The organism is Lelliottia sp. RWM.1 (genome assembly GCF_016859735.1).
Lineage (GTDB): Bacteria > Pseudomonadota > Gammaproteobacteria > Enterobacterales > Enterobacteriaceae > Enterobacter.
Genome location: NZ_WLVC01000002.1, coordinates 113,955 through 170,756 on the forward strand (window position 1 = coordinate 113,955; position 56,802 = coordinate 170,756).

58 protein-coding genes, 1 other RNA gene and 1 pseudogene (2 of these 60 running past the window's edge) are annotated in these 56,802 nt (G+C 52.5%); 34 read left to right on the plus strand and 26 right to left on the minus strand.

Features of this window, described 5'->3' with window-relative positions; all coding sequences use genetic code 11:
- A protein-coding gene (sstT, locus tag GF617_RS02350; RefSeq protein ID WP_181620881.1) for a serine/threonine transporter SstT crosses the window boundary here: on the plus strand, window positions 1-668 show its 3' portion. The gene continues 574 nt to the left of window position 1, outside the view; the window shows 668 of its 1,242 coding nt (coding positions 575-1,242); its start codon lies off the left edge, out of view; its stop codon occupies window positions 666-668.
- 16 nt (window positions 669-684) lie between these two features.
- Here the strand turns inward: sstT and GF617_RS02355 are convergent, their stop codons facing one another.
- The 3 genes from GF617_RS02355 to uxaC form a co-directional block, all read right to left on the minus strand.
- Window positions 685-1,239, minus strand: coding sequence for a YgjV family protein (locus tag GF617_RS02355; protein ID WP_181620882.1), 555 nt, complete (start codon window positions 1,237-1,239; stop codon window positions 685-687).
- 77 nt (window positions 1,240-1,316) lie between these two features.
- Window positions 1,317-2,804, minus strand: coding sequence for a UxaA family hydrolase (locus GF617_RS02360; protein ID WP_203450989.1), 1,488 nt, complete (start codon window positions 2,802-2,804; stop codon window positions 1,317-1,319).
- Between the two features lie 17 nt (window positions 2,805-2,821).
- A complete protein-coding gene (gene uxaC, locus GF617_RS02365; RefSeq protein ID WP_181620884.1) occupies window positions 2,822-4,234 on the minus strand; it encodes a glucuronate isomerase in 1,413 nt (470 codons plus the stop codon).
- A gap of 477 nt (window positions 4,235-4,711) precedes the next feature.
- Between uxaC and GF617_RS02370 the strand changes: the two genes are divergently transcribed.
- The 11 genes from GF617_RS02370 to GF617_RS02420 all read left to right on the plus strand — a co-directional run bounded on the left by GF617_RS02370 (window position 4,712) and on the right by GF617_RS02420 (window position 11,986).
- Window positions 4,712-6,010, plus strand: coding sequence for an MFS transporter (locus tag GF617_RS02370; RefSeq protein WP_203450990.1), 1,299 nt, complete (start codon window positions 4,712-4,714; stop codon window positions 6,008-6,010).
- A 117-nt stretch (window positions 6,011-6,127) separates the two neighbouring features.
- Entirely contained in the window at window positions 6,128-6,904 is a 777-nt protein-coding gene (gene exuR / locus GF617_RS02375) for a transcriptional regulator ExuR (protein ID WP_181620886.1), read from the plus strand.
- Between the two features lie 344 nt (window positions 6,905-7,248).
- On the plus strand, window positions 7,249-7,911 hold the full coding sequence (yqjA, locus tag GF617_RS02380; RefSeq protein WP_181620887.1) for a DedA family general envelope maintenance protein YqjA: 663 nt from the start codon (window positions 7,249-7,251) through the stop codon (window positions 7,909-7,911).
- A 2-nt stretch (window positions 7,912-7,913) separates the two neighbouring features.
- Window positions 7,914-8,297, plus strand: a complete 384-nt coding sequence (mzrA, locus tag GF617_RS02385; RefSeq protein WP_181620888.1) for an EnvZ/OmpR regulon moderator MzrA — start codon at window positions 7,914-7,916, stop codon at window positions 8,295-8,297.
- 153 nt (window positions 8,298-8,450) lie between these two features.
- Window positions 8,451-8,819, plus strand: coding sequence for a DUF1090 domain-containing protein (locus GF617_RS02390; RefSeq protein ID WP_181620889.1), 369 nt, complete (start codon window positions 8,451-8,453; stop codon window positions 8,817-8,819).
- Window positions 8,820-8,847: 28 nt separating this feature from the next.
- The gene (locus GF617_RS02395) at window positions 8,848-9,153 is read left to right on the plus strand and encodes a YqjD family protein (RefSeq protein ID WP_181620890.1); all 306 of its coding nucleotides are present in this window, start codon (window positions 8,848-8,850) and stop codon (window positions 9,151-9,153) included.
- A 2-nt stretch (window positions 9,154-9,155) separates the two neighbouring features.
- Window positions 9,156-9,554 (plus strand): phage holin family protein, encoded by a 399-nt coding sequence (locus GF617_RS02400; protein ID WP_203450991.1) that lies wholly within the window; start codon window positions 9,156-9,158, stop codon window positions 9,552-9,554.
- Window positions 9,551-9,850, plus strand: coding sequence for a YqjK-like family protein (locus tag GF617_RS02405; protein ID WP_203450992.1), 300 nt, complete (start codon window positions 9,551-9,553; stop codon window positions 9,848-9,850). The genes GF617_RS02400 and GF617_RS02405 overlap by 4 nt, the downstream gene beginning before the upstream one ends.
- A 214-nt stretch (window positions 9,851-10,064) precedes the next feature.
- On the plus strand, window positions 10,065-10,457 hold the full coding sequence (locus GF617_RS02410; protein WP_064327508.1) for a DoxX family protein: 393 nt from the start codon (window positions 10,065-10,067) through the stop codon (window positions 10,455-10,457).
- A gap of 70 nt (window positions 10,458-10,527) precedes the next feature.
- On the plus strand, window positions 10,528-11,514 hold the full coding sequence (locus GF617_RS02415) for a glutathione S-transferase family protein (protein ID WP_203450993.1): 987 nt from the start codon (window positions 10,528-10,530) through the stop codon (window positions 11,512-11,514).
- 106 nt (window positions 11,515-11,620) lie between these two features.
- Window positions 11,621-11,986, plus strand: a complete 366-nt coding sequence (locus GF617_RS02420) for a DUF805 domain-containing protein (RefSeq protein WP_181620894.1) — start codon at window positions 11,621-11,623, stop codon at window positions 11,984-11,986.
- Between the two features lie 40 nt (window positions 11,987-12,026).
- On the opposite strand, the gene GF617_RS02425 is transcribed toward GF617_RS02420, so the two are convergent.
- Entirely contained in the window at window positions 12,027-12,929 is a 903-nt protein-coding gene (locus GF617_RS02425; protein WP_181620895.1) for a LysR family transcriptional regulator, read from the minus strand.
- Window positions 12,930-13,034: 105 nt separating this feature from the next.
- Here GF617_RS02425 and GF617_RS02430 point away from each other — a divergent pair, with 105 nt between their 5' ends.
- Window positions 13,035-13,736 carry a pirin family protein gene (locus GF617_RS02430; protein WP_181620896.1) on the plus strand — a complete coding sequence of 234 codons (702 nt, stop codon included), beginning with the start codon at window positions 13,035-13,037 and terminating at the stop codon, window positions 13,734-13,736.
- 53 nt (window positions 13,737-13,789) lie between these two features.
- Here the strand turns inward: GF617_RS02430 and GF617_RS02435 are convergent, their stop codons facing one another.
- The 13 genes and pseudogenes from GF617_RS02435 to GF617_RS02495 form a co-directional block, all read right to left on the minus strand.
- Entirely contained in the window at window positions 13,790-15,091 is a 1,302-nt protein-coding gene (locus tag GF617_RS02435) for a serine dehydratase subunit alpha family protein (protein WP_181620897.1), read from the minus strand.
- Window positions 15,092-15,112: 21 nt separating this feature from the next.
- Window positions 15,113-16,444, minus strand: a complete 1,332-nt coding sequence (locus GF617_RS02440; protein ID WP_203450994.1) for an amino acid permease — start codon at window positions 16,442-16,444, stop codon at window positions 15,113-15,115.
- Between the two features lie 263 nt (window positions 16,445-16,707).
- Window positions 16,708-17,118 carry a Spy/CpxP family protein refolding chaperone gene (locus tag GF617_RS02445; protein ID WP_203450995.1) on the minus strand — a complete coding sequence of 137 codons (411 nt, stop codon included), beginning with the start codon at window positions 17,116-17,118 and terminating at the stop codon, window positions 16,708-16,710.
- 153 nt (window positions 17,119-17,271) lie between these two features.
- A pseudogene (gene pflB, locus GF617_RS02450) lies at window positions 17,272-19,566 on the minus strand (formate C-acetyltransferase).
- A 15-nt stretch (window positions 19,567-19,581) separates the two neighbouring features.
- Complete coding sequence (gene tdcD, locus GF617_RS02455) at window positions 19,582-20,790, minus strand: propionate kinase (RefSeq protein ID WP_203450996.1); 1,209 nt, start codon at window positions 20,788-20,790, stop codon at window positions 19,582-19,584.
- A gap of 30 nt (window positions 20,791-20,820) precedes the next feature.
- Window positions 20,821-22,152, minus strand: a complete 1,332-nt coding sequence (gene tdcC / locus GF617_RS02460; protein ID WP_181620902.1) for a threonine/serine transporter TdcC — start codon at window positions 22,150-22,152, stop codon at window positions 20,821-20,823.
- Between the two features lie 10 nt (window positions 22,153-22,162).
- Complete coding sequence (tdcB, locus tag GF617_RS02465) at window positions 22,163-23,152, minus strand: bifunctional threonine ammonia-lyase/L-serine ammonia-lyase TdcB (protein ID WP_181620903.1); 990 nt, start codon at window positions 23,150-23,152, stop codon at window positions 22,163-22,165.
- Between the two features lie 116 nt (window positions 23,153-23,268).
- On the minus strand, window positions 23,269-24,189 hold the full coding sequence (gene tdcA / locus GF617_RS02470; RefSeq protein WP_203450997.1) for a transcriptional regulator TdcA: 921 nt from the start codon (window positions 24,187-24,189) through the stop codon (window positions 23,269-23,271).
- 685 nt (window positions 24,190-24,874) lie between these two features.
- An RNA gene (rnpB, locus tag GF617_RS02475) (RNase P RNA component class A) lies at window positions 24,875-25,251 on the minus strand.
- 32 nt (window positions 25,252-25,283) lie between these two features.
- Window positions 25,284-26,429 carry a glycerate 2-kinase gene (garK, locus tag GF617_RS02480; RefSeq protein ID WP_181620905.1) on the minus strand — a complete coding sequence of 382 codons (1,146 nt, stop codon included), beginning with the start codon at window positions 26,427-26,429 and terminating at the stop codon, window positions 25,284-25,286.
- A 60-nt stretch (window positions 26,430-26,489) separates the two neighbouring features.
- Window positions 26,490-27,380 carry a 2-hydroxy-3-oxopropionate reductase gene (gene garR, locus GF617_RS02485; protein ID WP_181620906.1) on the minus strand — a complete coding sequence of 297 codons (891 nt, stop codon included), beginning with the start codon at window positions 27,378-27,380 and terminating at the stop codon, window positions 26,490-26,492.
- A gap of 29 nt (window positions 27,381-27,409) precedes the next feature.
- On the minus strand, window positions 27,410-28,180 hold the full coding sequence (gene garL, locus GF617_RS02490; RefSeq protein WP_181620907.1) for a 2-dehydro-3-deoxyglucarate aldolase: 771 nt from the start codon (window positions 28,178-28,180) through the stop codon (window positions 27,410-27,412).
- A gap of 26 nt (window positions 28,181-28,206) precedes the next feature.
- On the minus strand, window positions 28,207-29,541 hold the full coding sequence (locus GF617_RS02495; protein WP_203450998.1) for an MFS transporter: 1,335 nt from the start codon (window positions 29,539-29,541) through the stop codon (window positions 28,207-28,209).
- Between the two features lie 414 nt (window positions 29,542-29,955).
- Here GF617_RS02495 and garD point away from each other — a divergent pair, with 414 nt between their 5' ends.
- Window positions 29,956-31,527: a galactarate dehydratase gene (gene garD / locus GF617_RS02500; protein ID WP_181620909.1), complete on the plus strand. Its 1,572-nt coding sequence runs from the start codon at window positions 29,956-29,958 to the stop codon at window positions 31,525-31,527.
- A gap of 73 nt (window positions 31,528-31,600) precedes the next feature.
- Here the strand turns inward: garD and GF617_RS02505 are convergent, their stop codons facing one another.
- Window positions 31,601-32,404 (minus strand): DeoR family transcriptional regulator, encoded by an 804-nt coding sequence (locus GF617_RS02505; RefSeq protein ID WP_203450999.1) that lies wholly within the window; start codon window positions 32,402-32,404, stop codon window positions 31,601-31,603.
- A 251-nt stretch (window positions 32,405-32,655) separates the two neighbouring features.
- On the opposite strand from GF617_RS02505, the gene kbaZ reads away from it, so the two are divergent.
- From kbaZ to GF617_RS02565, 12 genes are all read left to right on the plus strand, one after another.
- On the plus strand, window positions 32,656-33,951 hold the full coding sequence (kbaZ, locus tag GF617_RS02510) for a tagatose-bisphosphate aldolase subunit KbaZ (RefSeq protein ID WP_181620911.1): 1,296 nt from the start codon (window positions 32,656-32,658) through the stop codon (window positions 33,949-33,951).
- Window positions 33,952-33,970: 19 nt separating this feature from the next.
- On the plus strand, window positions 33,971-34,444 hold the full coding sequence (gene agaV, locus GF617_RS02515; RefSeq protein WP_181620912.1) for a PTS N-acetylgalactosamine transporter subunit IIB: 474 nt from the start codon (window positions 33,971-33,973) through the stop codon (window positions 34,442-34,444).
- A gap of 10 nt (window positions 34,445-34,454) precedes the next feature.
- Window positions 34,455-35,234, plus strand: coding sequence for a PTS N-acetylgalactosamine transporter subunit IIC (agaW, locus tag GF617_RS02520; protein ID WP_203451000.1), 780 nt, complete (start codon window positions 34,455-34,457; stop codon window positions 35,232-35,234).
- Window positions 35,224-36,102, plus strand: coding sequence for a PTS N-acetylgalactosamine transporter subunit IID (gene agaE, locus GF617_RS02525; protein ID WP_181620914.1), 879 nt, complete (start codon window positions 35,224-35,226; stop codon window positions 36,100-36,102). Before agaW ends, agaE begins: the two co-directional genes overlap by 11 nt.
- A gap of 17 nt (window positions 36,103-36,119) precedes the next feature.
- A complete protein-coding gene (gene agaF, locus GF617_RS02530) occupies window positions 36,120-36,554 on the plus strand; it encodes a PTS galactosamine/N-acetylgalactosamine transporter subunit IIA (protein ID WP_203451001.1) in 435 nt (144 codons plus the stop codon).
- Window positions 36,551-37,684, plus strand: a complete 1,134-nt coding sequence (gene nagA / locus GF617_RS02535; RefSeq protein ID WP_203451002.1) for an N-acetylglucosamine-6-phosphate deacetylase — start codon at window positions 36,551-36,553, stop codon at window positions 37,682-37,684. The genes agaF and nagA overlap by 4 nt, the downstream gene beginning before the upstream one ends.
- A gap of 255 nt (window positions 37,685-37,939) precedes the next feature.
- Complete coding sequence (locus GF617_RS02540) at window positions 37,940-39,094, plus strand: SIS domain-containing protein (RefSeq protein ID WP_203451003.1); 1,155 nt, start codon at window positions 37,940-37,942, stop codon at window positions 39,092-39,094.
- A gap of 12 nt (window positions 39,095-39,106) precedes the next feature.
- Window positions 39,107-39,985, plus strand: coding sequence for a tagatose-bisphosphate aldolase subunit KbaY (gene kbaY, locus GF617_RS02545; RefSeq protein ID WP_181620918.1), 879 nt, complete (start codon window positions 39,107-39,109; stop codon window positions 39,983-39,985).
- Between the two features lie 16 nt (window positions 39,986-40,001).
- Window positions 40,002-40,478, plus strand: a complete 477-nt coding sequence (agaB, locus tag GF617_RS02550; RefSeq protein WP_181620919.1) for a PTS galactosamine transporter subunit IIB — start codon at window positions 40,002-40,004, stop codon at window positions 40,476-40,478.
- A 52-nt stretch (window positions 40,479-40,530) separates the two neighbouring features.
- Window positions 40,531-41,334, plus strand: a complete 804-nt coding sequence (agaC, locus tag GF617_RS02555; protein ID WP_181620920.1) for a PTS galactosamine transporter subunit IIC — start codon at window positions 40,531-40,533, stop codon at window positions 41,332-41,334.
- Window positions 41,324-42,115: a PTS galactosamine transporter subunit IID gene (agaD, locus tag GF617_RS02560; protein WP_203451004.1), complete on the plus strand. Its 792-nt coding sequence runs from the start codon at window positions 41,324-41,326 to the stop codon at window positions 42,113-42,115. The genes agaC and agaD overlap by 11 nt, the downstream gene beginning before the upstream one ends.
- Window positions 42,116-42,826 (plus strand): galactosamine-6-phosphate isomerase, encoded by a 711-nt coding sequence (locus GF617_RS02565; RefSeq protein WP_181620922.1) that lies wholly within the window; start codon window positions 42,116-42,118, stop codon window positions 42,824-42,826.
- Between the two features lie 46 nt (window positions 42,827-42,872).
- Here the strand turns inward: GF617_RS02565 and rsmI are convergent, their stop codons facing one another.
- Window positions 42,873-43,736, minus strand: coding sequence for a 16S rRNA (cytidine(1402)-2'-O)-methyltransferase (gene rsmI, locus GF617_RS02570; protein ID WP_181620923.1), 864 nt, complete (start codon window positions 43,734-43,736; stop codon window positions 42,873-42,875).
- A 63-nt stretch (window positions 43,737-43,799) separates the two neighbouring features.
- Between rsmI and GF617_RS02575 the strand changes: the two genes are divergently transcribed.
- The 4 genes from GF617_RS02575 to dolP are packed head-to-tail and all read left to right on the plus strand — an operon-like array spanning window position 43,800 to window position 47,515.
- A complete protein-coding gene (locus GF617_RS02575; protein WP_203451005.1) occupies window positions 43,800-45,968 on the plus strand; it encodes a penicillin-binding protein activator in 2,169 nt (722 codons plus the stop codon).
- On the plus strand, window positions 45,926-46,318 hold the full coding sequence (locus GF617_RS02580; protein WP_181620925.1) for a YraN family protein: 393 nt from the start codon (window positions 45,926-45,928) through the stop codon (window positions 46,316-46,318). The genes GF617_RS02575 and GF617_RS02580 overlap by 43 nt, the downstream gene beginning before the upstream one ends.
- 21 nt (window positions 46,319-46,339) lie before the next feature.
- Entirely contained in the window at window positions 46,340-46,930 is a 591-nt protein-coding gene (gene diaA / locus GF617_RS02585) for a DnaA initiator-associating protein DiaA (RefSeq protein ID WP_003861754.1), read from the plus strand.
- A gap of 9 nt (window positions 46,931-46,939) precedes the next feature.
- Window positions 46,940-47,515: a division/outer membrane stress-associated lipid-binding lipoprotein gene (dolP, locus tag GF617_RS02590; RefSeq protein ID WP_181620926.1), complete on the plus strand. Its 576-nt coding sequence runs from the start codon at window positions 46,940-46,942 to the stop codon at window positions 47,513-47,515.
- A 36-nt stretch (window positions 47,516-47,551) separates the two neighbouring features.
- Here the strand turns inward: dolP and GF617_RS02595 are convergent, their stop codons facing one another.
- From GF617_RS02595 to GF617_RS02605, 3 genes are read right to left on the minus strand one after another with little or no spacing between them, the layout of a single operon-like run.
- The gene (locus tag GF617_RS02595; protein ID WP_203451006.1) at window positions 47,552-48,589 is read right to left on the minus strand and encodes a permease; all 1,038 of its coding nucleotides are present in this window, start codon (window positions 48,587-48,589) and stop codon (window positions 47,552-47,554) included.
- Between the two features lie 37 nt (window positions 48,590-48,626).
- The gene (locus GF617_RS02600; protein WP_181620928.1) at window positions 48,627-49,271 is read right to left on the minus strand and encodes an NAD(P)H-binding protein; all 645 of its coding nucleotides are present in this window, start codon (window positions 49,269-49,271) and stop codon (window positions 48,627-48,629) included.
- A gap of 3 nt (window positions 49,272-49,274) precedes the next feature.
- Window positions 49,275-49,703, minus strand: a complete 429-nt coding sequence (locus GF617_RS02605; RefSeq protein ID WP_181620929.1) for a YhbP family protein — start codon at window positions 49,701-49,703, stop codon at window positions 49,275-49,277.
- A 14-nt stretch (window positions 49,704-49,717) separates the two neighbouring features.
- On the opposite strand from GF617_RS02605, the gene GF617_RS02610 reads away from it, so the two are divergent.
- Complete coding sequence (locus GF617_RS02610) at window positions 49,718-50,059, plus strand: GIY-YIG nuclease family protein (protein WP_203451033.1); 342 nt, start codon at window positions 49,718-49,720, stop codon at window positions 50,057-50,059.
- Here GF617_RS02610 and GF617_RS02615 read toward each other — a convergent pair.
- Both GF617_RS02615 and GF617_RS02620 read right to left on the minus strand, forming a co-directional pair.
- Window positions 50,046-50,549, minus strand: a complete 504-nt coding sequence (locus GF617_RS02615; RefSeq protein ID WP_181620930.1) for a GNAT family N-acetyltransferase — start codon at window positions 50,547-50,549, stop codon at window positions 50,046-50,048. The genes GF617_RS02610 and GF617_RS02615 overlap by 14 nt on opposite strands.
- Window positions 50,543-51,067: an SCP2 domain-containing protein gene (locus GF617_RS02620; RefSeq protein WP_181620931.1), complete on the minus strand. Its 525-nt coding sequence runs from the start codon at window positions 51,065-51,067 to the stop codon at window positions 50,543-50,545. The genes GF617_RS02615 and GF617_RS02620 overlap by 7 nt, the downstream gene beginning before the upstream one ends.
- A 220-nt stretch (window positions 51,068-51,287) precedes the next feature.
- On the opposite strand from GF617_RS02620, the gene GF617_RS02625 reads away from it, so the two are divergent.
- The 3 genes from GF617_RS02625 to GF617_RS02635 all read left to right on the plus strand — a co-directional run bounded on the left by GF617_RS02625 (window position 51,288) and on the right by GF617_RS02635 (window position 54,365).
- Window positions 51,288-52,283 (plus strand): peptidase U32 family protein, encoded by a 996-nt coding sequence (locus GF617_RS02625; protein WP_203451007.1) that lies wholly within the window; start codon window positions 51,288-51,290, stop codon window positions 52,281-52,283.
- Window positions 52,284-52,290: 7 nt separating this feature from the next.
- The gene (locus GF617_RS02630; RefSeq protein ID WP_181620933.1) at window positions 52,291-53,169 is read left to right on the plus strand and encodes a U32 family peptidase; all 879 of its coding nucleotides are present in this window, start codon (window positions 52,291-52,293) and stop codon (window positions 53,167-53,169) included.
- A gap of 188 nt (window positions 53,170-53,357) precedes the next feature.
- On the plus strand, window positions 53,358-54,365 hold the full coding sequence (locus GF617_RS02635) for a luciferase-like monooxygenase (RefSeq protein ID WP_181620934.1): 1,008 nt from the start codon (window positions 53,358-53,360) through the stop codon (window positions 54,363-54,365).
- 85 nt (window positions 54,366-54,450) lie between these two features.
- On the opposite strand, the gene mtr is transcribed toward GF617_RS02635, so the two are convergent.
- Both mtr and GF617_RS02645 read right to left on the minus strand, forming a co-directional pair.
- Window positions 54,451-55,695 (minus strand): tryptophan permease, encoded by a 1,245-nt coding sequence (gene mtr / locus GF617_RS02640; RefSeq protein ID WP_203451008.1) that lies wholly within the window; start codon window positions 55,693-55,695, stop codon window positions 54,451-54,453.
- A gap of 144 nt (window positions 55,696-55,839) precedes the next feature.
- On the minus strand, window positions 55,840-56,802 hold the final stretch of the coding sequence (locus tag GF617_RS02645; RefSeq protein ID WP_181620936.1) for a DEAD/DEAH family ATP-dependent RNA helicase. The gene runs 972 nt beyond the window's last position; 963 of the gene's 1,935 nt are visible here — the last part of the coding sequence; its start codon lies beyond the right edge, outside the window — the gene reads right to left on this strand; the stop codon is at window positions 55,840-55,842.

The window sequence follows — 56,802 nt, forward strand, 5'->3', positions numbered from 1 at the left end:
CCATTGGTATTTTCGGCCTGGTGTCATCGACGCTTGCCACCACCGGTTTTGGCGCACTGTGGGGTTACGCACAGTTGCTGCTGGTACTGATTGGCTGTATGGCTGTGGTCGCACTGGTGATCAACCCGCTGCTGGTCTTTATGCAAACCCGCCGTAACCCATATCCGCTGGTGCTGATGTGCCTGCGTGAAAGCGGCGTGACGGCGTTCTTCACCCGCAGTTCGGCTGCGAATATTCCCGTGAATATGTCGCTGTGCGAAAAACTGAATCTGGATCGCGATACCTACTCCGTATCAATCCCACTGGGAGCAACCGTCAACATGGCTGGCGCGGCGATTACCATTACGGTGCTCACGCTGGCGGCAGTACATACGCTGGGTATCCCGGTAGACTTACCAACCGCGCTGCTGCTGAGCGTCGTCGCGGCGCTGTGTGCCTGTGGCGCATCTGGTGTGGCGGGCGGTTCACTGTTGCTGATCCCACTGGCGTGTAACATGTTTGGCATCCCGAACGAAATCGCCATGCAGGTGGTCGCGGTGGGCTTTATCATCGGCGTGCTGCAGGACTCCTGCGAAACCGCCATTAACTCCTCAACCGACGTGATGTTTACCGCCGCCGTGTGCCAGGCGGAAGATGCGCGTCTGGCGAAAAACGCCCTGCGCAATTAATGCCTCTGCCCTTCCGTCAACGGACGGAGGGGCTCTCCTCCTGGACCTGCTTCTCAACTTTAAACGGATCAATTCCGCGCTTCTGCATCCGCCAGAAACGGATAATGTTCAGCCCGTTCATGATAAGAAAACTGCCTTCAATCAACGTTCCGCCAATCGACCCCAGCCAGAAGTTGTGGATCACCCAACAGCAGGTTGAACACCAGATAATGCAACGCATGGTCAGCCCTTTGCTGCGGAACAAGGCCCAGGTGCTGACAATGGTTCCCGCAACAGGCAGTAACTCAATGGGATGATGGTATTTCGCAAGCCCGATACCGCCTGTCAGCGCAATGAACAGCACCATCACCCACAGACTGCGGGTGCGTAAAGTGATGAGCGTACGAACGGTGTTAAGCATGGCGCTCGCCCCGGCAGGAAATGCGCCCATCAAAAAGAAATGGATGCCAATGACGGCACTGTAAACCGAAAGCTGAATTTTAAATTTCCGCTCATCACGGTTGATAAAGGTGGTGATACCAATCAGAAAGGCGATGACGCCAACGCCCTGGGCTAGCCAATACGCGGTCATGAAGGTGTCCTGTGTGCAGGAAAAAGAAACGGCGCTTCATTATATGAAACGCCGTTTCTAATTTAAAGCATAATGGCTTACAAGGTGACGCCGCTTTTGAAAATCGCCAGCTCGCGGAAGTCATTCTTTTCGTTGCAGGTTTGCTTACCGTTAGCGAATTCCACAATGGTATCGACAAATTCATTCAGCAGTTGCGGCATCGCTTTGCCGTGGATCAACTGTCCGGCATCAAAATCGATCCAGTGTTTTTTCTTCGCCGCCAACTCGCTGTTGGTGGCAATTTTCACAGTGGGTACAAAACCGCCATACGGTGTACCACGACCGGTACTGAACAGCACCATGTGGCAACCCGCCCCCGCCAAAGCACTGGTGGCAACCGCATCGTTACCCGGCGCACTCAGCAGGTTCAGACCGTGCGTTTTCAGGCGCTCGCCGTAACGCAGTACGTCCACCACCTGGCTTGCACCCGCTTTCTGCGTACAGCCGAGAGATTTCTCTTCGAGCGTAGTGATCCCGCCCGCTTTGTTACCTGGAGATGGGTTTTCGTAGATCGGCTGATTGTGCGCGATGAAATACTGTTTGAAGTCGTTCACCATGGTCACGGTTTTTTCAAACGTCTCTTCGTCACGACAGTGGCTCATCAGAATACGTTCTGCACCGAACATTTCCGGAACCTCAGTCAGCACAGTCGTCCCGCCGTTGGCAATCACGTAATCCGAGAAACGCCCCAGCATCGGGTTGGCTGTGATACCGGAAAGACCATCAGATCCCCCGCACTCCAGACCAAATTTAAGCTCGCTGAGTTTACCCGGCTCGCGCTTGTCGTGGCGCATCACCTCATACAGCTGATGTAGTTGCTCAATGCCCGCTTCCACTTCATCGTCCTGGTGTTGGCATACCATAAAGTGGACACGCGCGGGATCGAAATCCCCTAAGGTTTCGCGGAAGGCATCCACCTGGTTGTTTTCACATCCCAGACCAATGACCAGCACCGCACCCGCATTCGGGTGACGTACCATGTTTTGCAGCATGGTACGGGTGTTAATGTGATCGTCGCCGAGCTGAGAACACCCGTAGGTATGGCTGAACAGGTGCACACCGTCAGTGCCTTCAGCTCCGTTTGTCTCTTTCAGAAAACGGCTCTGGATCTGACGGGCGATCCCATTAACGCAACCCACGGTTGGCAGGATCCACAGTTCATTACGGATCCCCACGTCCCCGTTGCCACGACGATAGATCTGTACGTCACGATCCGTTTCTTGCCCAACTTCCGCCTGAAAATCAGGTTGATAGCTATACTCGTCCAGATCACTGAGATTGGTGCGGGCATTGTGGGAATGAATATGTTCACCCGGCGCAATATCCGCCAGCGCATGACCAATAGGCAAACCGTACTTAACGACGTTTTCCCCTTTAGCGATAGGGTACACGGCAAACTTATGCCCGCGTGCAACCGCCTGGCGCAGCGTGACAGTCTGGTTATCTACTGCCACGACTTCGCCTTCGGCCAGATCCGCCAGCGCTACGGCAACGTTATCCAGCGAATGGATTTTGATGTATTGCATATCAACCTCAAACGGCTTTAGTTCAGTTCAATGGCGAAGTAGTCACGCGCATTGTTAAAGCAGATGTTTCTCACCATTTCGCCCAGCAACTGGATATCCGCTGGTGCTTCACCCGCAGCAACCCAGCGACCAATCATCTGGCACAGAATGCGGCGGAAGTACTCATGGCGTGTGTAAGACAGGAAACTACGGCTGTCGGTCAGCATACCCACAAAGCGGCTTAACAGACCCAGTTGCGCCAGCTGCGTCATCTGACGTTCCATGCCGTCTTTCTGGTCGTTGAACCACCAGCCGGAACCGAACTGCATCTTGCCTGGCATACCTTCGCCCTGGAAGTTACCAATCATTGTGCCCAGCACTTCGTTATCGCGCGGGTTCAGGCAATACAGGATGGTTTTTGGCAGCAGGTTTTGCTCGTTCTGTTTACTCAGCAGTTTCGACAGCTCTTCCGCCAGTGGGCGGTCGTTGATGGAGTCGAAGCCGACATCCGCGCCGAGAAGTTTGAACTGGCGCAGGTTGTTGTTACGCAGCGCGCCAATGTGGTACTGCTGTACCCAGCCGCGACGGGCATATTCAGCGCCCAGCCAGACCAGCACTGCAGTTTTGAACTGTGCGACTTCATGCTCGCTCAGGGTTTCACCCGACAGACGGCGTGCCAGGATGCTGTCCAGCTCGGCGTCATTAGCCTCAGCAAACAGAACAACGTCCAGCGCGTGGTCAGACACCTTACAACCGTGTGCCGCAAAGTGATCCAGGCGTTTAGTCAGCGCAGTTTGCAGGTCAGCAAAGCGACGAATGTCGGTATCAGACACTTCGGCCAGTTTCGCCATGTAGTCAGTAAAGGTGGCCAGTTCGATATTGAACGCCTTATCCGGACGCCAGCTTGGCAGCACTTTGATATCAAACGTGCTGTCTTTAGCCACAACCGCGTGGTGTTCAAGCGAATCAATTGGATCGTCAGTGGTCCCGACCATCTTCACGTTCATCTGCTTCATGATGCCACGAGCAGAGAACGTATCCTGTGCCAGCAGCGCGTTGCATTCATCCCAGATTTCACCCGCAGTGGATGGCGAAAGCAGCTTGCCGGTGATACCAAACGGACGACGCAGCTCAAGATGTGTCCAGTGGTATAACGGGTTGCCGATGGTGTGCGGAACAGTTGCAGCCCACGCATCAAACTTCTCGCGGTCAGTTGCATCGCCGGTACACAGGCGCTCAGGCACACCGTTGGTGCGCATTGCACGCCATTTATAGTGGTCACCCTTCAGCCAGATGTCATACAGGTTTTTGAAACGGTAATTTTCGGCAACCTGCTGCGGAGGCAAATGGCAGTGGTAGTCGAAAATTGGCTGGTCTTTTGCGTAGTCGTGATACAGACGGCGAGCAAATTCAGTATCTAACAGAAAATCTTCGGTCATAAACGGTGTCATTTATCGTCTTCCTCATAACGAGAGCGTCAGAAAGCTTATGTTCAGATGCTGCAAAGTTATCACACCAATTTCCAGAGGCCGAAGTTTTTTTCGTGAGTTAGATCAATAAACGCTGACAAATAAATTACCCTCAAAGTAGTAAACCCTCTCCCAGACCGCGCCAGCACTGGCTTTATCTACAGAACATAATGTCCCTACAAAGAATCACACTTTTGTGATGTCACTCACCTTTTAAAGTTGTATGACAAGTTATCTTTTGGCCGTCGCAAACTATAAGCCGACGGAATGCATTCCCGGTGTTAGATACATCGGATTTAACGGTACGGAAACCGACTTATGCACGATTACTTATGGCAAGGTTCGGGCCGTTCCGGGAAAGTCTCCCGGTTACGCCCCTCCCGTTACACAGCAACTCCCGGAAACGGTTGAGCTGTTGCCGTGCCACAGCACGGAAATAACATAACGATGAGGTTTTACATGCGTAAAATTAAAGGGTTACGTTGGTACATGATTGCACTGGTGACGCTAGGCACAGTGCTGGGCTACCTGACACGTAACACCGTGGCAGCAGCAGCGCCAACGTTAATGGAAGAGTTGCATATTTCCACACAGCAATATTCCTACATCATTGCAGCGTATTCCGCGGCTTATACCATCATGCAGCCTGTTGCTGGCTACGTGCTGGATATTCTGGGAACAAAAATTGGTTACGCCTTCTTCGCGGTAACCTGGGCGATTTTCTGCGGCGCAACAGCGCTGGCAGGTAGCTGGGGCGGACTGGCACTGGCGCGTGGTGCGGTCGGTGCAGCAGAAGCAGCAATGATCCCTGCGGGTCTGAAAGCCAGCTCCGAATGGTTCCCGGCGAAAGAACGTTCTATTGCAGTCGGCTACTTTAACGTGGGCTCTTCTATTGGTGCGATGATTGCTCCGCCACTGGTTGTATGGGCTATCGTGATGCACAGTTGGCAGATGGCGTTCATTATCTCCGGCGTGCTGAGCTTTGCATGGGCAATGGCGTGGCTGATTTTCTACAAACACCCGCGCGATCAGAAAAAACTGTCTGAAGAAGAACGCGAGTACATCATTGGGGGTCAGGAAGCACAGCACCAGACCAACAATGGCAAAAAAATGACGGTATGGCAGATTCTGGGAACCCGTCAATTCTGGGGTATCGCACTGCCACGCTTCCTGGCGGAACCGGCCTGGGGTACGTTTAACGCCTGGATTCCACTGTTCATGTTTAAAGTCTACGGCTTTAACCTGAAAGAAATCGCGATGTTCGCCTGGATGCCAATGCTCTTCGCTGACATGGGTTGCATCATCGGTGGTTACCTGCCACCTCTGTTCCAGCGCTGGTTTGGTGTGAACCTGATTGTCTCCCGTAAAATGGTTGTGACCATGGGCGCACTGCTGATGATTGGCCCAGGTATGATCGGCCTGTTCACCAGCCCATATGTTGCAATTGGCCTGCTGTGCATCGGTGGTTTTGCTCACCAGTCCCTGTCTGGCGCACTGATTACACTCTCTTCTGATGTGTTCGGTCGTAACGAAGTGGCAACCGCAAACGGCCTGACTGGTATGGCTGCCTGGACCGCAAGTACTCTGTTTGCTCTGGTGGTTGGTGCGTTAGCAGATACCATTGGCTTCAGCCCGCTGTTTGCTGTACTGGCTATCTTTGACCTGATGGGGGCAGTCGTTATCTGGACGGTGCTGAAAAGCAAATCAGCCGACGAACTTGAGAAAGAGTCCCTTGGGGGACCGGCAACGCAAAGTTAGCGTAAAAATGTGTCCTACCAAAGCCGCCTCTGGGCGGCTTTTTTGATGGTGAAATCTGGAGACTGGCGCGCAAAAGTGGTATAACAGATAATCCGTCGTACCCTGCCTGGAGCGCATATGGAAATCACCGAATCACGTCGTTTATACCAACAACTTGCTGCCGAGCTGAAAGATCGCATCGAGCAAGGTGTCTATCTTGTCGGTGATAAACTGCCTGCTGAACGCTTTATTGCTGATGAAAAAAGCGTGAGCCGCACGGTTGTGCGTGAAGCGATCATCATGCTGGAGGTTGAAGGCTATGTTGAAGTACGCAAAGGCTCCGGCATTCATGTGATTTCCAATCTGCCAAAACACTCTCCTGCACCAGATGAAAGTCTGGAATTTGCAAGCTACGGTCCTTTTGAGCTGCTCCAGGCTCGCCAGTTGATTGAAAGTAACATTGCAGAGTTCGCCGCCACGCAGGTCACCAAGCAAGACATCATGAAGCTGATGGAAATCCAGGAAAATGCGCGCAAGGAAAAATGTTTCCGCGATTCAGAATGGGATCTCCAGTTTCATGTTCAGGTTGCCCTGGCCACACAAAACACGGCACTTGCAGCAATCGTTGAAAAAATGTGGACTCAGCGCGTTCACAACCCTTACTGGAAGAAATTGCACGATCACATCGATTTACGCACCGTGGATAACTGGTGTGATGATCATGATCAGATCCTTAAAGCACTGATTCGCAAAGACCCGCATGCTGCAAAACTGGCGATGTGGCAGCATCTGGAAAACACCAAACTCATGCTGTTCAATGAAACCAGTGACGATTTCGAATTCAATGCTGACCGCTATCTTTTTGCTGATAATCCCGTTGTTCATCTCGATACGGTATCCAATCTGGCAAAATAGTTTTCCTTCCTGTCGGCAGGCGCTCTGGCGCGCCTTCTGACAGGTATGGGTAAGCAAAACATATATAGTGTCAGCCTTTGTAAATCCCCTCGCTCCCCTTCCATGCTTAAGCCAAAATCATCTCAACCCGCGCAAAATCTGTGACGCAGAACGTCGGGCTTTGTTACAATTAGATTCAATTTGTTTTCTTGTAAGTTAGTGCTTGCTTACCTTGCCATTAACAGGGAACAGTTTTGGCCACAACACATGTGTCCGCGAGCGACCATAATGAAATCACTACAATGTCGCCGTACTGTTTTTCCCGGATAACAGGCGTGACGTTAACCGATTTCCAGGAACACTGAATGGAACTTTTGACCCAACTACTGAATGCCTTATGGGCTCAGGACTTCGAAACGCTGGCCAATCCTTCCATGATTGGCATGCTCTATTTCGTCTTGTTTATGATCCTGTTTCTTGAAAACGGATTGCTCCCTGCAGCCTTCCTGCCAGGCGATAGCCTGCTGGTATTGGTTGGCGTGCTTTGTGCAAAAGGAGCGATGGCGTTTCCGCAAACCATTATTCTCTTAACTGTTGCCGCAAGCCTTGGCTGCTGGGTAAGTTATATTCAGGGTCGATGGCTTGGAAACACACGGATTGTGCAAAACTGGCTATCCCATCTTCCGGCACATTATCACCAACGTGCACATCATCTTTTCCATAAACACGGGCTTTCAGCGCTGCTGATTGGCCGCTTCATCGCTTTTGTACGCACATTACTGCCTACCATCGCTGGCCTGTCCGGACTCAACAGCGCACGCTTCCAGTTCTTTAACTGGATGAGCGGCCTGCTGTGGGTGCTGATTCTGACAACACTGGGCTACCTGCTGGGTAAAACCCCCGTCTTCCTCAAGTATGAAGACCAACTCATGTCTTGTCTGATGCTCTTGCCGGTTGTGTTACTGGTGTTTGGGCTTGCCGGATCGCTTTTCGTCTTGTGGAAGAAAAAGTACGGGAGCCGGGGCTAAGTATGGGAATGTCACGACTTTCTCTACGCCGTCTGTCATTTGCCATGGTTGCGCTGATGATTCTCAGCGCCATGGTTTTGGTCTGGACAGCCGTTCAGCACCAGGAGTCTACGCTGGCCATTCGCTCGGTGAATCAGGGCGCAAGCATGCCGGATGGTTTTTCTATCTGGCATCATCTGGATGCAAATGGGATCCGTTTTAAAAGTATTACGCCGCAGGATGATGTGTTGCTGATCAAGTTTGATTCCAGCGCACAAAGTGCCGCAGCAAAAGCCGTGCTCGACAGAACGCTGCCGCAGGGATACATCATTGCCCAACAAGACGACAATAGTCAGGCTGCCGCCTGGTTGTCGCGCTTGCGCGATACGTCGCATCGGTTTGGTTAATTTCCAGGATTCTGAATCTTTTCACTCACTTTGGTGATTACCCCGTTTACTTACTATGCTTAAGTACGCGGAGCACCTCTCATATGTTCTCCGCATGACTTTGGAAATTCGACACCTCTTCGGAAGTGTCGTACACAATGGAAGGTTCCAACAATGAAATACCGCATCGCTCTGGCTTTGACTCTTTTTTCGTTAAGCACCGCCTCTTTCGCATCCTCTCTGTGCATGGAGAAGGAGAAAGATATTCAGCGAGAAATCACTTATGCCGAAAAGCATAACAATCAGAACCGGATTAACGGTCTGAAAAAAGCGCTTAGCGAGGTGAAGGCCAACTGTTCAGACAGTGAATTACGGGCGAATCACCAGAAGAAAATTGCAGCTCAAAAGGCTGAGGTGACGGAACGTCGTCACGATCTTCAGGAAGCGAAAGAGAAAGGGGATGCGGATAAAATAACGAAACGCGAGAAGAAGCTGAAAGAGGCGCAAGAAGAACTGAATGCGCTGGAATCCCGCGATTATTGAGTTAACTGAAGTCCCACAGGAGAAAATCATGTCAAAAGATACTACGTCAGAAAACCTGCGCGCTGAGTTGAAATCCCTGGCGGATACCCTGGAAGAGGTGCTGAACTCCTCAAGCGATAAATCGAAAGAAGAGATCGGCAAACTGCGCAGCAAAGCCGAACAGGCACTGAAAGAGAGCCGTCATCGTCTGGGTGAAACCGGTGATGCGCTGGCGAAACAGACCCGTGAAGCCGCCGCGCGAGCAGACGAATACGTTCGTGATAATCCCTGGACCGGCGTAGGTATCGGTGCTGCCATTGGTGTGGTTCTTGGCGTGCTGCTCACGCGTCGTTGATTATGGACGATCCACGCCACGCAGAAGGGCCTGCAAAAAATATTCTCGGAATCGGACAGCGTATTTTAACCACGCTTGTCGGGATCGCTGAAACGCGGATCCGGCTGGCGGTGGTTGAACTGGAAGAGGAGAAAGCCAATCTCTTCCAGCTGCTGCTGATGCTGGGACTTACCCTGCTCTTTGCCGCTTTTGGCCTGATGAGCCTGTTGGTGTTAATCATCTGGGCTATCGATCCGCAGTATCGCCTTAACGCGATGATCGCCACCACGGCAGTACTGCTGCTGGGGGCACTCATTGGCGGTATCTGGACGATGCGCAAAGCACGCAGATCGACCCTGCTGCGCCACACCCGTCAGGAGCTGGCCACAGATCGTACATTGCTGGAGGACGATAAGTCGTGAGCAGCAAGACAGAGCGCCAGAAACAGAAAGCGTACCTGTTGAGCCAAATCCAGCAGCAACGGCTGGATTTAGCCGCCAGCCGTCGCGACTGGCTGGAGGTCACCCGCTCCTACGATCGGGGCTGGAATACGCTACTCAACATCCGTGCCTGGGCGCTGGTAGGCAGCAGCGTTGTCGCACTCTGTTCAGTGCGTCATCCCAGCAGGTTGATACGCTGGGCACGACGTGGCTTCGGCGTATGGAGCGCCTGGCGTCTGGTCAAATCAACCCTGCGCCAGCAGCAGTTACGTTCCTGAGTCCCCAGCCGTTGTCGGGTAACATGACGCTTATCCGGCAACGTTTCTCTTCCCTCCTTACTCAATATCTTTGAAGAAGATTGACAGTTTTCCTTGCTAACAATTGTCATTCGTCACGTTTATTATCCTCTCCATCGACAGCAAACACGCGGTATCTACCCGGATTTGCACACAAATAAAGATCAGCCGCCCATGTGGTTCTCTGGAGAGTAAAATGAAAAAATTAGAAGATGTTGGTGTACTGGTAGCGCGTATTCTGATGCCAATTCTGTTTATCACTGCAGGTTGGGGCAAAATCACCGGTTATGCGGGTACTCAGCAGTACATGGAAGCAATGGGCGTCCCAGGGTTCCTGTTACCACTGACCATCCTGCTTGAGTTCGGCGGCGGCCTGGCGGTTCTGTTTGGTTTCCTGACCCGTACCACCGCGCTGTTTACTGCCGGCTTCACGCTGCTGACCGCATTTATCTTCCACAGTAACTTTGCGGAAGGCATGAACTCCCTGATGTTCATGAAAAACCTGACTATCGCTGGCGGTTTCCTGCTGTTGGCTATCACAGGCCCTGGCGCATACAGCATCGACCGTGTACTGAATAAAAAGTGGTAAGCACGCTATACTAGATTGACCACAAAGCGAGGAGATATCTCCTCGCTTTTGCTATCTGAGGGAGACAAAAATGGGACAACTTGTTGATGGCGTCTGGCAGGACATCTGGTATGACACCAAATCCACCGGAGGACGATTCAAGCGTTCTGTGTCGGCCTTCCGTAACTGGCTCACCGCTGATGGTGCTCCCGGCCCTTCTGGCGAGGGTGGCTTTGCGGCCGAAAAAGAGAGATATCACCTCTATGTCTCACTGGCCTGTCCGTGGGCGCATCGCACGCTGATTGTACGTAAGCTCAAAGGCCTTGAATCGCTGATCCCGGTTTCAGTTGTTAACCCGCTGATGCTGGAAAATGGCTGGACCTTTGATAGCGATTTCCCGGCGGCAACCGGGGATGATCTCTACCATTACGAATTCCTCTACCAACTCTATCTGCGCGCTGACCCGCACTACACCGGACGCGTGACCGTGCCTGTGTTGTGGGATAAGAAAAACCAGACCATCGTCAGCAATGAATCTGCCGAAATTATCCGCATGTTCAATACCGCATTTGACGCACATGGCGCGCGGGCCGGAGATTACTACCCAACAGAATTGCGCGATAAGATTGATGAGCTGAACAGCTGGATTTATGACAATGTGAATAACGGCGTCTATAAAGCCGGGTTCGCCACCAGCCAGGAAGCCTATGATGATGCCGTTACGAAGGTGTTCGAATCGCTGGCGCGTCTGGAACAGATCCTGGGGCAACACCGTTATCTGGCAGGCGACCGCCTGACAGAAGCCGATATTCGCCTGTGGACCACGCTGGTTCGTTTCGATCCCGTGTATGTCACCCATTTTAAATGCGACAAACACCGTATTAGCGATTACCCCAACCTGTACGGCTTCCTGCGCGATCTTTACCAAATGCCAGGGATTGCCGAAACGGTCAATTTTGACCACATCCGCACTCACTATTTCCGCAGCCATAAAACCATTAATCCAACGGGCATTATCTCCATTGGCCCGTGGCAAGATCTGGATGAACCACACGGCCGCGACGTCCGTTTCGGATAAATATTCAGGGCATCTATGGATGCCCTTTTTTAATTCACAATCTGCGTCTATCCTTACCTCGATCGCTTAGAAAACAAGTGATTGACTGATTATCGAGGCAAGGAAAATGGACTGGTATCTAAAAGTACTGCGCAATTACGTTGGATTCGGTGGTCGTGCCCGCCGCAAAGAGTACTGGATGTTTGTTCTGGTGAACTTCATCCTCATCGTCGTGCTGGGCGTGGTTGATAAAATTCTCGGCTGGGAGCGTGCGGGCGGTGAAGGGATCCTCACCACGGTTTATGGCCTGTTGATACTGCTGCCATCATGGGCAGTGCTGTTTCGTCGACTCCACGATACCGACCGTTCGGCGTGGTGGTTACTGCTGGTGTTGATCCCGGTTATTGGCTGGATCATCATTTTGATCTTTAACTGCCAGAGCGGAACACCTGGTGAAAACCGCTTCGGTCCCGATCCTAAACTCAATACATAATGTATTGCCCGGCAGCGCGTCGCTTGCCGGGCCTGCTCAACTACTTATTGTGATTGGCAAATAGCTTAGGTATTTCACGCAGACACCAGGATTTAGCTTCTCCCATGCTGTCACGCCGCCACGCCATAATGATATCCACCTCGCTGGTATACTCCGGGCTGACCACGCGTAAACGCCCTTCAGCGATATCTTTCTCCACAAACGGATAAGGCATCGTCGCCATTCCCAGCCCCGCCAGCAGAGCCTGACGCTTATCTTCCAGTGATGTCACGGTAAGACGCGGCTGCTTATCCAGTAATTGTACGGTGAGTACCGGACGTTCACGGGCGGTATCCGCGACGGCCACACCGCGATACTTCACGCGGGTAACCTCGGACAGCGGTTCAGGTTCCTGATGAATGGGGTGATCTGGCGCTGCAACGTAGACGTTCATAACGCTGTAGAGTTTGCGGGAGTTGATCTCTGACGAGGAACGGAAATGCATATCCGGAGCGATGACAATGTCTGCCCTGCCCGTTTCCAGTCGCTCCCACGCCCCGGCCAGCACTTCCGTAATGATCGACAGTTGGGTATTGGCTTTATCGGCCAATCGCCCCACGAGCGGGAACAGGGCCGTCGTCGGGACTAATGCCTCAGTGACCAGCGTCAGGTGTGTTTCCCAGCCACGCGCCAGTGCCTCGGCATCGGTCGTCAGCTTGTCAGCCGCTTCCAGCAAAACGCGCCCACGCTCCAGCAGCATACGTCCCACGTTGGTGAATTTTGTTCGATGACCTGAACGGTCGAACAGCACCACGTCCAGCTCTTCTTCCAGCTTCTGCATCGTGTAGCTCAGCGCAGACGGAACACGCCCCAATTCATCTGCCGCAGCGGCAAAGCTGCCACGCCTGTCAATTGCGTCCATCACACGCAGTGCTTCAAGCGTCAATGCTCTCTCTTTAGCCATCTCGTTCTCATTCAGGAAATTTGAACATACCGGGCAGAATATCTGGCTAACAATGAAGCGTCCATACCTTTACCATTGTTTTAGTGTAAAGAGAGGTCAAGTTTTATGATTACGACAAGAACAGCTAAACAGTGCGGACAAGCCGATTTCGGTTGGCTGCAGGCCCGCTACACCTTTTCCTTTGGACACTACTTTGACCCAAAACTCCTCGGTTACGCCTCACTGCGTGTATTGAACCAGGAAGTGCTCGCCCCTGGCAGCGCCTTCCAGCCGCGTACGTACCCGAAGGTAGATATCCTGAATCTGATACTGGAAGGTGAAGCAGAATATCGCGATAGCGAGGGCAATCATGTCCAGGCGAAGGCGGGTGAAGCGTTGCTGATTTCAACGCAGCCCGGCATTAGCTACAGCGAGCATAACCTCAGCAAAGAGAAGACGCTGACGCGCATGCAACTGTGGCTGGATGCCTGTCCGGAGCGGGAAAACCCGCTGGTACAGAAAATAAATCTGAGCGGCAATAAACAGCAGTTAATTGCAACGCCGGATGGCAGCAACGGTAGCCTGCAACTCCGCCAGCAGGTGTGGCTGCACCATATCGAGCTTAAAAAGGGAGAGCAGGCGAGCTTCCAGCTTCACGGCCCGCGCGCCTATTTGCAGTCGATTCACGGAACGGTTCACGCGCTGACGCATACGGAAGAGAAAGAAGCGCTCACCTGCGGTGACGGTGCGTTTATCCGCGATGAAGCGAATATTACGCTGGTTGCCGATACGCCGCTGCGCGCGCTGTTGATTGATTTGCCTGTGTAACGAAAGGCTCCTCACCCCGCCCCCTTCAGGAGAGTGGGGTGAGGAGAACATCGTTAAACCTTGCTCGCCATAATCTCAATGATCTGTTTGTCCGTAGCCTGCATCGATCGACACGCCAGCGAACAAAGGTTGGCGATGGACTGTTCTACATCGCCCGCCACAATCCCTTCATTTCCTGTAACAGCAGAATCATCCAACGCCATCATCACCGCTTTCCAGGCACTACCAACGCTGGTTGAGACTTTCATGGCACAACTGTTAGACGCGCCATCACAGATCATACCGCTGACATCACCGATCATGCTGCTGATGGCCATCGCTATCGTCTTATAGCGTCCGTCCATTAGCCAGGCCATTCCAGCCGCCGCCCCCATTGCTGCTGTGGTTGCTGCACACAATGCCGACAAACGCGGAAGCTGGTAATGGATATAGATAGCCGTCAGATGTGAGAGCATCAGCGCCCGCGCCAGCTTTTCATCATCTGCCTGAACATGCTCAGCAACTACCACTACAGGCATTGTCGCCGTAATCCCCTGATTGCCGGACCCAGAATTACTCATGGCTGGCAAGGTCGCCCCTCCCATACGGGCGTCCGAGGCCGCACTGGTGCGAATAACAATGTCTGAGCCTAAATCCTGCGCTATCCATCCGCGCACGCGCTGCTTGTTAAGCGTCGCTCCGATGTGTAACCCCCAGCGACCCGTTAACCCTTCACGGGATAGCGCATCGTTCAGATGCCCCGCCTCCAGGATAAAACGAATCGCATCGAACGGAACCTGCTCCACAAATTCCAGGATCTGCAAAAGCGTGGTGCAAGAGAGTATCGCCAGCGGATCGTTACAGGTATTTTGCTGCCGCTCATCAAGGGTAAAACGGATTTCGCCTTGACTGACGATCTGCACAACTCTCGTGTGCCCCCCCGCAATGGTGACGCTGGCTGATGCATCACCAGCATAAACACAGGCCCGCGAATAGAGGATCTCATCACAGGGCTCCTGCAATTTCACCTGAACCTGACCCGCATCCAACAAGGCTTTGGCACGACCCCGAGCATCTGCTGAGACACCTTTTAACACCTCCAGCCCCCCCTGCGCGTTGCCGCCAATTGCCCCCAGCGCTGCCGCAATAGGCAGCCCGACCATCCCGGTCCCTGGCACAGTGACACCCAAGCCGTTCTTCATCAGGTTGGGCGACACCCACGCGTCAATCCGGGTTATCTCGCCACTCAACTGCCCAGCCGCAATTGCACAAGCCAGCGCCAGAGAGACAGGCTCTGTACATCCCAGGGCAGGTTTAACCTCTTCCTGCACCGCTTGAATAAAATGGTTCCATAAAGGATTAGTTTGCTCAGACATCGTTATGACCTTAATTGCGCCTCAGGAGAAGGCGAGGAAAGGAGAAACACAAAGCAGCAGCCCGGTGATGATAATAATCACCAGTGACACGCCTTTATATTTGTGAAGTGCCGGGACTTTGTAGACCAGCCATGCCGGAATTAAGCAACCCACCATCCCGAAAATTGGGCTGCAAATAGAGGTAAAGCTCAGTACCGGGGCATTTAATACAATGGCGCTCCAGGCAAGCAAAATAGCGAAGACCATGATGCCACGCTGCACCGCGCGTTCACTGATCTTCTCGGCCGGGAGTTTGCGTCGCAGGATATTCATGACGATGCCCTGCGTCGCCTCGCGAAAGCCCAAATACACACCAAAGAATGCTGTCATCACGGCAAAAATATTCAGGATCACGCTGACGATTTTGACCCAGCCCGCACCATCACCACTGATAAACTGCGCCGCAATGGCCAGAGCAGATATATTTTGTTCATAGGCTTTAACGGCTTCATCGTGCCCCATTGCCAGAGTGAAGGAGACCGCATAGAAAAAGACTGTCACAAACAGAATGCCAAACGCAATATTCATTGCCCGTAACGCTTTATGGCGCGCCACTTCAACGGACTTTTCTCTTGAACGATAAGAAATAACCATCGGGCTTAACGTCTGAATAAAGAGAATTGAGGTTAAGGTAAATGGCAGCGTAATAATGGCATTTTTAATCAGCAATCCCATCGGCGGCAGCATACCTGCATGACTCAACTGCCAGAGACCGATCATCGATAACCCCAACGCTGCCACGACAAGCAACTTGGTCAGAACCATCAGGCTTGAGACTTTAAACAGCAACTTTTCACCGCGTGATGAAATTGCCACCAGAATACAAATCAGAAATAAGCCATAGAAAGGATTCTCAGATAACAAACTGTCTGTGACGCCAAAGGTATGCAAATACGAAGCGCTATCGTTGGTGATGGCCGTGGAATAGACAAACATCCAGATAACCAGCATCACAAAATAGAGCACGCCGAGTAAGATGCCCCAGTTTTTACCCAGATACCCGCTGATCACACTTGGGTAGTCTTTGCACTCCGGTGATTCCGCAAGCGTATTAATAAACAGGCGCTGGAAAAGGTACATCGCCGGGTAACCAATAATTGAGGAGAGCAGAAATACCCACAACCCCATCAGACCAACCTGCACAGGAAGAAAAACGATCCCCGCACCAATGGCCATACCAATACTCATAATGACCCAGCCGGTATCGGTACTGTCGAATTTAATTGCCTCTTGCCATTCGCTTTCACTCATTCCAGCCCGTCTTGCCGCGGGGGAATCATTCACAATCACGCTGCTATTTGTTGCCGTATCCATTAGGCACTCGCTTATTTTGTAGGGTAAACAGTTATTTTTATGGGTATCCGCTCACCAGCGATAATGAGTCAGGTTGTTGCAGGTATTTGTTATTTGAATGGAAAGATCATACCGGGGGAGTGAGAGAAAAAAGTCACATAATTAATGTGGAATTATCGAAAGAGAAGAAAAAAATACTCCAAAATCAATTCATGTAGAAAATATTTTCCAACAGTGACGGCGTTCAAAGAAATAAAAAGCCCGCGACACGCGCGGGCTGAAGTTCAGTTAGCCAACGCATTCGCCATGTCAGTTTTGACCTGCTTACGCTGTTCCGGTGTGAGCACCTGGCTGACATCAAAATAGTATTTCACGCGGTAATAGCGGGTTTGTTCTTCAATTTTGCTAAAGGCGGCAAGCTGACTTTTTACTGTGTTTTCATCCCACTTCCCAGCCTGGAACATGTTAATTAATGCCCCATCTTTAACGCCGGTCATGGGGATCTTACTGACGTTTGGTTCCAGTTGCTGATGCAGATCGTCGATCTTCTTAACTTGCTCATGACTCAGCTTCAGGTGTTGCACTAGCGGGTCCTGAGCCGGAGAAGGAGCGGCTTCAACGTCTGCTGCCTGAGCGGTAACACTAAAGCCAACCAGTGAGGCAGCGAACAGAGCAATACGGGTCATTTTCATCATCTTATTGTCCTTAAATACTGTTTCAGGAGAAAACAGGTACATTGTTTTTCAAGACCGGATGACGGGGTGTGAATAATTATATAAACAAATTTGTATGTTCAGCGGGTAAAAAAAAGCCCCCTTGTCGTAAGGGGGCGTGGGGAAAGTGTCGACTTACAGGGCCTGCGTGAAGGTTCGGGAAATCACATCCTGCTGCTGCTCACGGGTGAGCGCATTAAAACGTACCGCGTAGCCCGAAACGCGGATGGTCAGGTTAGGATAATTTTCTGGATGTTCAATCGCATCCATCAACATTTCCCGGTTCATCACGTTAACGTTCAGATGCTGCCCACCCTCAATATTCGCTTCATGGTGGAAATAGCCATCCAGCAAACCGACAAGGTTGGTTTTGCGCACCATCTCGTCTTTACCCAGCGCCTGCGGCACAATTGAGAAGGTGTAGGAAATACCATCCTTCGCGTAGGTAAACGGCAGCTTGGCAACCGACGTTAACGATGCCACAGCCCCTTTGCGATCGCGCCCGTGCATCGGGTTGGCCCCTGGCGCAAATGGCGTTCCGCCGCGACGTCCATCAGGCGTGTTACCGGTTTTCTGGCCATACACCACATTTGAAGTAATCGTCAGAATCGACTGAGTCGGCACAGCGTTACGATAGGTTGGCAACGCCTGAATTTTCTTCATAAAGCGCTCAACCAGGTCGCAGGCAATACTGTCCACACGGTCATCGTTGTTGCCGTATTGTGGATAATCACCCTCAATCACAAAATCGACCGCCAGACCATTATGGTCACGCACTGGTTTCACCGTGGCATATTTGATAGCAGACAAGGAATCCGCCGCAACCGACAGCCCGGCGATCCCACAGGCCATAGTACGATAGACATCCCTGTCGTGCAGCGCCATCAGTGAGGCTTCATAGCTATATTTGTCATGCATATAGTGGATGAGGTTCAGCGCACTGATGTACTGTACCGCCAGCCAGTCCATGAAGTGATCCAGGCTCGCCATCACGGTGTCGTAATCCAGCACATCGTCCAGCAACGGTTCCGTTTTTGGGCCCACCTGAATTTTCAGCTTCTCATCGACGCCACCATTGATTGCATACAGCAGCGTTTTTGCAAGATTGGCGCGGGCGCCAAAGAACTGCATCTGCTTGCCAATGATCATCGGGCTGACGCAGCAGGCGATAGCATAGTCGTCACTGTCAAAATCAACGCGCATCAGATCGTCGTTTTCATATTGCAGGGACGAGGTAATGATCGATACCTGAGCGGCATATTTTTTGAACGCGATCGGTAAATCTTCCGACCAGAGGATCGTCAAATTAGGCTCCGGTGCAGGCCCCATGGTATCCAGCGTATGCAGATAACGGAAACTGTTCTTCGTCACCAGCGTGCGTCCATCCAGCCCCATCCCGCCGATCACTTCCGTCGCCCAGATAGGATCGCCAGAGAAAAGCGTGTCAAACTCCGGAGTACGCAGGAAACGCACCATCCGGATCTTCATGATGAAGTGGTCGATCAACTACTGAGCCTGGATCTCATTTAGGCGTCCTGCCTGCATGTCACGTTCAATATAGACATCAAGGAACGTCGCCGTCCGCCCCAGCGACATTGCCCCGCCGTTCTGCGATTTAACCGCCGCCAGATAGGCAAAATAGACCCACTGTACCGCCTCCTGGGCATTCATCGCCGGACGGGAAATATCGCAACCGTACTTCGCGGCCATCTGCTGGATTTGCAGCAAGGCACGTTTATGCTCTGCCAGCTCTTCACGCAAACGGATCGTGCCCTCCAGATCGTCCCCCCGCTCCATCTTCGGTTGCAGGTCGGCAAACTGCAATTCGCGCTCGCGCACCAGATAGCTGATGCCGTACAACGCCACCCGGCGATAATCGCCAATGATGCGCCCGCGCCCATAGCCGTCTGGCAGACCTGTCAGTACACCAGATTTACGGCAGCGCATCATTTCAGGGGAGTAGACGTCGAACACCCCCTGATTGTGTGTTTTCCGCAGGTCGGTAAACAGGTATTCAAACTGCGGATCCATTTCGCGGCCATAGGCTTCGAAAGAGCTGCGGATCATATTGATCCCGCCATACGGATGCAACGCACGCTTGAGCGGTTTATCGGTTTGCAGACCAACAATGGTCTCAAGATCCTGATCGATATAGCCTGGGCCATGAGCCGTAATGGTTGTCGCAATATTGGTGTCAAAATCCACCGGAGCATGAGTGGCATTCTCCTGGCGGATGCCAACCATCACCTTTTGCCACAGCGCCGTCGTTGCAGGCGTCGCCTGCGCGAGGAAAGCTTCATCGCCTTCATAAGGGGTGTAGTTATGCTGAATAAAATCGCGCACGTTAACGGCGTCTTTCCATTCTTCACCGCGAAACCCGGCCCATGCGTCGCTGTAGGGTGCAACGCTCGTATCGATTGTCACTTTCATGTCATTCTCGCTTTATCAGGCATAAGCCGCAGCCAGAGAAACCTTCCCAAGACGGAGGGCATCCAGCGCGATCATTTTTTCTTCGTTGGTTGGGATCACCGCGCAGGCTACGCGGGATGCATCAGTGGTAATCACCCGTTCTCCGGCGCTACCCGGTAAGGCATTTTTCGCCTCATCCAGCGTGATCCCAAAGACCTTCAGATGCTCTGCGACCAGACCGCGGATCAGTTTTGAGTTTTCACCAATCCCACCGGTAAAGACCACACCATCCAGGCGGTGCAGTGAAGCCGCATGTCCCGCAATATGGCGCGCGATACGGTGGACAAAGGTGCTTATCGCCAGTTGGGCGCGCTGATGCCCCTCGTGCCAGGCCTTTTCCAGCGTGCGCAGATCCGATGACAACCCGGAAATCCCAAGCAAGCCGGACTCTTTATTCACCACACGCTCTAGATCGTCGAACGACTGACCCGTCTGCTGAGCAATCCAGGACATCGCGCCAAAGTCGACATCACCGCAGCGCGTTCCCATCACCAGCCCTTCCAGCGGCGTCATCCCCATCGAAGTGTCCACGCTTTTACCGTTTCGCACCGCACAGACAGATGCCCCATTACCAAGGTGGGCGATGACCAGCCCGCTGTCGTCAGGGGATAACACCAGTAGCGCCTGCGCCTGCAGGGCAACATAGCGGTGCGATGTGCCGTGGAAGCCGTAACGACGCACACCAAGCTCTTCGAAATAGCGGTACGGTAAGCCGTACAGATAAGCCTCTGGCGACAGCGTCTGGTGGAAGCTGGTGTCAAACACCGCCACCTGCTGCACGCCAGGGAACAGTTGCTGCGCCGCCTCCACGCCGCTTAAGTTGGCGTAGTTGTGCAACGGAGCAAGAGGGGAAACCTGGCGAATCTGTTCGATAACGCGTTCCGTAATCAGGGTCGACTCGCTGAAGAGTTCGCCACCGTGAGCAATACGATGGCCGATTAAGGCTACGCTGCTCATCAGATTACGCTTCTCCAGCTCCAGGGCGATGGCTGCCAACGCCCCTTCATAGTCGTGGTGAGCCAGTCTCGCTGGCTCTCCCCCATTCACGGATATAAAGGCATTTTCAGTGTTGATACCGTCCGCAATGCCCGCCACCAGGGCATCACAGTTGGTGGCATCGAGTACCGAAAACTTAACAGAGGAAGATCCGCAGTTAATAACCAGTACAACCGGAAACTCAATCATGGTTTTACTCCGCTCATCCTGAGCAATGATTTAAAACAGTTTGTAGACGATATTCAGAATGGTCAGCAGACCAATCGCAGTCACGAAGATGTTCTCGGGTCTGCCTTTGAATTTCGCCAGCGCAGGCGTCTTGCGGATGGCATACATCGGCAGCAGACACAGCAGAGAAGCGATAATCGGCGCCCCCATGGCTTCGATAAGGTCAAGAATGTTCGGGTTGGCGTACGCCACAACCCAGGTTGATCCCATGATGAAAATCATGCTGATGGTGTTCAGCTTGCCGATGGAAACCTTGTTCTTGTCACCTTTGTAGCCAAACTTCAGCACCAGACCGTTCAACCCTTCCAGCGTGCCCAGATAGTGACCAAAGAAGGATTTGAAAATGGCAACCAGTGCAATGATGGATGCACCGTATTCCAGTACCGTGGCAAATGTCGATTTCGTTCCTGAGAGCGATGCAAAATGGTTTGCCAGATAGGAGAGCACTGGAATGTTTTGTGCTTTGGCTTCCGCCATGTTTTGCGGAGAAAGCGTGAACAGGCAGCTAAAGGCAAAGAACATCACAACCGCGACCATCAGCATGCTGGCACGACCGATGATTTTGGAACATTTCTGCTCGGTGTACTCTTTACCGAATTCTGGTTCGTACTCTTCACGTTTCGACACCACAAACGAGGAGACGATAGGCGAGAAGTTAAAGGAGAAGACCATGATGGAAATCCCCAGCCAGACGGTCACCAGAATGCCATCATGTCCGGTAAAGGAGAGATCGCTTAGACTGACCTGGTCGATAACTGCCGAGTTCCAGTAAGGGATCAGCGACAGCGAAATCAGCACCAGGCTGGCGATGAATGGAAACACCAGGAAGCTCATGACTTTCACCATCAGGTCTTTACCAAACCAGATAACAAAAGCCATCAGCAGCAGCAGGAACAGCGCCACAAAACCACGGTTCAGAGCAGGTAACTGAAGCTGATTTTCCCAGAAAGTCATAAAGGTGTTGGTAATGGTGACACCGTAAATCCACAACAACGGACAAATCGCAAAAAAGTAGAGGAAGGTAATGACCACGCCGCCAGTCTTGCCGAAATGTTCTTCAACCGTCTCAGTGATGTTGCCGGACACATTGCTCCCGGACAGGCACAAACGCGCCAGCGCGCGGTGGCAGTAAAAAGCGATCGGGAATGCCAGAACCAGCATCAACAGGATAGGGATCAGACCACCAAAACCTGCGCGAATCGGGAAGAACAATACGCCTGCACCGATGGCTGTACCAAACAGCCCTAACGTCCAGGTGGTATCTGATTTGCGCCAGGAGGATGTTTTTGTCTGGCCAACGATAATGCTTTCAGTGTTGCTCATAGGTCATCCTTTATGCGTCAACGAAGCCGGTAATTTGAGAAACGCGGGAGAGGTCGATATTGCCGCCGGAAATAATGCTCACCGTTTTACGCCCCTGAATATAATGGTCCAGCTTGCCGCTTAATAACGCAGCGCATGCCAGTGCTCCAGCCCCTTCGGTCACCACTTTATTTCGCTGAATGAGTGCAATCATGCTGTTACGAATTTCATCTTCACTAACCAGAACAATGTCATCGACTAATTCGCGCACAATCTGGAACGTTAAATTACCTGGGCGAGAAACATCACAACCATCAGCTAATGTCCCCGTAACACGGTGATTCATTATTTCGCCAGCATAATAAGATGCCGCCATGCCATGAACATTTTCGGACTGCACTCCGATAATATTAATGGTTGGGTTAATGGATTTAATTGCCGTGGCAATACCGGCTATTAACCCGCCACCACCGATGGGCACAATCACATTATCAACGTCATACAGATCTTCCAGAATTTCCAGACCGATCGTACCTTGCCCAGCGATTACTTTTGCATCGTCGTAAGGCGGGATAAAAATGCGGCCTTCCATCTCAACGATTTCACTCACTTTAGCGATCGTATCGTTAAAGTTCTCACCATGCAGTACCACTTCCGCAGAATAGTCACGCGTTGCCGCCACTTTCGATTTTGGCGCGCCCATTGGCATCACCACTTTGCCATCAATACCCAGCATGGCGCAGGAGAGCGAGACACCCTGAGCATGGTTACCCGCAGAGCACGCGACAACACCTTTGCGTTTTTCGGCCTCGGTCAGCGAACTTAATTTATTAAATGCACCACGAATTTTAAAAGAACCCGTGCGCTGCATATTCTCAAACTTAAGGTATATTTCACCTTTACAACGCTCGCTCAGATAGTTGGATCGCGGCATACCCGTTTTATAAATTTTACCTTCCAGTCGTTTACGTGCAGCCTGTATTTCTTCAATCGTCACCGGGAGATCGTAAGTAATATGCATAATATCCTCGTTATAATAATTCATTGTCTTCAGGCAAAGTCAGGGTGTCAGAGCATTAATAAAACAAGCTCTGGGTGTTTTTTAAAAATAGTTACTGCAATAAGGTTGTTAATTAATCATCGTCGTCTTTCACTGTCCTGTGAAGAATATTGCTTAGCCAGCTCAACTAATACTGAAGCCGATTTTTTAATTCTGTAATTTTTTGACCACACGGCAGCGTAGCGCGCGACAGGTAATTCATCTTCCACAGGTAATACAATAAACTGGTCAGAACCGAACGGCGCAATCATGTCACGAGGAATAACCGTGAGATAATCGGCATTCAGAACAAGGTTATAGATGGTAACAACGGAATCAGTCTGGACGATATTTTCGATATTGATGTGATTATTCTGAAGGGTGGTTAACAGCTCTTTGTAATAGCCCATATCGGTTTGCGGCATCACCCACTGCTCATGCGTGAGCGATGCCAGGGTTGTCGAACCGGTGCACGTTCGTGACTTGCTGGCCACCAGCACAAACTCGGATTCGAACAGAGGCTCTACGTGCAGATCCTGGAGCAGCATTTCATCGCTCAGCGTGCCGATAGCAAAATCCAGCCGCCCATCACGGATGGCGGGCAGGAACGACGAGAGTTGGGCCTCAAACATAGAAACACGCGCTTTTGGGAACACTTCCTTGAATTTCTTGATCATACTGGAGAGGAACGTGAAGCCAATCAGCGACGGGTAGCCAAATGAGACATCCATGACGGTACTGAAACTGAGGCTGTTAATTTCGCTCACCATATTTTTCATTTCGCGGGTGATCGACTCTGAATACGAGAGCAGAACCTGGCCTGCAGCGGTGAGTTTTACGCCGGTGTTTTTGCGAACCATGACTTCAACGCCGAAGTAGGACTCAATATCGCTAATAATTTTGCTGACGGCTGGTTGCGTCAGACCCAGTTGTCTTGCAGCAGAACCTATGGAGCCACTTTTAATGACTTCCTGAAATACCACGAGGTGCTGTGTTTTCGGTAGAATAATAGTGTTCATAATATTCTGCGCTTATTTCCCTATGACGGAGAGGATTCTACTCAATATTGTCTTAGGGGGTATGTGCTGTTACTCACAATTTATCTTTTCGCACGATCACTGGCCTCATCAAAATCATATTAATTTCATTTAATTTCAATGCGTTAAATGAAACAAAACATACTGTTTGGCTGATATTGATCAACAAAAAACGCAGTAATAAATTTATTTTATGGCGATAACCATGGTGATTCTCTGTTATTTAAAAATATCAATAAAGACTATCTTTCAGGCAATTAAAGGCTAATAAATAGTCATTATCCACATTAAACATTTTTGTAATTTATCAAATAAGTCGATAATAATTTCTCAGGCAGGATAGAAAGGGCGGCATATATCACACATTCACATGACAAATGTTTTTAGTTTCAATATCTGTTTATCAAATATGAAAATTATCAGCACCATTAACACAACAACATTAACATACTAACAACACTGGAAAATGGTCATTTTTTAGCGTGTAATTTTGCGATTGCGATCACCCATGGAGGATGATTTAACCAGGAGAAAGTAAAACAGTGAAATGTGCTTACTGTCGCAAAATTGAGAATTGATTTCATTTGCCGCGACAGCGACACCAGACCAACTGACAAAATCGGTAAGCACAAAAGCAAAAACCCCGCCGAAGCGGGGTTTTTTAAGAAGGTGAAGCTGACCGATAAGCCGGGTTCTGTCGTGGACAGTCATTCATCTAGGCCAGCAATCGCTCACTGGCTCAAGCAGCCTACCCGGGTTCAGTACGGGCCGTACCTTATGAACCCCTATTTGGCCTTGCTCCGGGTGGAGTTTACCGTGCCACGGACTGTTGCCAGCCGCGCGGTGCGCTCTTACCGCACCCTTTCACCCTTACCTGATCCCACTTGCGTGGGCCATCGGCGGTTTGCTCTCTGTTGCACTGGTCGTGGGTTTCCCCCCCAGGCGTTACCTGGCACCCTGCCCTATGGAGCCCGGACTTTCCTCCCCTCCGCCCGTCTCCCCCGAAGAGGACGACGACGAAGCGGCGACTGTCTGGTCAGCTTCGGCGCGCAGTATAGTGGGTTTACGCGCCGCTGTCACCCTTGCGTACGCATCCCCATCTGTAAAGTGGCGGCGATATTGCGCGACGCGCGATAAATATTGTCAAACGCTCCCCGGAACGCCTCTTCCAGTGAGCCAATGCTGGTCAACACGCTGAATACGGCATCAATACCATACTGATGCACCACCCCCACATCATTGGTCAGGCTTCCGGCAATACCGATCACCGGTTTATGGTATTTCTTCGCAACATTTGCCACCCCGACAGGCACTTTGCCGTGGATACTCTGGCTATCGAGACGCCCTTCTCCCGTCAGCACCCAGGTGCAGTCATGGATATGTTCTTCCAGGTTGAGCGCCTGCGTCACAATCTCTATGCCACTCCGTAATTCCGCGCCGAGGAATGCCATTAATGCCGCCCCCATTCCTCCTGCCGCTCCTGCACCCGGCACATTCTTCACATCAATGCGCAGTGCGGATTTAATCACGTCGGCATAGTGGCTGAGGTTAGCATCCAGTTCGAGGATCATTCCCTCATCAGCTCCTTTCTGCGGGCCAAAGATACGGGACGCACCTTTATCTCCCACCAGCGGATTGGTGACATCGCATGCCACGCGGATAGTGCAGGCCTTCAGCCGGGGATCAAGCCCTGACACATCAATGCTGTTGAGTGTCATCAAACTACCACCACCGTAACCGATCGCTTTACCATTGGCATCGCACAGCTTTGCCCCCAGAGCCTGCATCATCCCCGCGCCACCATCGTTGGTCGAACTGCCGCCAATACCGATAATGATATTACGGGCTCCTTTATCCAGCGCACTGAGGATCAGTTCCCCGGTCCCGCGTGAGGTGGTGACCAGAGGATTTCGCTGTGCAGGCGGGACAAGCGCCAGACCGCTGGCCGCAGCCATTTCGATAAACGCAGTCAGTCCATCACCTGACATTCCCCAGCAGGCGTTAACCTTCTCGCCCAGAGGCCCGGTGACAACGGCATGCTGCTCTGTCCCGTGGGTCGCGGCAATCATCGCTTCGACTGTACCTTCTCCGCCATCGGCAACAGGAACAGAAACATAAAGTGCATCGGGGAAGATTTCCCGAAATCCTTTTTCTATCGCCTGAGCTACCTCGGTGGCAGAAAGGCTTTCTTTATAAGAGTCTGGAGCGATTACGATTTTCATAGTTGTAGCCTGTTACTGCACTCGGCAAAAACACCGGGCGCGTTCCCGCGCCCGTCTTTATTAGCGAGAGATTTCTACCTTCGCCAGTTTTTCGTAGTAGCACGCAATGGCACTGTGGTCCGCCGTTCCCAGCCCCTCCGCGCGCAGCGCCTGCATCATCTCCATCACGGCTGCGGTCAGCGGCAACTGCGCGCCCACGCCGTGAGAGGTATCCAGCGCATTCGCCAGATCCTTGATATGCAGATCAATACGGAAGCCTGGTTTAAAGTTACGATCCATCACCATCGGCGCTTTCGCATCCAGTACCGTGCTACCTGCCAGACCACCACGAATCGCCTGATAAACCAGGTCCGGGTTTACACCGGCTTTGGTGGCCAGCGTCAGCGCTTCGGACATCGCCGCAATGTTCAGGGCGACAATCACCTGGTTCGCCAGTTTGGTGACATTACCCGCACCAATATCGCCGGTGTGTACCACGGAGCCCGCCATCGCTTTCAGCAGATCGTAGTATTTGTCGAAAATCGCTTTGTCGCCGCCGACCATGACAGAGAGCGTACCGTCGATCGCTTTTGGCTCACCGCCGCTGACCGGCGCGTCCAGCATATCGACACCTTTTACTTTCAGCGCATCGCTGATTTCACGGCTTGCCAGTGGGGCGATAGAACTCATATCAATCACCACCAGACCCGGCTTCGCCCCCTCAATAATGCCGTTTTCACCCAGCGCCACGTCTTTCACATGCGGGGAGTTTGGCAGCATGGTGATGATCACATCACACTGTTCAGCAATGGCTTTTGCGGTGGTCGCCGTTTCTGCGCCAGCAGCAATGACTTCCGCGACAGCCTCTGGGTTACGGTCAGAAACCACCAGTGAGTAACCGGCTTTAATGAGATTTTTACTCATTGGTTTACCCATGATACCCAGGCCAATAAAACCAACTTTCAGTGTCATAATTGCGTCTCTCTCTTTCTCAGTGGTGATTATTTCTTAAAGGAATCCGCTAACTTCTGCGTGGCAGAGCGGAATACGCCGAGGTCGCTACCCACGGCAACAAAGGTTGCGCCCCATTCCAGATAGCGACGCGCATCCGCTTCAACCGGTGCAAGAATGCCGCTCGGTTTACCGTGTGCTTTTGCACGGGCAAAAATATGCTGGATAGCGCGTTGCACTTCCGGGTGGCCGGCGTTGCCGAGGTGGCCCAGTGCAGCAGCCAGATCGCTTGGCCCGACAAAGATGCCGTCTACGCCTTCGGTTGCCGCAATGGCATCCACGTTGTCCACCCCCTGCTGGCTCTCAATCTGTACCAGGATGGTGATGTTTTTATTGGACTGGGCAAAGTAGTCCGGCACAGTGCCAAACATGTTGGCACGATGGGAAACTGACACACCGCGAATGCCTTCTGGTGGATAGCGGGTCGATGCTACCGCCTGAACGGCTTCCTCAACGTTTTCGACAAACGGGATCAGGAAGTTGTAAAACCCGATGTCCAGCAGGCGCTTGATAATCACCGGCTCATTGGTTGGCACGCGGACCACTGGCGCGCTGTGGCTACCTTTGAGCGCCATCAGTTGAGGAATAAAAGTGCTGATATCGTTTGGTGCATGCTCACCATCAAGAACCAGCCAGTCGAATCCAGCCAGACCCAGCACCTCTGTGCTGATTGGGCTTGCCAGTGCGGACCAGCAACCAATCTGGATCTCGTTTGCTGCCAGAGCCGCTTTAAATTTGTTCGGGAAAATATCGTTACTCATCGCTTATACCTTCAATGAATCATGATTTATTTCTGCAATTCCATGCGTTTGATGTCGCCCACTACGAAGAGGTAGCAGAACATCGCCATCAGTGCGGAACAGCCAACGAAGACCAGTGCTGCGTTAAATGAATGCAGCTCACTCACCAGATAGCCAATCACCAGCGGCGTAACAATCGACGCCACGTTGCCAAAGACGTTAAACACCCCACCGCACAGACCCACAATCTCTTTAGGCGCAGTATCGGAAATCACAGGCCAACCGAGTGCACCAAAGCCTTTACCGAAGAAGGCGAGCGCCATCAGCGTGACCACCAATGCGGTGTTATTGGTGTAGTTACACAAAATAATGGATGACACCAACAACATACCGAGCACAATGGGTAACTTACGCGCCACCGTAATGGACTTACCGCTTTTGATCAGATGATCCGAGAACACACCGCCCAGAACACCACCAACAAAGCCACACAGCGCCGGAATAGAAGCCACCAGGCCGACTTTCAGGATCGACATCCCTTTTTCCTGCACCAGATAAATTGGGAACCATGTCAGGAAGAACCAGGTGATCGTATTAATAAAGTATTGACCAAAAAAGACGCCCAGCATCATGCGGTTAGTCAACAACTGCTTGATGTAGTGGAGTTTAGGACCGCTTGCCGCTTTATCACCAGGCTTCTTGTGATCCATGTCGACCACCGCCCCACCGTCGGAGATGAACTTCAGCTCTTCTGGAGACATACGCGGGTGATCGGTTGGATTATGAATGAACTTGACCCACATTCCGGTCAGTACGAAGCCAATAACGCCCATTACGGTAAAGACATGTTCCCAGCCCCAGGCGAAGGTCAGCCAGCCCAGTAAGGGAGAGAACAGCGCCAGTGAGAAATACTGTGCAGAGTTAAAAATGGCCGAGGCTGTACCACGCTCTTTGGTCGGGAACCAGGCCGCCACAATACGGGCGTTGGCCGGGAATGAAGGCGCTTCCGAGAAGCCCAACATAAAGCGCATACAGAACATTGAGATGCCTGCCCACGCCAGCGGGAACAAATCAACGAACCCTTGCAGGAAGGTGAACAGCGACCAGAAGAACAGGCTATAGGTGTAAACCTTCTTTGAACCAAATTTATCGAGCAGCCAGCCGCCAGGGATCTGCATCAGCAGATAAGCCCAGCCAAACGCAGAGAAGATGTAACCCATCGACACGGCACTGAGCTGCAGCTCTTTTGCCACTTCGGTCCCGGCAATAGAAAGTGTTGCCCGGTCTGCGTAGTTAACCGCGGTAACAATAAAAATAATCAGTAGTATTAAATGACGGGTATGAATACCTTTCTTTGTTTCTACAGCAGTTTCCAGTGACATTTTTATTTCCTCAGGTACATCGATCCAGGTATTTTTATTATTATTTCGGGAAGTTCTTACTGATTATTATCGATAGCAGGCAATATCAGTTAATTAACCAGATGCAATGAAATCGAGGTTAAGTATAAACATCGACTGGTTTCTGCACATTGTTGAATAGCTCAATTATCAAATAAAATATGAACAATACTTTGAGCATATGCCCAATACCCTGGGCGCTAATCCACAGATTTACGCATTCCCCTCCAGGCTGCGCCCTCTCTCGCATTGATGAGTGATCTCGATCACATTTTTATCCTTCAAGTCCTGACATTCTTTATTTAAGAAAGCAGCGCCTTTATTTCCGACAATAAGAAAATAAATACTTTCCTGGCTGCATTTAATATCTGACACTTTGCTGGAGAATACTGAACAATGGCTGACATTGAAATTCGACAAGCGTCGCCGACGGCGTTCTATATAAAAGTACACGACACAGATAATGTGGCGATTATTGTTAATGACAACGGTTTAAAAGCGGGAACACGTTTTCCGGACGGACTGGAACTTATTGAACATATCCCTCAGGGGCATAAAGTTGCCCTGGTGGATATTCCGGTACACGGCGAAATCGTTCGCTATGGCGAAGTGATTGGCTACGCTGTTCGCGCTATTCCACAAGGAAGCTGGATTGACGAGTCGCTGGTCGAACTGCCGGAAGCGCCGCCGCTGAACACCTTACCGCTGGCAACCCGAATCCCTGACCCCCTGCCCCCTCTGGAAGGGTATACCTTTGAGGGTTACCGCAACGCGGACGGTAGCGTCGGGACAAAAAACCTGCTCGGTATTACCACCAGCGTGCATTGTGTGGCAGGCGTCGTCGATTATGTCGTGAAAATCATCGAGCGCGATCTGTTGCCAAAATACCCAAATGTTGATGGCGTGGTGGGTCTGAACCATCTTTACGGATGTGGTGTGGCAATCAACGCCCCGGCGGCGGTTGTGCCCATTCGTACCATTCATAACATCGCCCTGAACCCGAATTTTGGTGGCGAAGTGATGGTCATTGGCCTGGGCTGCGAAAAACTGCAACCCGAACGTTTGCTTCAGGGAACCGAAGATGTGCAAGCCATTGCCGTGGACGATGCCAGCATCGTGCGTCTGCAGGATGAACACCACGTTGGTTTTAAATCAATGGTCGACGATATCCTCCAGGTTGCCGTCCGTCACCTCGAAAAGCTGAACCAGCGTCAGCGTGAAACCTGTCCGGCTTCTGAACTGGTAGTAGGAACGCAGTGCGGTGGCAGCGATGCGTTCTCCGGTGTAACGGCAAACCCGGCGGTGGGCTATGCCTCTGACCTGTTTGTACGCTGTGGCGCAACGGTCATGTTCTCTGAAGTCACCGAGGTGCGTGATGCTATCCACCTGCTTACACCCCGCGCAATCAACGAAGACGTGGGTAAACGCCTGCTGGAAGAGATGGCCTGGTACGACAACTATCTTGATATGGGCAAAACAGATCGTAGCGCCAACCCGTCTCCGGGCAACAAAAAAGGTGGCCTGGCTAACGTGGTTGAAAAAGCGCTCGGATCGATTGCTAAATCCGGTCAGAGTGCGATTTCAGAAGTTCTTTCACCGGGCCAGCGCCCAACGAAACGTGGCTTGATTTACGCCGCCACACCGGCCAGCGATTTTGTCTGTGGAACCCAGCAGGTTGCGTCCGGGATCACCGTGCAAGTCTTCACCACCGGTCGCGGTACACCTTACGGCCTGATGGCGGTTCCGGTTATTAAGATGGCGACACGCACAGAGTTGGCGAACCGCTGGTATGACTTAATGGACATCAACGCCGGGACAATCGCTACCGGGGAAGAGAGCATTGAGGATGTCGGCTGGAAACTGTTCCACTTCATCCTTGATGTGGCGAGCGGTCGCAAGAAAACGTTCTCTGACCAATGGGGATTACATAACCAACTGGCGGTGTTTAACCCGGCTCCTGTGACCTGATTCATATTCCCAACTGCACCTAACGGTCCCCTCTCCTCATAGGGAGAGGGTTAGGGTGAGGGGGAAAGCCCTCTTAAACCAATACCACATCAATCCCGCTTTTCCGCAGCCCTTCCAGACTCTCCGCCGGAATACCTTCATCGACAATAATCATATCAATGCGTTGCGTATCAATAATCTTATGCAGGCTTGACCGGTTGAATTTGGTCGAGTCGGTGACCACGATAATCCGCTCAGCCACTTCGCACATTTTGCGGTTGAGCCGCGCTTCGTCCTCGTTGTGCGTGCTCACCCCTCTGTCCAGATCAATGGCATCGACCCCGAGAAACAGCAGATCAAAATGATAATTTTGGAGTGACTGCTCCGCCTGGTCGCCGTAGAACGACTGGGACTGACGGCGCAGATGCCCACCGGTCATCAGCAGCTCAACCCCTTCCGCATCCAGCAGTGCATTTGCCACGTTCATACCGTTAGTCATGGCAATCACATCCGTGTGCTGGCGCAGCATACGGGCGATTTCACAGGTTGTGGTTCCCGAATCCAGAATGATGCGATGGCCCGGCTTCACCAGCGCCGCTGCCGCCTGGGCAATACTGCGCTTCACCGCAGTATTGAGAGAACTTTTATCTTCCACTGAGGGCTCAGCACCAGGCACGTTGCCCTCACAAATCAGCGCACCACCGTAAGCCCGAACAGCAATGCCCTGCTTCTCAAGAAACGCCAGATCGTTACGGATCGTTACCGTGGAGACGCCATATAAGAGAGAAAGATCGTTAACCTGCACACTTCGCTGCTGACGCAACCGCTGGATGATCTGCTCACGTCTTTCGCTTGTGCCGCTGATACGCTTGTCTGCGGATGAATCGGTGCTGCTCATAAGCACTCCTTTATAAAAAATCTTTCGTTTCATTTCGTTTTATCTATTAACGCCTTTCTTTTTATGGAATGCAAGTCCCCCTGAGTGCTCTTCCTGCGACGCCTTCGGTGCTGAAACCTTTCATTATGTTTCTTTTGTGAAACAGATCGGAAAACTATTATCTTTCGTTTTATTTTTATATCACCATGATGCAGGATCAAATGAAACAAAACGAAAGATGAATACCATCACCATCCAAAATGGAGAGGAAAGTGAAACATCTGACAACTATGGTGGAACAGCATAAACAGGGGAAAACAAACGGGATTTATGCCGTCTGCTCCGCGCATCCGCTGGTACTGGAAGCCGCCATTCGCTACGCCCACGCAAACGCTACGCCGCTGTTGATTGAAGCCACGTCCAACCAGGTGGATCAATTCGGCGGCTACACCGGCATGACGCCCGCTGACTTTCGCGGTTTTGTCTGTCAGCTTGCAGACTCGCTCGGTTTCCCGCTTTCATCACTGATTCTGGGTGGCGATCATCTCGGCCCAAACCGCTGGCAACACTTGCCTGCCCCCCAGGCGATGGCGAATGCGGACGATCTCATCAAAAGCTATGTGGCCGCCGGATTTAAAAAGATCCACCTCGATTGCAGTATGTCCTGCGAAGGTGATCCCCTGCCACTCACCGATGAAATCGTTGCTGAACGCGCCGCGCGACTGGCAAAAATCGCCGAAGAGACCTGTCAGGATCTGTGGGGTGAGTCTGATCTGGTGTACATCATCGGCACAGAGGTTCCGGTTCCCGGTGGCGCTCACGAGGCACTCACTGAACTGCAAGCCACCACGCCCGATGCGGCACAAGCCACTCTAGAGGCTCACCGTCATGCTTTCGAAGCTCTCGGCCTGAGTGCCATCTGGCCGCGAATTATCGGGCTGGTCGTGCAGCCTGGCGTCGAATTCGATCATACAAACGTCATTGATTATCAGCCGGAGAAAGCCGTCGCGCTGAGCGCTATGGTTGAACACTATGACACGCTGGTGTTTGAAGCACACTCCACCGATTACCAGACACCTCAGGCTCTGCGCCAGTTGGTGAAAGACCATTTCGCCATTCTGAAGGTGGGTCCGGCCCTGACATTTGCCCTGCGTGAAGCCCTGTTTTCATTGGCTGCCATCGAGGAAGAACTGCTGCCTGCCAAAGCCTGCTCCGGCCTGCGTCACGTGCTGGAAAACGTGATGCTCGACCGCCCTGAATACTGGCAAAGCCACTACCACGGTGACGGTAACGCACGACGCCTGGCGCGTGGATACAGCTATTCCGACCGGGTGCGTTACTACTGGCCCGATAGCCAGATTGATGAAGCCTTCGAACGACTGGTCCGTAACCTGGCCGATCAGCCCATTCCCCTGCCGCTCATCAGCCAGTATTTACCGCTGCAGTACAGCAAAGTTCGCGAGGGCGCTCTCAACGCGACGCCGAAGGCCCTCATCATTAACCACATTCAGGACATACTGGAGCAGTACCACACTGCCTGCCAGGGTGTTGCGTCCTATAACGCATAACAAAAAAGAGGAAAACGCTATGCCAAATATTGTCTTAAACCGCATCGACGAACGTTTGATTCACGGCCAGGTCGGCGTTCAGTGGGTGGGGTTTGCCGGAGCCAATCTGGTGCTGGTGGCCAATGATGAGGTGGCTGAAGATTCGGTCCAGCAAAACCTGATGGAAATGGTGCTGGCTGAAGGGATTGCAGTGCGCTTCTGGACCCTGCAAAAGGTGATCGACAACATTCACCGCGCCGCCGATCGGCAAAAAATCCTGCTGGTCTGCAAGTCACCCGCTGATTTCCAGAAACTGGTCGAGGGTGGCGTCCCCGTTACCCGCATAAACGTAGGAAACATGCACTACGCCAATGGCAAGCAACAAATTGCCAAAACGGTTTCTGTCGACGCTCACGATATTGCTGCATTCAACAGCCTGAAAGCCTCAGGGGTCGAATGCTTTGTACAGGGCGTTCCGACAGAACCCGCTTTGGATCTCTTTAAACTACTCTGAGGGATTCACAATGGAAATCAGTCTGTTACAGGCATTTGCATTGGGCATTCTTGCCTTTATTGCCGGCCTGGATATGTTCAACGGGTTAACGCACATGCACCGTCCCGTGGTGCTTGGGCCTCTGGTGGGCCTGATCCTTGGCGATTTGCATACCGGTATTTTGACCGGGGGAACGCTGGAACTGGTCTGGATGGGTCTGGCTCCGCTGGCAGGTGCACAGCCACCTAACGTGATTATCGGCACGATTGTGGGAACCACCTTTGCCATTACCACTGGGGTAAAACCCGAGGTTGCCGTTGGCGTTGCCGTTCCTTTCGCCGTTGCCGTACAAATGGGGATTACGTTCCTCTTCTCTGTGATGTCGGGAGTGATGGCACGCTGTGACCGAATGGCCGCAAATGCGGATACCGCAGGCATTGAGCGCGTGAATTACCTGGCTCTACTGGCATTGGGTATTTTCTACTTTCTCTGTGCTTTCCTGCCGATCTACTTCGGGGCGGAGCACGCGAAAACCGCCATTGATGTCCTGCCGGCGCGTCTGATTGATGGTCTCGGCGTGGCGGGCGGCATTATGCCAGCCATTGGTTTTGCCGTGCTGCTAAAAATCATGATGAAAAACGTCTATATCCCCTATTTCATCCTCGGTTTTGTCGCAGCGGCCTGGCTCAAGCTTCCTGTGCTGGCTATTGCAGCGGCTGCGCTGGCGATGGCACTGATCGACTTTTTGCGTAAGACACCTGAACCCACCGCTCCGGTAGCTCAGAAAGAGGAATTCGAAGATGGCATCTAATCAAACAACACTGCCGACTGTCTCCGATACTGACGAGACGCTGCTCTCCGGCGTAAATGAAAACATCTATGAAGATCAGAGTATCGGTGCGGAGCTGACCAAAAAAGACATTAACCGGGTCGCATGGCGCTCAATGCTTCTGCAGGCTTCCTTCAACTATGAACGTATGCAGGCATCCGGCTGGCTGTATGGTTTGCTGCCTGCACTGAAAAAGATCCACACCAATAAGCGTGACCTTGCGCGCGCCATGAAAGGGCACATGGGATTCTTCAACACGCACCCCTTCCTGGTGACCTTTGTCATTGGCATCATTCTCGCGATGGAGCGTTCCAAGCAGGATGTTAACAGCATTCAGAGCACCAAGATTGCCGTTGGCGCACCGCTTGGCGGCATTGGCGATGCCATGTTCTGGCTGACGCTGCTCCCTATCTGTGGTGGCATCGGCGCAAGCCTCGCGCTTCAGGGCTCAATCCTGGGAGCCGTGGTCTTTATCGTGCTGTTCAACGTGGTACATCTCGGCCTGCGTTTTGGCCTGGCGCACTATGCTTATCGTATGGGGGTTGCCGCCATTCCGTTGATAAAAGCCAATACCAAAAAGGTTGGGCATGCTGCTTCTATTGTCGGGATGACCGTGATAGGCGCGTTAGTTGCCACTTACGTCCGTCTCAACACCACGCTGGAAATCACCGCGGGTGATGCCGTCGTAAAACTGCAAACGGATGTTATCGACAAACTGATGCCTGCATTTTTACCCCTGGTCTATACCCTGACCATGTTCTGGCTGGTTCGCCGCGGATGGAGCCCACTGCGCCTCATCGCCATCACCGTTGTACTGGGTGTCGTCGGTAAGTTCTGTCACTTCCTGTAACTGCAAAGGAGTCTGAGATGTTAGGCATTATTTTGACCGGTCATGGTGGCTTTGCCAGCGGGATGGAAAAAGCGATGAAGCAGATCCTCGGTGAGCAATCACAGTTTATCGCCGTCGATTTTCCGGAAACGTCCACCACTGCGCTTCTCACCTCACAGCTTGAACAGGCGGTCAGCGATCTGGATAGCGAGGACGATATTGTTTTTCTTACTGACTTGCTGGGCGGAACTCCCTTCCGCGTCGCTTCAACGCTGGCCATGCAAAAACCCGGCAGCGAAGTCATAACCGGCACAAACCTGCAATTGTTGCTGGAAATGGTTCTGGATCGCGAGGGGCTTAATGGCGAAGCGTTTCGTCTGCAAGCCCTGGAGTGTGGGCATCGCGACCTGACAAGCCTGGTTGATGAACTGGGGCGCTGTCGCGAAGAGAGTACGGTTGAGGAAGGAATATGACTCAGGTGCTGCGTGCCCGACGCCTGCTGACCGAACAGGGCTGGCTTGACGACCACCAGCTACAGATTGAAGACGGCGTTATCACTGCCATAGCGCCTGTTCCACCTGGCGTTACAGCGAGAGATGCCGAATTGCTGTGCCCGGCGTATATCGATACGCACGTTCACGGTGGTGCAGGTGTGGATGTCATGGATGACACCCCGGATGCGCTCGACATGCTGGCAATGCATAAAGCGCGCGAAGGGGTTGCCTGCTTTCTGCCTACTACCGTCACCGCTCCGCTGGAGGCTATTCGCGCGACGCTGGCACGCATCGCCCGACGAAAGCAATCCGGTGGCCCCGGCGCACTGGTACTCGGGAGTTATCTGGAAGGGCCGTACTTTACGCCGCAGAACAAAGGCGCACATCCACCGGAACTGTTCCGTGAACTGGATATTGCCGAGCTGGATGCGTTGATCACCACGTCGCAAAATACACTGCGCGTGGTGGCTCTCGCCCCTGAAAAGCCCGGTGCGCTGGAGGCGATTCGTCATCTCAGACAACGTGGCGTTCGGGTGATGCTGGGGCATAGCGCCGCAACGTATACGCAAACTCGCGCAGCCTTCGACGCAGGCGCCGACGGGTTAGTGCATTGCTACAACGGCATGACCGGCCTGCATCACCGGGAGCCTGGCATGGTCGGGGCTGGCCTGACCGACCCCCGAGCCTGGCTTGAGTTGATCGCCGACGGTCATCACGTTCACCCCGCCGCCATGCAGGTGTGCTGCTGTTGTGCAAAAGGGCGCATCGTGTTGATGACTGATGCAATGCAGGCCGCAGGTATGCCGGACGGGCGCTATTCCCTGTGCGGCGAAAGTGTGGACATGCGCAATGGAATTGTCCGCACGACGAGCGGTGGCCTGGCCGGAAGCACGCTGTCTCTGGATGCCGCTGTGCGCAACATGGTGGAACAGGCTGGCGTTTCATCGCAGGAGGCTATCCATATGGCCTCCCTTCATCCGGCTCGTCTGCTTGGGATCGATCGCCAGTCGGGATCGCTCAGTCCGGGCAAGCAAGCCAACGTTATTGCACTGAATGGTGGTTTACACCTTCAGCAAATCTGGATTCAGGGTCAGGCTCTCCCCCTTTAGCCCTTTTATTGTGTGTCCCATTGGCCTTCGGTATTCAATCGTAAGGCCTTTCTTTTCCTTTCCTTTTCCTCTCTCTTTTTGGTGCTTTTCTTTGTCGATCACACTTTTCATTTTATTTCTTTTTCGATATTGAACTTTCGATTTCTTTTCTATAGATTTTATTTAACTGATTACGTGAACAAGTGAAACGAAACGAAAGATAGCGACAAGTTTGCCAGCGTCTGATGTGGAATTCACACGACTAAGGACCAAGTTATGCCTGAAACGTACACCGCCGTTGCCGAAACAACCGGCACATGGACTGAAGAAGAGATCCGCCAGCAACCTGCCAGTTGGATCCGTTCACTCACCAACATCGATCGTCTACGTGCATCAATCGACCGTTTTCTGACCCCTCTGCTGCATAAAAACGATCTCCGAGTCGTCCTCACAGGCGCAGGCACATCAGCATTCATTGGCGACATCATTGCGCCGTGGCTTGCCAGCCACACCGGGAAAAACATCACCGCCGTCCCTACGACCGATCTGGTCACGAATCCGATGGATTACCTCAGCGCCTCGCATCCACTGCTGCTGGTCTCTTTCGCCCGCTCTGGCAATAGCCCTGAAAGCGTTGCCGCGGTGGAGCTGGCCAATCAGTTTGTGCCGGAATGTTACCACCTCTCAATCACCTGTAATGAGGCCGGTAGCCTGTACCAGAATGCGGTCAAAAGTGATAACGCCTTCGCGTTACTCATGCCAGCCGAAACCCACGATCGCGGGTTTGCCATGACCAGCAGTATCACCACCATGATGGCAAGCTGTCTGGCCGTTTTCGCGCCGGAGACCATCAACAGCAATACGTTCCAGGACGTGGCCAATCGCTGCCAGGCGATCCTGAACTCGCTCGGTGATTTCAGCCATGGCGTGTTTGGCTATGAACCCTGGAAACGGATCGTCTACCTGGGAAGCGGCGGTTTACAGGGGGTGGCACGTGAGTCAGCACTGAAAGTGCTCGAACTGACCGCGGGGAAAATGGCGGCATTTTACGACTCACCGACTGGCTTCCGGCATGGGCCGAAATCACTGGTCGATCATGAAACCCTGGTGGTGGTGCTGGTTTCAAGCCATCCGTATACGCGTCAGTACGATCTCGACCTACTGACAGAGTTGCGCCGGGACCAGCAGGCAATGCGCGTTGTCGCTATTTCCGCAGATCCTGATGCCGTCATTGAAGCCGGTCCGCATCTCCTGCTACCCCCTTCACGCACCTTTATCGATGTGGAACTGGCTTTCTGCTTCCTGATGTATGCCCAGGTTTTCGCACTCACCCAGTCTCTTCACGTTGGCAATACACCAGACACCCCCTCCACCAGCGGCACAGTCAACCGTGTTGTGCAGGGCGTTGTCATTCATCCGTGGCTGGCATAAGAGGATCCCATCATGAGCATTATTTCAACCAAATATCTTTTGCAGGACGCACAGGCAAAAGGCTACGCCGTTCCTGCCTTCAACATCCACAACGCAGAGACGATCCAGGCGATCCTTGAAGTGTGCAGCGAAATGCGATCGCCGGTGATCCTGGCAGGCACGCCTGGGACGTTTAAACACATCGCTCTCGAAGAGATCTACGCCCTGTGTAATGCCTACTCCATCACTTATGACATGCCACTGGCACTGCATCTCGATCACCATGAATCGCTTGACGATATTCGTCGTAAGGTCCATGCCGGGGTGCGTAGCGCAATGATCGACGGCAGCCACTATCCGTTCGAACAAAACGTGAAGCTGGTGAAATCCGTGGTCGATTTCTGCCATCTCAATGACTGTAGCGTGGAGGCTGAACTGGGCCGTCTTGGTGGCGTGGAAGATGACATGAGTGTGGATGCCGAAAGCGCCTTCCTGACAGATCCTCAGGAAGCGAAACGCTTTGTCGAACTGACTGGCGTGGACAGCCTTGCGGTCGCGATTGGCACTGCACATGGCCTGTATACCAAACGCCCCAAAATCGACTTCAAACGCCTGGAAGAGATCCGCAACGTGGTCGATATTCCCCTGGTTCTGCACGGCGCAAGTGATGTGCCAGATGAATATGTACGCCGCACAATTGAACTGGGCGTGTGTAAAGTGAATGTGGCGACAGAGCTCAAAATTGCCTTTTCGGATGCCGTCAAAGCCTGGTTCGCCGAAAACCCGCAGGGTAACGATCCGCGTTATTACATGCGCGTTGGAATGGATGCCATGAAAGAGGTGGTCAGAAGCAAAATCACGATTTGTGGATCGGCCAACAGATTGACGATCGATTCGGAAGCCGTTTTATAACGCAGGAATCCCTTATATGAGCACTCCTAATATTCTTTTAACTCGCATTGATAACCGTCTTGTTCACGGGCAGGTCGGCGTGACATGGACATCAACCATCGGGGCTAATTTGCTTATCGTTGTTGATGACGACGTGGCCAAAGACGACATCCAGCAAAAACTGATGGGGATCACTGCAGATACCTACGGGTTCGGCATTCGCTTTTTCTCGATCGAGAAAACGATCGCCATCATTTCGAAAGCGGCGCCTCACCAGAAGATTTTCCTGATTTGCCGCACTCCGGAGATCGTTAAAAAACTCGTTGAAGGGGGCGTTCCCCTGAAAGACGTTAACGTCGGAAACATGCACTTCTCCGAAGGGAAAAAACAGATTAGCAGCAAGGTTTATGTCGACGATAACGACCTGAGCAATCTGCAATTTATCAAACACCATGGCGTTAACGTTTTTATTCAGGATGTACCTGGGGATGCTAAGGAAAGCATTCCTGATTAAGCGCAGTGTCTCGATATTCTCATTTTAAAAGCAACAAGTACGAGGCCATAAAATGCATGAAATAACACTTATCCAGGGCATATCCCTGGCGGCTTTGGTTTTTTTCCTGGGGATTGATTTTTGGCTGGAAGCCCTGTTTTTGTTCCGTCCCATTATCGTTTGTACCCTGACAGGGGCCATTCTTGGCGATATCCATATTGGTCTGATTACGGGGGGGCTTACCGAGTTAGCTTTTGCCGGGCTAACCCCCGCGGGCGGCGTACAACCACCAAACCCCATCATGGCAGGGGTCATGACCACGGTCATTGCCTGGTCAACCGGGGTTGATGCGAAAACCGCTATCGGGCTTGGTCTGCCGTTTAGCCTGTTAATGCAGTATGTGATCCTGTTTTTCTATTCGGCCTTTTCACTCTTTATGTCGAAAGCCGATAACTACGCGAAGGAAGCGAATAGCGCCGCGTTTGGCCGGCTCAACTGGACAACCACACTGATAGTGGCCTGTACTTACGCCATTATTACCTTCCTCTGCACCTATCTTGCACAAGGAGCTATGCAGGCGTTAGTGAAAGCCATGCCAGCCTGGCTTACACACGGCTTCGAAGTCGCGGGGGGTATTCTTCCTGCTGTCGGCTTCGGCTTACTGCTCCGCGTTATGTTTAAGGCACAGTACATTCCCTATCTTATCGCCGGCTTCTTGTTCGTCTGTTATATCCAGGTCAGCAATTTGCTGCCAGTCGCGGTGTTAGGCGCTGGATTTGCCGTGTACGAATACTTTAACGCCAAAGCCAAAAACGCCGCGCAGCCACAACCTGTCGCTCAGAAAAACGATGAAGAGGATTACAGCAATGGGATCTGAAATCAGTAAAAAAGACATCACTCGCCTGGGATTTCGATCGTCCTTGCTTCAGGCCAGCTTTAACTATGAACGGATGCAGGCGGGTGGCTTTACCTGGGCCATGCTGCCGCTTCTGAAGAAAATCTACAAAGGCGACAAAGAAGGCCTGAGCGCCGCCATGAAGGACCATCTGGAATTTATCAACACCCATCCTAACCTGGTGGGATTCCTGATGGGTCTGTTGATCTCAATGGAAGAGAAAGGAGAAAACCGCAGCACTATCAAAGGCCTAAAAGTGGCGCTGTTTGGGCCCATCGCCGGGATTGGTGACGCGATCTTCTGGTTTACCCTGCTACCTATTATGGCCGGGATCTGTTCTTCATTTGCCAGCCAGGGAAATCTTCTTGGGCCGATTCTGTTCTTTGCAGTCTACCTTGCAATCTTTTTCCTGCGCGTAGGCTGGACGCACATCGGTTATTCGGTCGGGGTAAAGGCCATCGACAAAGTCCGTGAGAACTCGCAGATGATCGCCCGTTCCGCAACGATTCTCGGGATCACCGTAATAGGCGGGCTGATTGCGTCATATGTTCATATAAACGTTGTCACTACCTTTGCCATCGATGCGACCCACAATGTTGCCCTCCAGCAGGACTTTTTTGACAAGGTGTTCCCGAATATCTTGCCGATGGGCTATACCCTGCTGATGTACTACCTGCTACGTGTGAAGAAGGCGCATCCGGTTCTTCTGATTGCCGTGACGTTTGTTCTGGCCATTCTCGGTTCCGCCCTGGGAGTGCTGTAAATGTGCGGAATCACGTTTCAGGAACACCCGGATTATCACTCGCTTAGCGAGGCAGTTAGCGAGCATTTACTGGCTCTTATTGTGCGTAGACCCAGTGCGGTGATCTGCCTGGCGACAGGCGCAACTCCGAAGCTGACCTATCAGCTTTTCGTTGAAAAGGTGAATGCGCGTCAGGTGGATGTCAGCCAGATGACTATCGTGAAACTGGATGAGTGGGTGGGATTACCGCCGGACAATCCGGCAACATGTGAAGCCTTTTTGCAGCAGCATATTATTCAACCGCTGGGTATCACACCTGAACGCTATATCTCGTTTGTATCGGATAACGCAGATTCGCAGGAGTGTACACGCATCGTCGAGCAGATCGCGCTACGTGGCGGCCTGGATCTCTGCCTGCTGGGGATTGGTAAAAACGGGCATCTTGGTCTGAACGAGCCTGATGACATCCTTGAGCCAGCCTGCCACATCACACATCTTGACGAGCGCACCCGGCTTCACGACATGTTAAAGCTGGCGGCCGCCCCTGTTGAGCAAGGGATCACCCTGGGCCTGAGGGATATTTTGGCAGCAAAAGAAGTCCTGCTTTTGGTTTCTGGTGAAGGTAAAGAGAATGCTTTTTCAGCGCTGAAGAAGGGTAAGGTCACGACCCATATTCCGGCCTCTTTTCTGTGGTTGCATCCACACCCGACCTGTTTTTATCACACTCACTAGCCAATAAAATACGCCGGGCGAAGTGGCATGCGCCCGGCCGTTCGTTTTATTCGCCCTGCTGCTCCAGCGCGTACTTATACAGTGCATTCTTTTTCACGCCGTGGATCTCAGCGGCAAGCGCAGCAGCCTTCTTGAGCGGCAATTCGGCGTGCAGCAGTGCCAGTGTACGCAGTGCATCAGCAGGCAAGGCATCGTCTTCAGCTTTGTGTCCTTCAACAATCAGTACCATCTCGCCTTTACGACGGTTTTCGTCTTCTTTCACCCATGCGAGGAGTTCGCCAACCGGCGCACCATGAATCGTTTCCCAGGTTTTGGTCAGTTCACGTGCCAGCACGACATAGCGGGATTCGCCCCAGACGGCCACCATATCTTCCAGACTTTCCAGAAGACGGTGGGTGGATTCATAAAAAATCAGCGTGCGTGGTTCAGCTTCCAGCGCTTTCAGTGTGTCGCGACGGCCTTTAGATTTTGCCGGAAGAAAGCCTTCGTAGCAGAAACGGTCGGACGGTAAACCCGCCGCACTTAATGCTGCAATGGCCGCACAAGGCCCAGGCAGAGGGACAACGCGGATACCCGCTTCACGACACGTACGAACCAGATGGTAGCCAGGATCATTAATTAACGGTGTACCCGCATCGGACACCAGGGCGATGTTCTGCCCCTCTTTCAGTTTCGCCACCAGCGTTTCGGCTTTTTGTTGCTCATTGTGATCGTGCAGGGCGAACAGACGGGCGTTAATGGCAAAATGTTGCAGCAGCAGCCCTGTATGGCGGGTATCCTCAGCAGCAATTAAATCAACCGCTTGCAATACAGTGAGCGCACGTTGGGTAATATCAGACAAATTCCCGATAGGAGTAGGTACAATATAAAGCTGGCCTTGAGAATTATCTGCCGTTTCGTGTTGTTTCATTGTTTAGTCCGTATTGCCGATTTATTATTGAGCATTGCGTAAAAAAAAATCACTGGATACAGTATGGTACCGTTAACGTTTCTTCGAACAAAAGCCGCGCGCAGCGTGCCTCTTGTGCTGGCAGCCTTGTTTTTCGCAGGCTGTGGCACGCAGACACCCGATCAAAGTGCTGCCCACATGCAGGGATCGGCACAGGCTGATTCTGGCTTTTATCTGCAACAAATGTCGCAGAGCTCAAATGATACCAAGACCAACTGGCAATTACTCGCCATTCGTGCACTGCTGAAAGAAGGTAAAACGCAGCAGGCCGCCGATCTGTTTAATCAGTTACCGAAAGAACTGAACGATGCTCAGCATCGTGAACAGGCTTTATTGGCTGCGGAATTGAAGATTGTGCAACAAGATTATCCGGCAGCGAAAAAAATGCTGGGTGATATTGATGTTAGCTCGCTCGATAAAAACCAACAGGCTCGTTTCTGGCAGGCAGGCATTGCCGCCGAGCAAGGTCGTCCTTCACTGCAACTGCTGCGCGCCTTAATTGCGCAAGAGCCGCTGCTGAGCGGTGCAGACAAGCAGAAAAATATTGATGCCACCTGGCAGGCCCTTTCCGCAATGACGCCAGAACAGGCGCAGGCCCTGGTGATCAATGCAGATGAAAATGTTCTGCAAGGCTGGCTGGATCTGCAGCAGATGTGGTTTAACAACCGTAGCGATCCAACAATGCTGAAAGCCGGTATTACCGACTGGCAGACACGTTATCCGCAAAACCCAGGAGCGAAATTACTGCCATCGCAACTGGTGAACGTGCAGAACTTCAAACCCGCATCCACCAATAAAATTGCTCTGCTGTTGCCGTTAAACGGTCAGGCTGCGGTGTTTGGTCGCACTATCCAGCAAGGCTTTGAAGCTGCGAAAAATGGCACAACGGCCGTTGCAGGTAATGCCGTCCCTGAACAAGCGGCTCAGGCGGCAAACGTAGCGAACGTGGTTAGCCCCTCTGCTGCCGAAACCAGTGATCTGACAACCGCTCAAACGCCAGCTCAGGGCACAATGCAAAACCCGGTCACCGCACCAACGACTGCCCCTGCGGCAACGCCTGCACCAGCCGCCGCGGCGCAGCAGAGTCCGGCTCAGGCTCCAGCGACACCTGCGGCCTCCGCCAGCGACACAGCGACGACGCAATCACAGGCAACCACACCGGTACAACAGCCTGCGACGCAACCGCAACCTGCTACCACCGTAACGACAGGTGCGAACCCCGGTGCGGAACTGAAGATTTACGATACCAGCTCTCAGCCGCTCGATCAGGTACTGGCGCAAGTCCAGAAGGATGGAGCGAGTATCGTTGTAGGTCCATTGTTGAAAAACAATGTCGATGAACTGATGAAAAGCAACACCACGCTGAATGTGCTGGCCCTCAACCAGCCGGAACAGGTTCAGAACCGCGCAAATATGTGCTACTTCGCCCTCTCTCCGGAAGATGAAGCCCGCGATGCGGCGCGTCATATTCACGAGCAAGGCAAGCAAGCTCCTCTGCTGCTCATTCCGCGCAGTACTCTGGGCGACCGTGTGGCGACCGCCTTTGCTCAGGAATGGCAAAAACTGGGTGGCGGCGTGGTGCTACAGCAGAAATTTGGCTCTTCCTCAGAACTGAGGGCGGGTGTCAACGGCGGCGCGGGTATTGCACTGAACGGTAGCCCGGTAACAGCAAGCCTTCCCCCTCAGCAGGGCGTAACCATTGGCGGCCTGACGATCCCTGCCCCACCGACCGATGCGCAGATCAGCGGTGGGGGGAAAGTGGATGCGGCCTATATCGTCGCGACACCGGAAGAGATTGCCTTCATCAAGCCCATGATTGCGATGCGTAACGGTAGTCAGAGCGGTGCAACGTTGTACGCAAGCTCACGTAGCGCGCAAGGCACAGCGGGCCCGGATTTCCGACTGGAAATGGACGGGCTGCAGTACAGCGAAATCCCCATGCTGGCAGGAAGCAACCCGGCACTGATGCAACAGGCGTTGAGTGCCGTCCATAACGACTACTCACTGGCAAGACTGTATGCAATGGGTGTGGATGCCTGGGCTCTGGCAAACCACTTTACCCAGATGCGCCAGGTTCCGGGCTTCGAGCTCAACGGGAATACAGGCGATTTGACAGCAACTCAGGACTGCGTGATTAACAGGAAGTTATCATGGCTCAAATACCAGCAGGGGCAAATCGTCCCGGCCAGTTAAGCCGCAAACAAGCCGGTGACGCATGGGAAATGAACGCGCGCCGCTGGCTTGAAGGCAAGGGATTGCGCTTTATCGCCGCCAACGTGCGTGGACGTGGCGGCGAAATTGACCTCATCATGAAAGAGGGTCAGACAACCGTGTTTGTCGAAGTCCGTTATCGGCAGTCATCGCAATTCGGCGGTGCGGCTGCCAGCGTGACGCTCGCCAAACAACGTAAATTATTACACACTGCCCACTTGTGGCTTGCCCGCCATAGTGGGAGCTTTGATACTGTGGATTGCCGTTTCGATGTGATAGCCTTCACCGGAAATGAGATCGAATGGCTAAAAAACGCGTTTGGCGAAGCATAAATAAGATTTAAAAGGGATAACGTGCTCGAAAGAATTAAAGTGTGCTTCACAGAAAGCATTCAAACTCAGATTGCAGCGGCGGAAGCCCTCCCGGACGCGATTTCTCGCGCAGCGATGACGCTGGTACAGTCCCTGCTAAACGGCAACAAAATCCTCTGTTGTGGCAATGGTACATCCGCCGCCAATGCACAGCATTTTGCTGCCAGTATGATAAATCGTTTTGAAACAGAACGACCTAGTTTACCTGCCATTGCACTAAATACCGATAATGTGGTCTTAACAGCGATTGCAAACGATCGTCTGCATGACGAGATTTACGCGAAGCAGGTGCGTGCCTTAGGCCATGCCGGAGACGTGCTGTTGGCGATCTCCACGCGCGGAAACAGCCGCGACATTGTCAAAGCTGTAGAAGCGGCCGTCACCCGCGATATGACTATTGTTGCCTTGACCGGTTATGACGGTGGTGAACTCGCGGGCCTTTTAGGGCCACAGGATGTGGAAATCCGCATTCCTTCTCACCGTAGCGCGCGCATTCAGGAAATGCACATGCTAACGGTGAACTGCTTATGCGATTTGATCGATAACACGCTTTTCCCTCACCAGGATGATTAAGGAGTACTCATGAAGGCTTTATCGACCCTCGCAGTCCTTATGTCTGCACTGCTACTTCAGGGATGTATTGCTGCAGCTGTTGTTGGTACAGCTGCCGTTGGCACGAAAGCGGCGACCGATCCGCGCTCTGTCGGTACACAGGTTGATGACAGTACGCTTGAACTGCGCGTAAACAGCGCCCTGTCGAAAGACGAACAAATTAAGAAAGAAGCACGCATCAATGTGACGGCGTATCAGGGCAAAGTGTTGCTGGCAGGCCAGTCTCCAAATACAGAGCTCGCTTCGCGGGCAAAACAGATAGCGATGGGTGTGGAAGGGACAACCGAAGTCTTCAACGAAGTGCGCCAGGGACAGCCGATTGGTCTGGGAACGGCCTCGTCTGATACCTGGATTACCACCAAAGTCCGTTCCCAGTTGCTGGGCACTGACCAGGTGAAATCATCAAACGTAAAAGTGACTACCGAGAACGGGGAAGTGTTCCTGCTGGGTCTGGTCACCGACCGGGAAGGCAAAGCGGCAGCCGATATTGCCAGCCGGGTGAGCGGCGTGAAACACGTCACTACCGCGTTTACCTATATCAAATAATAAAAATACCCGGCTCAGGCCGGGTATTTTTTTATCTTAAAACAGCGCAATACTTCCTGTTATCACTCCACTCAGCGCCACCAGCAAGCCTGTTAACCACAGCGCTTTCGCCGGAAATGACTTCCGCAGCATAATAAGTGATGGCAGGCTTACCGCAGGCAACGTGATGAGTAACGCCAGAGCCGGCGCTGCCCCCATGCCAGCCAGCATCATGGTCTGAACAATCGGTATCTCGGCTGCAGTTGGGATCACAAACAAGCAGCCTGCAACAGCCATCGCAATCACCCACAACAACGAATTATCGATAGCGCCATCGGCATGCGGGAAGAGCCAGACGCGCGCCGCGCCAAGAACCAGTACCGCCAGGATGTATACCGGGATCGTGCTCCAGAAAAGCTGCCACAACGCCTTTCCCCAACGCATAAAGAAACTGCCCTGCGGCTCAGCCAGCTCAACATCCACAGCAACAGGTTGTGCGCCCTTCTCTTTCACCCATTTCTGTACCAGTGTGGCCACCACAAGTACTGTCAGTAGCCCAGCAACCAGTCGAATAAGTGCAAAATGCCATCCCAGCACAAATCCCATAAAGACCAGGGTTGCCGGGTTCAGCAGCGGGTTACCCATCCAGAATGCCAGCGCACCGCCCATCGACACATTCTGACGGCGCATACCCGCAGTGACTGGCGCGGCGCAGCAGGAACACATCATGCCTGGCAACGAAAAAATCGTGCCTAATAGCGTCCCCTGAAAACGGGGCTGACCCAGCGTTTTCATCAACCAGTGACGCGGGATCAGAACCTGAACCAGCGATCCCAGCAGCACACCTAAGACCACCGCTTTCCAGACGGCAAGAAAATAGACCATGGCATAATCCCACGCGGCCTTCAGCGGGCTGGCATCGGCCTGCGCAAGAATGGATTTACCTATGCTGTGGGTCTCAGCCGCCGTGAAGGCTTTACCGTAATACGGTTGCCATTTCACATACCAAAGACCCACAAGAACAACGAGAAAAAAGAGAACGGGCTTCCACCACTGAATCGGTGTTGCCGTTTGAGATGAAGACTGACCAGCCATAACATTCCCCAGGGAGTATTCATTAAGCCCGGAGATACTACGCCTCACCCTGTGCAAGTTCACGTAATTTTGCCGAAGGAACAATGTTAGTCCCCTCCTGAGAGGGCGTCAGCGCCTCTTTCAGCATTGCTCGCGCAACGTCTCTGGCATCAATAGATTTCCAGTTACCTGGAAAAAACTGGAACACAGGAGCAAGTACCATCTCAGTGAGACGCGATGTTTCACGATGGCCCAGTAGCATAGAGGGCCGCACAATTGTCAAACGCTCCCATTTCTGCGCAATCAGCGCCTGTTCCATTTTGCCTTTCACTTTGTTGTAGAAGAAAGGTGAGTGAGCATTTGCTCCCATTGAACTCACCACCAGCAGGTGCTTGGCCCCCAAACGTTTTCCCGCAAGCGCAGTCTCAACAACGAGTGTGTAATCAGCATGAACGAACGCCTCTTTACTTCCGGCTTCCCGGCGCGTCGTTCCAAGGCAGCAAAAGACGATATCAATGGGATCCTGCACTTGCGCCAGAGCATCACTGAGTTGCGGCTTATGAGGGTTATAGATACCCGCAATATCTGCCAGCGGGCGTCGGGTTGGGGCGGCAATGTAGTTAACTTTAGGGTGCTGCAGTAACATACGCAGTAAGTGGCCACCCACTAAACCTGTCGCGCCAGTAATCAAGACCTGACTCATGTTCTACTCCTGACGTAACCAGTGGATTTTTTTACCAAACCCCAGTGTATTGTCAGTAAATTTTAGCTCATCAAGCCGAATTTCCCACACGGGGGCAGACGATGCGAGCGCAACCGGAAACCGCCGGGTGTAATGCTTGCGCATCGTGTTGCTTTCTTCACCTTCCAGACGGCGGATCTCGCCTTTGAACTGAAGACCACGGATCAGTGCGACTGATTTGGGCTGGCCGTTGACCGTACCCGCAACTGGGGCCTGAAGGCCAGTCATCTGCGCATGACGGGTTTTATCTTCACTGAGCACGTAAAACGCCACGCGTTGAGGATCATAATAATAAAACGCGTTAGCACACCAGAGTTCGCCTTCCTGGTGTACGCACCAGGTCACGACGTGCTGCTTTGCCAGCCAGCGGTTTATCGCCGTCAGTGTTTCCATTTGTCTTCTCTCTCGTGCTAAGGTGCATTCACCTTAATATACTGAATCTGCTTACCGTGTGTTGGTTTCTCTATCTTGTCCGAACGTCTGATAACGCACTCTATACCGGGATCACCACCGACGTAGAACGACGTTTCCTTGAACATCAAACGGGGAAAGGCGCAAAGGCGCTGCGGGGGAAAGGCTCGTTAACACTGGTCTTTTCAGCGCATGTGGGCGATCGCTCACTGGCCCTGAGAATGGAATACCGCATAAAACAGCTCACGAAGCGTGAAAAAGAGCGCCTCGTCACCGGAGACGGATCATTTGAGGCGCTGCAGGAGCGCCTGCAAAATCTGTCGGCTAAAAGCGATTGAAGTGATCGTGGTACTCAACCAACCCGCTTACGCCATTCAATGCATCGTCTGCCAGACGGTGTACCTGGAATCCTGCTTCCGTACCCGGCCAGCGACAGTGCAGATCGTAACGTGCTGCCTGCTCGAAGCCTAAACGGCCATAGAATGCCGGATCGCCCAAAGTGACAACCGCCGCATAGCCGAACTCATTGAGTGAATCCAGCCCTTCATAAACCAGTTGGCGCGCAAGCCCCTGACCACGATAGCTTTCCTCTACGGCGAGAGGGGCCATTCCCACCCACTGTAGCTCTTCGCCCTGAACCGATACGGGGCTGAACGCAACATAACCGACAACCTGGCCTTCATCGTCAGTGGCGACCAGTCCCAGTGTGATTAGGCCGTCTTCGCGGAGATCGTGAACCAGTTGGGCTTCTGCATCACTCGCAAATGCCCGGCGTAACAACGCATCGATACCTGGTGCATCAATCCCAATTTCAACTCGAATCAGCATGGCTCACCTACTGAAGTGTGTTTACTTTCCGGCGGGGTTTTCAACCCAGCCTCTACAAAGTCCGCCAGTTGCAGCAGTACCACGCGCAGCGCTTTTGGCATCTGCTCCAGCTCAATGGCATCCATCAAATTTTTGACGTACAGGCCCAACTCGGTATCACCTTCAATGACCAGACGGCGCTGGAAAAAAAGGGTATCCGGGTCCTGTTTACGTGCGGCGATCATCAACAGATCGCTGGCGTCAGCACTGAAGCTGACATCCGCCTCAGCCGATTCTCGTACAACAAGCTGGTCATTTTCTACCGAGGTAAACCAACGTAGCCCGATATCACGGACTTCAATACTCAACCAGCGGCCTTCCAGAAACTCCAGTTCGCCGTCCTGCAGCGCCTGACGGAATTGCCAGCTCAGTACTTGCTCCAGCACCTGACGTTTAAGTGCGAACGGCGTCAGTTTTACCGGTACGCTCAGCATTGATGGACCAAATTGTACGAAACGTGAACGCAGTTTATCCAGCACGAGCTTTACTCCCTGATATCTATAGTCCTGTTATTTTGCCATATCCAGAAACCAACATAGCGGCGTAAATCAACAAACCGTTGTCGGGTATAACGCATTATTGGTGTCATCAATACGCCATTAGCTGCCTTAAATCAAAAATTGTCGCGTATAGGTTAATTAAAATCCCCGTTCGTTAACAATTTTACGATCGCTGAGATCGACTACACCAGGATAAATTATGGAGCTGCTCTGCCCAGCCGGAAACCTTCCGGCGCTTAAGGCGGCCATCGAAAATGGGGCCGATGCGGTCTATATCGGGCTGAAAGATGATACCAACGCCCGCCATTTTGCTGGCCTCAACTTTACGGAGAAGAAGCTCCAGGAAGCCGTCAACTTCGTACACCAGCATAAGCGCAAGCTGCATATCGCGATCAACACCTTTGCCCATCCTGATGGCTACGCCCGCTGGCAGCGCGCAGTGGATATGGCGGCACAATTGGGTGCTGATGCGCTAATTCTGGCTGACCTCGCCATGCTTGAGTATGCCGCAGAACGCTACCCGCATATTGAGCGCCACGTCTCTGTTCAGGCCTCTGCGACCAACGAAGAAGCCGTTCGTTTTTACCACCGTCATTTTGACGTTGCCCGTGTAGTGTTACCCCGCGTGCTCTCTATTCATCAGGTTAAGCAACTCGCACGTGTCTCGCCAGTTCCACTGGAAGTTTTTGCGTTTGGCAGCCTGTGCATTATGGCTGAGGGACGTTGCTATCTCTCCTCGTATTTGACCGGGGAATCGCCGAATACTGTCGGTGCATGTTCCCCTGCTCGTTTTGTTCGCTGGCAGCAAACCCCTAAGGGGCTGGAGTCACGCCTGAACGAAGTGCTGATCGATCGCTATCAGGATGGCGAAAACGCAGGCTATCCAACGTTGTGCAAAGGCCGCTATAAAGTTGACGGTGAGCGCTACCATGCACTGGAAGAACCCACCAGCCTTAATACCCTGGAGCTACTGCCAGAGTTGCTGGCCGCGAATATTGCGTCGGTGAAAATCGAAGGTCGCCAGCGCAGCCCAGCCTACGTCAGCCAGGTGGCAAAAGTCTGGCGTCAGGCCATCGACCGCTGTATGAGCGACCCGCAAAACTATGCGCCGCAGTCCGCCTGGATGGATACCCTCGGATCAATGTCCGAAGGCACGCAAACCACGCTCGGCGCGTATCACCGTAAATGGCAGTGAGAAGACCATGAAATATTCATTAGGGCCAGTACTTTACTACTGGTCAAAAGAAACGCTGGAAGATTTCTACCAGCAGGCTGCAACCAGCAGTGCCGATGTGATTTATCTCGGGGAAGCCGTGTGCAGCAAACGCCGGGCCACTAAAGTGGGTGACTGGCTGGATATGGCGAAAAGTCTGGCAAGTAGCGGCAAGCAGGTGGTGCTCTCCACGCTGGCCCTGGTTCAAGCCTCATCCGAACTGGGTGAACTCAAACGTTATGTGGAGAACGGAGAGTTCCTGCTGGAAGCCAGCGACCTGGGTGTTGTGAATATGTGCGCAGAACGCAACCTGCCATTCGTCGCCGGGCATGCACTGAACTGCTATAACGCCGTCACGCTGAAGCTGCTGCTCAAACAAGGTATGACTCGCTGGTGCATGCCTGTCGAGTTGTCACGTGACTGGCTGGTGAACTTGCTCAATCAGTGCGAAGAGCTTGGGATCCGCAATCAGTTTGAAGTCGAGGTGCTGAGCTACGGTCATCTGCCATTAGCCTACTCTGCACGCTGCTTTACTGCCCGCTCAGAGGACCGCCCTAAAGACGAATGCGAAACCTGCTGCATCAAATACCCGAATGGTCGCAATGTGCTGTCACAAGAAAACCAGCAGGTGTTTGTCCTGAATGGTATTCAGACCATGAGTGGCTATGTCTATAACCTCGGCAACGAGCTGACCTCAATGAAAGGGCTGGTTGATATAGTGCGTTTGTCCCCGCTTGGAACCGAATCTTTCGCCATGATGGATGCCTTCCGCGCCAATGAAAATGGGACATCACCGCTACCGCTCACCGCCAACAGCGACTGCAACGGTTACTGGAAACGTCTCGCTGGCCTGGAGCTTCAGGCGTAAATGTAAGTTGTATCAAGGCGGCAAGTCTTAGAATCCCCAGGTTCTTACTCAAGTAAGTGACTGGGGTGAACAGGTGCAGCCAACACGGAGGCAGCTTGAAGGGTGCTGTGTAAAAGCTCACTTTGTTAACAACGGTTAGTAATTTTTAATGCACTATTAAAATATTACCGTCGACAAAGTGAGCTGTTATGACTGATAAATCCATTCCGTTCTCGGTGCTCGATCTTGCACCGATCCCTGAAGGCTCTTCAGCCAGGGAAGCCTTCTCGCATTCTCTTGATCTTGCCCAGCTTGCCGAAAAGCGTGGGTTTCATCGCTACTGGCTGGCAGAGCATCACAATATGGTCGGGATCGCCAGTGCAGCAACGTCTGTACTGATTGGGTATCTGGCCGCAAACACCACAACGCTGCGCCTGGGGTCAGGCGGTGTAATGCTGCCAAACCATTCTCCTCTGGTGATTGCCGAACAGTTTGGCACGCTGAATACCCTCTATCCTGGACGTATCGACCTGGGACTGGGCCGAGCACCAGGCAGCGATCAGCCGACGATGCGTGCGTTACGTCGCCACATGAGCGGCGATATTGATAACTTCCCGCGTGATGTCGCCGAACTGGTGGACTGGTTCGACGCGCGCGATCCTAATCCTCATGTTCGCCCTGTTCCGGGATATGGTGAGAAGCTCCCTGTATGGCTGCTCGGCTCAAGCCTCTACGGTGCGCAACTGGCAGCCCAACTCGGCCTGCCATTTGCCTTCGCCTCGCACTTCGCCCCTGATATGCTGCACCAGGCATTGCATCTCTACCGAACGAACTTTAAACCTTCTGAGCGGCTGGAAAAACCGTATGCGATGGTGTGTATCAATATCATTGCTGCGGACAGCAATCGCGATGCTGAATTCCTCTTTACCTCAATGCAGCAGGCATTTACGAAATTACGCCGCGGTGAAACCGGCCAGCTACCACCACCGGTAGAAAACATGCATCAGCTGTGGTCTGCTTCAGAGCAATACGGTGTGCAGCAGGCTCTGAGCATGTCTTTGGTTGGGGACAAAGCGAAGGTGCGACACGGGCTGGAAGCTGTGCTACGGGAAACCCAGGCTGATGAGATTATGGTTAATGGGCAGATTTTCGATCACCAGGCACGTTTGCACTCGTTTGAGCTGGCGATGCAGGTGAAAGAGGAGTTGGTGGGATAGTGTGTTTTTGCCGGATAGTGGCTTCGCCTTATCCGGCCTGTTCGCTCCCTGTAGGCCCGGTAAGCATAGCCACCGGGCATTACGTTTACTGATACACAGGCAGCAGATTAAAGCTCGACAGGACATGTACCAGCGCATTGCCGACACCAAAGACCAGAATCAGTGCAATCATGGGTTTTCCCCCCCAGACACGGAATGTTGGGCTGCCGAAGCGTTTACGTGATTTGCGAGCCAGCAGCGCCGGAACAATTGCCGCCCAGATGGTTGCCGCCAACCCTGCATAACCGATGGCATACAGGAAACCGTTCGGCCACAGCAGGCCACCAATAATCGGTGGCAAGAAAGTCAGGAGGGCGGTTTTCAGACGCCCCATCGCTGAATCATCAAAACCAAACAGATCCGCCAGGTAATCAAACAGGCCCAGTGTGACTCCGAGGAAGGAGCTGGCAACAGCGAAGTTAGAGAACACCACCAACAGCAGATCCAGACTGCGACTATTCAGGACACCACTTAGCGCTTGTACCAGAACATCAATATTGCCACCTTTCTGCGCAATACCAATAAACTCAGGGCGCGGAATGTTCCCCATCGTCCCCAACAACCAGATAACGTACAACCCCAGAGCCAGAAGCGTGCCGTAGACCAGACACTTCACAATGGTACGCGGATCTTTACCATAGTATTTCATCAGGCTAGGAACGTTGCCGTGGTAGCCAAATGAAGCCAGACAAAATGGCAGGGTCATTAGCAGATATGGCGTGTAAGAGGCATCACTCTCCGCGACGTTAAACAGTGTCGCTGGTGTAACGTGTCCCAGAAGGCTGCCGAATGTCAGGAAAAAGGTGATGACCTTCGCCCCCAGCACAATCGCCGTCATCCGGCTGACAGCCTTAGTACTCATCCAGACAATAAATGCCACACCAAGCGCAAATACCAGTCCCGCCAGGCGCGCCGGTACATTCAACGACATCTCAGAAAACGTGTGGTGCAGAATCGAGCCGCTGGCAGAGATATAGGCGTATGTCAGGATATAGAGCACGAACGCGATAGAGATGCCATTCACCACATTCCAGCGTTTTCCCAGTAGATCCTTCGTGATGGTGTCAAAGCTCGAACCTATCCGATAGTTCAGGTTAGCTTCCAGGATCATCAACCCGGAGTGCAGCATGCAGAACCAGGTAAAAACGAGCGCAGCCAGCGACCAGAAGAACCACGCACCGGACATAACCACAGGCAGAGAGAACATCCCTGCGCCAATGATCGTACCGCCGATGATCATCACGCCGCCAAGTAGCGAAGGTGATGTGTGTGTGGTGGTTAGTGTCGCCATACAGCCTTATCTCCAGTTAAATATTTCGGTACTGCACGTTAATGCGCTGCACTGTACCAGTACAGGAGTACAAAGGGAATAAAAAAAGCCCCGATCGCAAGTACCGGGGCTGTATATTTTACTTTACGTTATTAAACGTAAGGCTTACGCGTCACCGAAACGGCGACGGCTGGAACCTTCTTCACGACGTGGGCCACGGTTTTCACGACGTTCGCCGCTGAAGCGACCAGCACCTGGTGCAGAACCTTCACGACGAGGACCACGACCGCCTTCACGACGTTCACCGCCGCCGAAGCTACGACGCTCACCGGCAGGACGATCGCCACCACGACGCTCGCCACCACGATCAGAACGCGGCTGGGCATCGCCCATCAGCTGCATGTTCATTGGCTTGTTCAGGATGCGGGTACGAGTAAAGTGCTGCAGAACTTCGCCCGGCATGCCTTTTGGCAGCTCGATAGTGGAGTGAGTACCGAATAGCTTGATGTTACCGATGTAACGGCTGCTGATGTCACCTTCGTTAGCAATAGCACCAACAATATGACGAACTTCAACACCATCATCACGGCCCACTTCAATACGGTACAATTCCATTTCGCCAGCGTCACGACGCTCGCGACGTGGACGGTCTTCACCACCACGCTCTGGACGGTCACCACGTGGACCACGATCATTGCGGTCATTACGATCGCCACGGCGCTCGAAACGGTCGTCACGGTCACGGAACTCACGCTTAGGACGCATCGGTGCATCAGGCGGTACGATCAGAGTACGTTCACCCTGCGCCATTTTCAGCAATGCTGCAGCCAGCGTTTCGATATCCAGTTCTTCGCCTTCTGCGGTTGGCTGAATTTGCGCCAGCAGAGCACGGTACTGATCCAGATCGCTGCTTTCCAGCTGTTGCTGTACTTTAGCCGCAAATTTTTCCAGGCGACGTTTGCCCAACAGTTCTGCATTTGGCAGATCGGCCTCTGGAATGGTCAACTTCATGGTACGTTCGATATTACGCAGCAGACGACGTTCGCGGTTCTCAACGAACAGCAACGCACGACCCGCACGACCCGCACGACCGGTACGACCGATACGGTGAACGTAAGACTCAGAGTC

Excerpts from the sequence above, each read along its gene's own strand:
- GF617_RS02355 (WP_181620882.1), bottom strand. The coding sequence starts at position 1,239 with ATGACCGCGTATTGGCTAGCCCAGGGCGTTGGCGTCATCGCCTTTCTG.
- GF617_RS02360 (WP_203450989.1), bottom strand. The coding sequence starts at position 2,804 with ATGCAATACATCAAAATCCATTCGCTGGATAACGTTGCCGTAGCGCTG.
- uxaC (WP_181620884.1), bottom strand. The coding sequence starts at position 4,234 with ATGACACCGTTTATGACCGAAGATTTTCTGTTAGATACTGAATTTGCT.
- GF617_RS02370 (WP_203450990.1), top strand. The coding sequence starts at position 4,712 with ATGCGTAAAATTAAAGGGTTACGTTGGTACATGATTGCACTGGTGACG.
- exuR (WP_181620886.1), top strand. The coding sequence starts at position 6,128 with ATGGAAATCACCGAATCACGTCGTTTATACCAACAACTTGCTGCCGAG.
- yqjA (WP_181620887.1), top strand. The coding sequence starts at position 7,249 with ATGGAACTTTTGACCCAACTACTGAATGCCTTATGGGCTCAGGACTTC.
- mzrA (WP_181620888.1), top strand. The coding sequence starts at position 7,914 with ATGGGAATGTCACGACTTTCTCTACGCCGTCTGTCATTTGCCATGGTT.
- GF617_RS02390 (WP_181620889.1), top strand. The coding sequence starts at position 8,451 with ATGAAATACCGCATCGCTCTGGCTTTGACTCTTTTTTCGTTAAGCACC.
- GF617_RS02395 (WP_181620890.1), top strand. The coding sequence starts at position 8,848 with ATGTCAAAAGATACTACGTCAGAAAACCTGCGCGCTGAGTTGAAATCC.
- GF617_RS02400 (WP_203450991.1), top strand. The coding sequence starts at position 9,156 with ATGGACGATCCACGCCACGCAGAAGGGCCTGCAAAAAATATTCTCGGA.
- GF617_RS02410 (WP_064327508.1), top strand. The coding sequence starts at position 10,065 with ATGAAAAAATTAGAAGATGTTGGTGTACTGGTAGCGCGTATTCTGATG.
- GF617_RS02415 (WP_203450993.1), top strand. The coding sequence starts at position 10,528 with ATGGGACAACTTGTTGATGGCGTCTGGCAGGACATCTGGTATGACACC.
- GF617_RS02420 (WP_181620894.1), top strand. The coding sequence starts at position 11,621 with ATGGACTGGTATCTAAAAGTACTGCGCAATTACGTTGGATTCGGTGGT.
- GF617_RS02425 (WP_181620895.1), bottom strand. The coding sequence starts at position 12,929 with ATGGCTAAAGAGAGAGCATTGACGCTTGAAGCACTGCGTGTGATGGAC.
- GF617_RS02430 (WP_181620896.1), top strand. The coding sequence starts at position 13,035 with ATGATTACGACAAGAACAGCTAAACAGTGCGGACAAGCCGATTTCGGT.
- GF617_RS02435 (WP_181620897.1), bottom strand. The coding sequence starts at position 15,091 with ATGTCTGAGCAAACTAATCCTTTATGGAACCATTTTATTCAAGCGGTG.
- GF617_RS02440 (WP_203450994.1), bottom strand. The coding sequence starts at position 16,444 with ATGGATACGGCAACAAATAGCAGCGTGATTGTGAATGATTCCCCCGCG.
- GF617_RS02445 (WP_203450995.1), bottom strand. The coding sequence starts at position 17,118 with ATGATGAAAATGACCCGTATTGCTCTGTTCGCTGCCTCACTGGTTGGC.
- tdcD (WP_203450996.1), bottom strand. The coding sequence starts at position 20,790 with ATGATTGAGTTTCCGGTTGTACTGGTTATTAACTGCGGATCTTCCTCT.
- tdcC (WP_181620902.1), bottom strand. The coding sequence starts at position 22,152 with ATGAGCAACACTGAAAGCATTATCGTTGGCCAGACAAAAACATCCTCC.
- tdcB (WP_181620903.1), bottom strand. The coding sequence starts at position 23,152 with ATGCATATTACTTACGATCTCCCGGTGACGATTGAAGAAATACAGGCT.
- tdcA (WP_203450997.1), bottom strand. The coding sequence starts at position 24,189 with ATGAACACTATTATTCTACCGAAAACACAGCACCTCGTGGTATTTCAG.
- garK (WP_181620905.1), bottom strand. The coding sequence starts at position 26,429 with ATGAAAATCGTAATCGCTCCAGACTCTTATAAAGAAAGCCTTTCTGCC.
- garR (WP_181620906.1), bottom strand. The coding sequence starts at position 27,380 with ATGACACTGAAAGTTGGTTTTATTGGCCTGGGTATCATGGGTAAACCA.
- garL (WP_181620907.1), bottom strand. The coding sequence starts at position 28,180 with ATGAGTAACGATATTTTCCCGAACAAATTTAAAGCGGCTCTGGCAGCA.
- GF617_RS02495 (WP_203450998.1), bottom strand. The coding sequence starts at position 29,541 with ATGTCACTGGAAACTGCTGTAGAAACAAAGAAAGGTATTCATACCCGT.
- garD (WP_181620909.1), top strand. The coding sequence starts at position 29,956 with ATGGCTGACATTGAAATTCGACAAGCGTCGCCGACGGCGTTCTATATA.
- GF617_RS02505 (WP_203450999.1), bottom strand. The coding sequence starts at position 32,404 with ATGAGCAGCACCGATTCATCCGCAGACAAGCGTATCAGCGGCACAAGC.
- agaV (WP_181620912.1), top strand. The coding sequence starts at position 33,971 with ATGCCAAATATTGTCTTAAACCGCATCGACGAACGTTTGATTCACGGC.
- agaW (WP_203451000.1), top strand. The coding sequence starts at position 34,455 with ATGGAAATCAGTCTGTTACAGGCATTTGCATTGGGCATTCTTGCCTTT.
- agaE (WP_181620914.1), top strand. The coding sequence starts at position 35,224 with ATGGCATCTAATCAAACAACACTGCCGACTGTCTCCGATACTGACGAG.
- agaF (WP_203451001.1), top strand. The coding sequence starts at position 36,120 with ATGTTAGGCATTATTTTGACCGGTCATGGTGGCTTTGCCAGCGGGATG.
- nagA (WP_203451002.1), top strand. The coding sequence starts at position 36,551 with ATGACTCAGGTGCTGCGTGCCCGACGCCTGCTGACCGAACAGGGCTGG.
- GF617_RS02540 (WP_203451003.1), top strand. The coding sequence starts at position 37,940 with ATGCCTGAAACGTACACCGCCGTTGCCGAAACAACCGGCACATGGACT.
- kbaY (WP_181620918.1), top strand. The coding sequence starts at position 39,107 with ATGAGCATTATTTCAACCAAATATCTTTTGCAGGACGCACAGGCAAAA.
- agaB (WP_181620919.1), top strand. The coding sequence starts at position 40,002 with ATGAGCACTCCTAATATTCTTTTAACTCGCATTGATAACCGTCTTGTT.
- agaC (WP_181620920.1), top strand. The coding sequence starts at position 40,531 with ATGCATGAAATAACACTTATCCAGGGCATATCCCTGGCGGCTTTGGTT.
- agaD (WP_203451004.1), top strand. The coding sequence starts at position 41,324 with ATGGGATCTGAAATCAGTAAAAAAGACATCACTCGCCTGGGATTTCGA.
- GF617_RS02565 (WP_181620922.1), top strand. The coding sequence starts at position 42,116 with ATGTGCGGAATCACGTTTCAGGAACACCCGGATTATCACTCGCTTAGC.
- rsmI (WP_181620923.1), bottom strand. The coding sequence starts at position 43,736 with ATGAAACAACACGAAACGGCAGATAATTCTCAAGGCCAGCTTTATATT.
- GF617_RS02575 (WP_203451005.1), top strand. The coding sequence starts at position 43,800 with ATGGTACCGTTAACGTTTCTTCGAACAAAAGCCGCGCGCAGCGTGCCT.
- GF617_RS02580 (WP_181620925.1), top strand. The coding sequence starts at position 45,926 with ATGGCTCAAATACCAGCAGGGGCAAATCGTCCCGGCCAGTTAAGCCGC.
- dolP (WP_181620926.1), top strand. The coding sequence starts at position 46,940 with ATGAAGGCTTTATCGACCCTCGCAGTCCTTATGTCTGCACTGCTACTT.
- GF617_RS02595 (WP_203451006.1), bottom strand. The coding sequence starts at position 48,589 with ATGGCTGGTCAGTCTTCATCTCAAACGGCAACACCGATTCAGTGGTGG.
- GF617_RS02600 (WP_181620928.1), bottom strand. The coding sequence starts at position 49,271 with ATGAGTCAGGTCTTGATTACTGGCGCGACAGGTTTAGTGGGTGGCCAC.
- GF617_RS02605 (WP_181620929.1), bottom strand. The coding sequence starts at position 49,703 with ATGGAAACACTGACGGCGATAAACCGCTGGCTGGCAAAGCAGCACGTC.
- GF617_RS02615 (WP_181620930.1), bottom strand. The coding sequence starts at position 50,549 with ATGCTGATTCGAGTTGAAATTGGGATTGATGCACCAGGTATCGATGCG.
- GF617_RS02625 (WP_203451007.1), top strand. The coding sequence starts at position 51,288 with ATGGAGCTGCTCTGCCCAGCCGGAAACCTTCCGGCGCTTAAGGCGGCC.
- GF617_RS02630 (WP_181620933.1), top strand. The coding sequence starts at position 52,291 with ATGAAATATTCATTAGGGCCAGTACTTTACTACTGGTCAAAAGAAACG.
- GF617_RS02635 (WP_181620934.1), top strand. The coding sequence starts at position 53,358 with ATGACTGATAAATCCATTCCGTTCTCGGTGCTCGATCTTGCACCGATC.
- mtr (WP_203451008.1), bottom strand. The coding sequence starts at position 55,695 with ATGGCGACACTAACCACCACACACACATCACCTTCGCTACTTGGCGGC.